Origin of the sequence: Pseudoalteromonas sp. GutCa3 (assembly GCF_002836155.1) — a bacterium.
In the GTDB taxonomy this organism is placed as follows: domain Bacteria; phylum Pseudomonadota; class Gammaproteobacteria; order Enterobacterales; family Alteromonadaceae; genus Pseudoalteromonas; species Pseudoalteromonas arctica.
Genome location: NZ_PJBK01000090.1, coordinates 57,672 through 115,342, shown reverse-complemented (window position 1 = coordinate 115,342; position 57,671 = coordinate 57,672). Strand labels below are relative to the sequence as shown.

Genomic DNA, 57,671 nt, shown 5'->3' with positions numbered 1-57,671 from the left:
AGTTATGAACTTAGTGATAACCGCCAAGCAATCACCGTCACCGATACAGCAAAAAACTCAGGCACTGCATGTTTAATATTTAACGTTGAGTGTAATGATAAACCTTATTCAAGCCCTGACCCACAAGTTATAAATAAAGACAAAAATTAATTATTGATTTTAAATTGCACAAGCATAATTTCCCCAGTGCAATTTATTTATAACCTAACTACCTTTTAGCTAAGCACTGACACACTTCAATAAAAACAAATAAAATCAACAAATTAAAAAAGAAGGTTACCGAAAGGTTTAAAAACCATAAATTAAATAAACTCCTAGACATAAAGTTTCATTAACAATAAAAATGAGCAACACCATGTCTAACAATAATGAAAATAGCAGAGCTAACAACACCGACAACGCTGTATCTGCATTAATGAGCAGCATTTCTAATACCGTTAACAATGAAAAAATAAGCGCAATTATTAATGTCACCAATGTCATGGCCGATGCTATTTTTATTGTTAATGCAGATGGAGTGTTTGAATCAGTAAATCCCGTTGCAGCTCGTTTTTTTAATGTTACATCTGATTCATTAATAGGTAAAAAATGGCAAGATTGTTTACAAGAACAGTATCGCGATGACTATCAATACATGTTTGAAAGTTGGAAAAACAACTATCAAACACCACTCAATCATGGCCCGAAAGAAGTTAAAATAATAAAAAACAATGGTAACTGTTTAGATATAGAGCTCTCAATTTCTTGTATACCCGCATCAACTACAAACAATATCCCTCTATTTATTTGTATTATGCATGATATTTCTAGGCATGTTAAAAAGTATAAAGTACTCGAAAACATAGCCAAAATAGATCACCTTACAGGCGTCGCTAATCGCTGCACTTTAGAGAAGGCGATTATTAAAAATTGGCAAGAATGCATAGTAGACAAACAGCCTTTGAGTTTTATCTTGATCGATATTGATTTTTTTAAACTGTTTAATGATAATTTTGGTCATGTAAAGGGTGATAAATGTTTGCAAAAAGTAGCTCAAACAATTGAAGACTGCCTCCCCTCAAAAGATAGTTTAGTAGCACGCTATGGTGGTGAGGAGTTTGCTGTTGTATTACCCCGCTCACATGTCTCAAATGCAGAAATGATCGCAAAACGTATTCAAGAAAAAATACTCAACATTAATTTTAGAGATATTGGTTTGCCAGCGAATGTAAAGATAAGTGTAAGCCAGGGTTTAGCGTGTGAATACGATAATCAGTACAGAACATCTGAGGCATTAATATGCGCGGCTGATACGGCTTTATATAGAGCGAAGTCGGAAGGTCGTAATAAATTATGTATAAGGTGATGTACTAACTATTTGGTATAGCCTTTATCTACTAAAATAAAAAACCGCAATTGCGGTTTTTTATTACTTGAGAAAAGCTTAAATGTCGATTAGCAGCCCTTCGTCTTTTTTAATCTTTTCGATCACCATATAAGTATGATGAGTGCCCACGCCGGGAATATCGACTAAGTCGCCAAGAACTTGTCTATATTCTTCCATATTAGAAACGCGGATTTTTAATAAATAATCATAACCGCCTGCCACCATGTCGCATTCAACGACTTGTTGTATTCTTAGTATATGCTCTCTAAATACCTTAAATACTGCTGTATTTGAAGCAACAAGCGATACTTGAACATGTGCTACTAAGCTTTGATTAAGCTTTGCTTCGCTAAGCTTAGCGTAGTAGCCTTCGATATAGCCTTCTTGCTCTAATCGTTTTACACGATCTAGGCACGGGCTTGCACTCAAATTAACCTGTTTTGCGAGGTTAACATTTGAAATTCTGCCGTTCTTTTGTAGAACGTCTAGTATGGCTAAATCAATACGATCTAGCATGCGTAATCTATTTGGAATTGTCATAACAGAATTTTATGCGGATAAGTTAAATTTATGCCCTGTAAATTATCGTAAAACGCGAAATTTAACCAGCATATTCTGCTGAAATTTAATTAGAATGCACTCACAATATCACTGGTAATTTATTGGTAATTAATTTTACTTTAATTCTTAACACTCCTGAGGGTTGCTTATGTTATTCAACGGCGATTTAACAACGATTTGTCCTATTAGACAAAGAATCCGTGACTTCTACCGCATAGATGAAAATGCGGTTATTGATCATATTTTACCGCTTGCAGAAGTAGGCGTAAAAGCACGAAGTCGTGCCTGGGAAAGAGCCCGCCAGATTGTTTTAAACATTCGTAAAGAGCAAGATGGGCAAGGCGGTGTTGATGCGCTTTTAAATGAATTTTCACTCTCTAGTGAAGAAGGCGTTGTATTAATGTGTTTGGCCGAAGCGCTGCTTCGCGTACCAGACAAAGCAACTCAAGATGTACTGATTCGTGACAAGTTAGCGAAAGGTGATTGGAGCTCTCATTTAGGCAGCAGCGATTCTTTATTCGTAAACGCGTCTTCTTGGGGATTATTAGTTACCGGTAAAATGGTTAACTACACAGACAAAACGAAAGAACAACAGTTCGGCATGCTTAAAAAGACCATTGGTCGTTTAGGTGAGCCAGTTATTCGTAAGTCTGTAAATTTTGCTATGAAAATTATGGGTAAGCAATTCGTTATGGGTCGTACCATTGACGAAGCAATTGAACGTGCTGCCGATACAGAGCAAAAAGGTTATGTATATTCTTACGATATGCTAGGCGAAGGCGCGCGCACAATGAAAGATGCGAAGCGTTACTTTGACAGCTACATGAATGCTATACACTCGATTGGTAAAGCGGCAAATGGTCGTGGTCCAATTAAGAGCCCTGGTATTTCAGTTAAGCTTTCTGCTATTCATCCACGTTATGAGTTCACTCATAAAGACCGTGTGATGGAAGAAATTGTACCAAAGTTAAAAGAGCTTGCGCTTGCTGCTAAGAAATACGATATCGGCTTTACCGTTGATGCTGAAGAAGCTGACCGTTTAGATATTTCATTAGATGTAATTGAAGCGGTATTTAGTGATGAAGATCTTGGTGATTGGCAAGGATTTGGCTTAGCGGTTCAAGCGTATCAAAAACGCGCTATTTTTGTAATTGAATGGCTAACAGACCTTGCAACCCGTGTTGGTCGTAAAATGATGGTACGTTTAGTTAAGGGCGCGTACTGGGATACTGAAATCAAAACCACACAACAAGATGGTTTAGAGCATTTCCCTGTATTTACTCGTAAAGCAACAACCGATGTTTCTTACAAAGCATGTGCAATTAAAATGCTTGAAGCGCGCGACGTACTTTATCCACAATTTGCAACGCACAACGCTTACACTGCCGCGACTATTTTAGAAGTAGCGAAAGGCGACAACACCGGTTTTGAATTTCAACGTTTGCACGGTATGGGTGAATCATTATTCGACCAAATCGTTAACGAAGAAAAAATTCAATGTCGTGTATATGCACCGGTTGGTCAACACGAAGACCTACTTGCTTACCTTGTTCGTCGTTTGTTAGAGAATGGTGCTAACTCATCATTTGTAAACGCGATTGTAGATACAACAAAACCTGTTGAATCATTACTACCAGACCCTGTAGAAACACTGCAAGGCCTGCGTAACAAGTACAATACGCAAATCAAAATGCCAATTGATTTATACGGTGAAGAACGTGCTAACTCTAAAGGCATGGATTTAACCGATATTAACGTTATTACCCCTTTCAAAGAGAATCTTGAAACATGGTTTAACGAGCACCTAATTGAGCAAAGCCAAGTACCAGAGGGCTCATTGGCTGTTAAAAACCCAGCGAACCACAAAGAAATCATCGGCCACGTTAAGTTACAAACTGGCGAAGAGATGAAAGTATTACTGGCCAACGCTGAAGCCGCACTTGAATCATGGTCACAAACACCAGTAAAAGAGCGCGCTAATTTACTGCGTCGCGTTGCTGACATTTTAGAGCGTCATCATGATGAACTAGTCGCTATCTGTATTAAAGAAGCAGGTAAAGTAGCGCAAGATGGTATTGATGAAGTGCGTGAAGCGGTTGATTTTTGTCGTTACTACGCAGCGCGCGCTGAAGAGTTATCTAAAGATGAGCGTTTTGAAGCCCGTGGCGTTATTTTATGTATTAGCCCGTGGAACTTCCCGCTTGCAATATTTTTAGGTCAAGTTGCTGCTGCGATTGTTACAGGTAACACTGTAATTGCTAAGCCTGCTGAGCAAACAAGTTTAATCGCCCTTCGTGCCATTGAACTAATGCTATCTGTTGGTTTACCTGAGCACGTTGTTCAACCGGTTATCGCTCGCGGCTCTGAAGTAGGTAAAACAATTGTTCCTGATGAGCGCATTCAAGCGGTTATGTTTACAGGTTCTACTGAAACAGGCACATTAATTTCTCAAACACTTGCTGCACGTAACGATATTCAAGTACCGTTAATTGCAGAAACAGGTGGCCAAAACTGTATGATTGTTGACTCAACGGCGCTTCCTGAGCAAGTAGTTGACGATGTGATCAGTTCTGGTTTTCAAAGTGCTGGCCAACGTTGTTCTGCTCTTCGTGTTTTATTCATTCAAGATGACGTAGCTGATGGCATTATCGAAATGCTTAAAGGCGCTCTAGCTGAGTTACACATTGGCGACCCATCGTTACTATCAACTGATGTTGGTCCGGTAATTGATGAAAAAGCACTTAAAAACTTAAACGAGCACGTTGAGTACTTAAAAGGTAATTCTATACTTCATTACGAATGTAAAATTCCTGATAATACACAAAATGGCGCATACTTTTTTGCTCCTCGTTTATACGAAATTAAAGACTTATCAGTACTTAAACGTGAAGTATTTGGCCCATGTGTTCATATTGTTCGCTTTAAATCGAATGAACTTGATGATGTGATGGATCAAATAAATAACACAGGCTATGGTCTGACAATGGGTGTTCATTCACGTATTGAAGAGCGCTGTGAGTACCTTGCTAAAATGTCACGTGCGGGTAATGTTTACATTAACCGAAACATGATTGGTGCCATTGTTGGTGTGCAACCGTTTGGTGGCCGTGGTTTATCAGGTACTGGCCCTAAAGCCGGTGGCCCTAACTACCTACAACGTTTAGTAAAAGAAAAAGCATCACCAGATAACGTACAAATGACTAACCTAACGCCTGACGAACTTGATTTACACCACTACAGCGGTGCGAATGAGCAAGTTAAAAAGCTAATGGCCAACTCAATGCGCGATGAAAAAATCTGGCGTGCAACACCACTAAACGACCGTGTTTCGGCTGTACGTCAGTTGCTTGCTAAAATCGCGACGGTAGAAATTATCGACGACTTAGCAGACGACTTAGCATTAACATTATCAGAAGCACGTGCACAGCTTAACCGCCTTGAAAAGCACATGCGTAAGTTTACTACCTTGCCTGGGCCAACGGGTGAGTCTAATACACTTCATCTAGAAGCACGTGGTTGTGTAGTGTGTTATGCAGATAAGAGCACATCATTTAACTTCTGGGCATTGTCTATCATCACTGCTATTGCCGCAGGTAATACGGTAATTACTGTAGCGTCTGAGCTGTTTTATGATGAAGCCGTTGCCTTTAAAGATAAATTTATCTCTACAGGTGTTGCAGAAGGTGTTTTCCAAGTAGCTAAACCTAACCAGTTACAAGCTATTTTGGCGCACCCTCATTTAGCCGGTGCGGTAGTTGCTGCTCGCTCGTCTCGCTTGGGCTACTTTAGCCAACAGCTTGCACAGCGTAAAGGTGCTATTTTACCGGTAATTAGCTCTGAGTATTACGATACATTAATCAAACGTCTTATTACTGAAAAAACAATCAGTATTGATACAACAGCATCAGGTGGTAACACATCACTAATGACGCTTGTTGAAGATGATGAATAATTAAGCTAATGCTTTTTAACTAAAAAATAAAAAAGGCACTGAAAAGTGCCTTTTTTATTAGGTAGTAACGTATATATTTGTTAGCTTAATGAAAGATTAACAATAGAAGTAATAAATTTGAAAATAATTCCTGTAGGTCAGTTACTGCCTGGTATGTTTGTGCAAAGCGTTACTAGACAAACTGGCAGTATTAAAATTAAAAATCAAGGCTGGGTTAAAACTCAGGCTGGTATTAATAACCTAATAAAAGCAGGTATTTTAGAAGTAGAAATCGACCCTGATAAAACCCTCATTGAATCAGTCCCTGAAAAAGCTCCTATTGCTGTACCTGCAACAAAAATAAAGCGTGACCCTTGGCAAAAAACACACAGTGCCGAACAAGAAATGGGAAAGGCAAAAAAACTGTATGACGAAGCTAAAACACTGCAAATAAAAGCATTTAAAGATATTAAAGCAGGCCGCGATATAGATATTGCACCGTTCAAAGAGCTGGCAAGTGGCTTTATGGACTCTGTTTTTAGAAACCAAGATGCCCTAGCCTGCCTTACCCAAATGCGCCAAAAAGATGCTTACCTACTTGAGCACTCTATTAATGTATCGATATTAATGGGGATTTTCGCTAAGCATTTAGGTATAGAAAAAAATATTATTGTTGAACTGACTACCGGCGCACTTTTACACGACATTGGTAAGATAAAAATCCCTGATGAAATACTCAATAAGCCGGGTCGCTTTACCGATGATGAATTTAAAATAATGAAAATGCACTCGCTTTTCAGTAAAGAAATATTAGAAGAGTCTGGCTTAACGGGTGTTGCGGTTGATATTGCAGGTATGCATCATGAAAGGCTTGATGGTAAAGGCTATCCGTTTGGTAAAAAGGGCGACGAAATAAGTCAGTACGTACGTATGGCATCAATTGTAGATGTGTACGATGCACTTACCGCAGAACGTGTTTACAAAGCAGGCATGGAGCCAATAAAAGCGTTTAAAATACTAAAAGACGGATGCCCAGATAGCTTCGATCCCGTGCTGCTTAATAAGTTTATTCAATGTATTGGTATTCATCCGGTAGGAACGCTCGTTAGATTATCGAGTCAAAAAGTTGGTTTAGTGACCGAGAGTAATCCCAGTACACCACTAAAGCCTATCGTTAAAACATTTTACAGCGCCAAACATAGTCGCTATACAGAGATAAAAGATATCGATTTATCTAATAAAAAAACCTTAGATACCCTTGAATCAGCGGTGAAACCTAAAGAATATAATATTGATTTAGAACGCTTTTATAAAAACTCAATATTACCCTAAGCAATATTGAGAGCTCAACATTCTACCGAGCTCTCAACATAATAGCTAAACGTTTACTGCGGCCAGTCTTGCAAAGCCTTTAAGCTAAACTCATAACCATCAAAATCAAGTACACTTTGCTCAGGTGTAATCTCTCTTACAGTTAAAGCACCTATGCTCTCTCCTTCATGTAACTCTCGGCCATTTAGCTTGATCCAACGTTTGTCAGCACTCGATGAATAAATATGCGCTTGATATTTAATACTAGGCAACATTGATTGCAAACCATCTGGTAGTAATTCTACAGGCTCAACACGTGATGACGTTTTTGATGCATGGGTAACTTCATAATCCTGATTTTTTTCGACGTCTTGTATAGCTTGCGCAAACGCATTTTTAAGTGTTGTAGGCACCTCATCAAGCTCAGGATCGCTCATCTGTTGAGATTGGTTGTTACCATTAATTGGCTTACCTAGTACTTTATATTTACTCATATCTAGTTGAGCTGATGCTGTATTTTGACTTTGCCCAAATACCGAAGCGTTCTGTGTATTATTTGGATTGTAATTATTTTGTGGATTAAATACTGGCTGATTATAATTTTGAACTGGCATTACTTGTTGCACGTTCTGCTGATTATAACCCGTTGCGCTCGTGACCTGACTCGATGGCATAGGAATATATTGCCCATTAGGCGTTAATAACATTTGCTGTACACCATTAGGTGTTTGCACATGTACAAGTTGCCCTTCAATCGTTGCAGTATTATTTGGAGCTATTTTAGCGGGTTCTAACTTAGCTATTTGCTGCTTTTCAACTGCGGCATCTATCTCTTTAACTTGTTCTTTAGGTGACGATTTTTCGCTTTCAACCACCTTAATTACAGCGGGTTCCGATATGTTTAATAAAGTAGTACCTTGAAACCACTTACCCGTAGTAAACCCACCAGCTACAGCAATAAAAGCAGCTAAGCTTGTACCAAATACTAACGCTAATCGTCTATAACGCTTTAGTGCTTGCTGTTGCTTTAACTGCTCTGATTGTAAGTCGTATTGCTCAGCACTCATATCTGATTGCTGCGACTGCTTTAGCGCATCTAATAAATAAGACATAACTTACCTAACTATAAAATAAATGAAAGCCCAATGCCTACGGCAAATAAAGCAGCGAATGCAAGGCTATATGGTACAAATGACGTTGCTTTGTTGGCCTCATTAACTGGCGCTACAAAATCCATGGGTAATGACTCATGTGCTGATTTTTTTATTATATCGCTATCAACTATCAACTGCTGCTTTGCAAAAGTGCCTACCAAAGCTCGCTCACATACCAAGTTCATTAATCGTGGCACACCACCGGTTAATTGATGAACAGCTTGCATGGCATCCATCGAAAAAATTCCTTTATCACATCCTGCAACATGTAACCGATGCTTTATGTAAGCAACTGTTTGGCCTTGTGTAAGTGGTAATAAATGGTAACGAGCTGTTATTCTCTGGGCGAGTTGCCTTAATTCATTGCGCTTTAAAAGCTCTTGTAGCTCAGGTTGACCAACCAATACTATTTGTAATAATTTTTTATGATCGGTTTCTATATTTGTCAGCAAGCGTAATTGTTCAAGCACATTAGGGGCAAGTAACTGCGCTTCATCAATTATAAGTATGGTGTGCCCGCCCGATTTATTATTGGTCTCTAAGTGCTTTTTTATAATATCGGTAAGACTTTTAAGCGTCGCATTATTAGCATCGTAACTAATGTTGAGCTCATCACAAATACTAGCCAATAACTCTAGCTCTGAAAGTGCTGGGTTATGGATCATCGCTACTTGCGTGTTTTCAGGTAACTGCTCTAACATACTGCGGGTAATTGTAGTTTTACCAGTACCCACTTCGCCTGTTAATAATACAAAACCACCGTCTTCACCTAATCCATAGGTAAGGTGTGCTAAGGCTTCTTTATGTCGTTCACTTAAAAATAAGTAATGAGGGTTGGGCGAAATTGAAAAAGGTTTTTCATTCAGGCCAAAATAGCTTAAATACACCGTGATGTTCCTTCGTAATTAAATCACGGCCTATAATGGCAAAAAAACGCACTAAGTGACAACGTTGTAAGCGCTTTATTATTGAAATAACGTAAATTTATGTAAAAAAAAAAATGCAGCGGTTTTAAGGCTGCACTTTCATCTGTCTAATCTTAGTAAGTACTTTATTCTTCGTAGCGAACTAACCGTAAATACACATTACTAGTTTTGGCGTGCAAGCTATTCAGCCCACTATCAAATTGATAAACCCATGCAGAGCTCATCGTGCTCACACCCGATGTATTTGACCAATAGTTTTGAAGCTTAGTACCAAAAAACACCTCTTCATTAATGCTCGGCTCGGTGCAACTGTGCTCTAAAATACTCGCCAACTCTTTAATGTTAGGCATTTGCCAATCATCGTAATCTGCGGTTGTATCATTTTTAGCACCGCGTAGTGCTTCTTGCCAAGTAAGAGAAGGTGTAGAGCCTTCGCAAAGCTGCGTCTCTGTATTATAAATTTGCCCATAACTACAACGTTGCCACATAAGGCCTGTTTCGGTATCAGACACTGTGCCATCTGTATTTATGGTAAATCTATCTGTCGGCGTTGTGGTATCTGCACCGTCGTAGCACGTTTGCGCCGCTGCAATATTAAAGCTCAAGCTTATAGTTGCTAGTGCATAGAGTAATTTTAATCTCATTATTTTCTCCTAACGGCTTCTAACTAAACGAACATACGCAGTATTTTCTTTTGGATAAGCAAGATCGTTACCATCACTCATATCAATAATGTACGCTTGCGATAAACTTGTACCATCGGCTGCAGTTTGTGAAGTCCAATAACGTAAGTGACTTAATGCACTTTCACTTGGCATATTGGGGAAAAACACCTCATCAATTAATATGCTTTGCCCTTGTTTACCATAATCAATTAAACCTAAAAGCTCTGTATAAGTAGGTAACCGCCAATTTGTACCACCACAAAAATCTAAGTTATTCACTTCGTTTATATAACTTTGTACTCCACAACTCGTATCATCCGGGCAAGTTGAATTGGCTGTACTAGTATCGGTAAAAGTAGTATCGCCTAAATCCCAAAAGTAATGATTTTGCCCCTCACGCAAACTTGTATTTGGCAATACTCCAGAGGATTCAGTTTTTACTTCCCATACAAGCCCTGTAACATTATCGCGTATACAGGTAAAGTCACTACTATCATCACCAACTTCATCAGCAAACTGATTAAGTTTAGTGTAATCAAACGCTAAATTACCTTTGCCAACCTTATCTAAACGATTTGCATAGCTATCGCGTCCGAGCTCTGCATCTTGCTCTGGAAAATCATCGCTTTCACAGTTAATGCGTTGTGTATTGTTGTAACACTCACCAACACCACTATCGTTTATAAGCCCAAGCGCTTTTGGTGATACATCAACAAATAAAGAATCTGTATCGGTACGTCCTTTTGAGTCGGTTACCGTTACTTCAAAGCTCAATGTGGTCTCGGTATCTACATCAGAGGCAAAAAATGTCGTTGTACATTGGTTGCTATTACTTAATGTTTCGCTATTACCGGTAAGTTGTTGCCATTTACACTGATAGGTATCGGTAACAGTTTCGCTATTCGTTGCATCAAGTGTTACTTGTTCAAACTCCTCAATATTTTGATCAGCACCTGCATTTGCATCCACCAACTCATTTGTTTTGTTAAGCGTCATCGAATATTGAGTACTCGCCTCACCGCCTTCATCATCAGTGACTGTTAGCTGCCAAGACAAATTTACGTTACTTTCTAGTAAAGGATGAGAAAAGCTAAGAGTTGACTCATTAAAGCTAGCAATATCTAAATCAGGACCTGATAGCAGTTGCCACAAGTAACTATCAATTTGGCCATTATCATCAGGATCGCTCGACTCAAGAGCGCTCAAAGTCACTGTATCTTTGTATACAGAAGGAAGTGTTTCAGGAGATGTTTGGGTAACAACAGCAAGAGGAAGTTGATTATTAGAGCTCACTGAAATAGAAATGTCGTCACTAACAGCGCTACTACCGGTGCTTTGATAGCTTACTCTTAAGATTATTTCACTATCAGTTTTTACGTCAGGGGCTGTCAATGTTTGCTCAGCACCATCAAGCGGAAAACCTTCTAAGCTTGGGCCGCTAACTTGTTGCCATGAAAACGTACCATCAGCGGGGGAACCTTGTGCTGTGATGGTAAATTCAGTTTTTTCGATAATTTGTAAATCGGTTCCAGCATTAACAGATGTTTCTACAACTGTATTATCGCTATCACCGCCACCTCCTCCACACGCACTCAGCAAACCGCAAGAAATGAGGGGGATTAAAGCAAACGCTTTCATACGCAGCACCTTATTATGTCAAATAATTACTATAGTGTAATTACTAGCAATAAAGATGCCATTTAAGTACTACATATATGTATCTTGATGAATGCGTACAAACAACTTCGTACCGATTTTACTGTAATCTACTTTGTATTCACGCCCATCTAAAGCTTGAATAAATAGTAATTGTTTTTCTTCGCCAAATACATCAGGGCTTCCAACATAGACTATTTCTAAATAGCGATCTTTTGCATCACGGCGGTTTTTAGGTAACTCTTCTTTAAATGGCTCTAAGCCATGTTGAGTCACTTTAATTTTAGGATGAATTTCAGAGTTTACAATCACTAAATCATGCTTTTTATCTTTATGTATTATGGTGTTTCGACCACTTTTTAAAAAGGCTCTCTCTTGACTCATTTTTCTTTCCTACAGTCGCAGCTTAATTATTAATTTGCGACGCTATAAACTGACTAGGCTCGCGCTTCCACTTATTTAAGTTAGCACTAAATGCCCAGATATCTCTATCTAACACACTGGCTGGTAATAATAAATCGTAACCGGTTAACAGTTGAAGGTGCTTAGTCCTGTTAGCAAACATAGCTATAAGACCAGTATAGCTTATCCCTTTATGGGATGTGTAATGTGTATCTTCTATTAGCCATTCTGATGGGCAATTGCCATTTTTGCAATGTTTTTGAACAACTTGCATAAACAAATTACGCTGCTCTATTAATAATTTCCCTGCAATTCGAGGCGCTATGCTTGTTAAAAAGTCATCTATGTCGTTTACCTTTATACCAACCGCATTTAATTCTAAGTAATCAAAGCCATCTTCTACTTTGGGTATACCACTGTGATGAAAGTTACTATGAGGCATACACCAAGCTCCGTATTTATGGCAATAAACGAGCTCAGACTCATTTAATATAAGGCTATGATATGGCTCTTGAGTTTTTAAATATCCAATAAAAATAGCGGCAATACACAAGCTCACTAAAAATATTTCAAGTATGCTAATCTCACCCGGCCTCAGTAAATTAAACAACATAATAAAAACTAAACCAATTGCACCTGCAACAAGCACTTCAATTGCGTTTCGCGCACCTTGTGCCCGAAACTTAATGGCATTGTTAGATTTATCCATATTGGTAAAACACCATATAAAAAACAAGCATAATAACAGCCCAAATTATGACCTTTCTTGTTGTTATACATAAGTTACAGGTGGTTTTAAATTTCATACATTACCGCTTTTTCCTCAACAAAATAGGAACAATGAATAAATCTTATTTACTTTTACGCTTAACGCACAAATTTATGAGACACATAACCGTCTTTTCCCGGTCTTATTTCGTACAATACTTACAATTCATTTTCAGGTATGAAATCAATGTACTCAAGACAATCAGGTAAAGCACTTTTTCCATTTATTATTACGTTACTTCTAATATTTAGCGTTTATTTATATCTACCCGCTAGCCACGGCGAACAGGCCGATTTATCACAAATGTCTACTCAAGTAACAGCTCATACTGTTACTTCTCAGGAAAACGCAGTGATGATAGAAGCGATCGGTAGCGCGCGTGCAAACCAAGCAATCTATATAAAAAGTGCGCAAAACGATTATGTCACAGATATATATTTTAAAGACGGCGACTTAGTCAGTAAAGGGCAAAAGTTAGTACAGTTACAGAGCCAACAAGAACAGCTTGCCGTTAAAGAGCTTGGCATTAACTTACGTGAAGAACAACGTCAGTTAGATCGCCTAACCGAACTTTCACGCTCGCAATCAACGGCAAAGTCGTTACTTGAAGAGCAGTTATCTCGTGTTGATGCAACAGAGGCCCAACTAGAAAGCGCTAAAACTAAATTAAACGAAATGACTATTAGTGCGCCCTTTTCAGGCCTGTTAGGTAAGCGTGAAATATCAATAGGTGCTTACGTAAGTAATACAACAATAATCACAACACTTGATGATATTAGTATTATTAAAGTTGACTTTAAAGTACCTGAAAAATATTTAGCACAATTAAATATGGGCATGAAAGTGCTTACGCAAAACGATGCCTACCCAGGACAAACATTTAACGGCAAGGTAACGCATATTAGCTCGCGTATTGATTCGGTTACTCGCAGTGTTGAAGTTACAGCAAGTTTTGCCAATAAATCAGGATTACTTCGCCCTGGTATGTTACTAAATACAGCACTTGAGCTAAGCAGCAACCAAGCTTTAATGGTGCCAGAAAAAGCGGTTATACCTTTGCAAGACAAACACTTTGTTTTTCAAATTCAAGATGGGATAGCTAATAAAATTGAAGTGCATGTTGCTAGCAGAAATAATGGCTGGGTTGCTATCGACGAGGGCCTAACTGATGGCGAGCAAATTGTTACTGAGGGGCTAATAAAAATTCGCTCTGGAAGTAAAGTAAGCGTAAAGGGGTAATACGTGAAAATTACAGATACTAGCGTCAAGCGCCCCGTTTTTGCCATTGTAATTAATTTACTGCTTCTTACTTTTGGACTGGTTGCGTTTACTATGCTGCCACTTCGTGAATACCCGGATATTGAAACGCCGATTGTAAATATCAGCACTGAATACACAGGTGCTTCTGCCGAAATTATAGAAACCAAAATAACGCAAATAATAGAAAATCGAATTTCAGGTATTGAAGGTATTAAAAGTATTAACTCATCGAGTCGTAATGGACGTTCAAACATTACCATTGAGTTTGATATTAACCGCGACATAGATGCAGCATCTAACGATGTACGCGAACGTGTAGCACGTGCACTTGATAGTTTGCCCGATCAGGTACGCCCGCCAGAAGTATCTAAATCAAATAGTGATGAAAGCCCAATCGCCTGGTTTGTATTAAACAGCGAAACAATGGACTCGTTACAGTTATCTGATTACGCGCAGCGTTTTATTGTTGACCGCTTAGCCGTAGTAGATGGTGTATCTAACGTACGTATTGGTGGTGAGCGCCAATACGCCATGAAAATTTGGCTAAACCGCCAAGCAATGGCTGCACGTGGCATTACCTCGAGCGATATTGAAAATACACTGCGTACAGAAAACGTTGAGTTACCGGCTGGCGAAATAGAATCTATAGATCGTGACTTTACCGTGCGTACTGCCCGTAGTTATAAAGATCAGCGCGATTTTAAAAACCTGGTAATTAAACGTGGTGATGAAGGTTACTTAGTACGTTTAGGTGAAGTTGCCGATGTACGTTTAGAAGCTGCCGATGACGAAAGCTTATTTCGTGGTAACGGGCGTAATATGATTGGCTTAGGTATTGTAAAACAAGCTAAAGCAAACACACTAACCGTAGTAGATAACGCACGCAGCGAACTTGAAAAAATCAAACGCAACCTACCTGAAGGCACTACAATTCAAGACAGCTACGATTCGTCTGTATTTATTAAAGAGTCTATCAATGAAGTTTACAGCACACTTGCCATCTCTATGGGTTTAGTCGTACTCGTTATATTTTTGTTTTTAGGCAATATACGAGCAACGCTTATCCCTGCGGTCACCGTACCGGTCGCACTTGTTGGTAGCTTTATGTTTTTGTTGGCAATGGGCTACTCAATTAACTTACTCACTTTACTTGCCTTAGTACTGGCCATTGGTTTAGTAGTAGATGATGCCATTGTAATGCTTGAAAACATTCACCGCCGTATTGAACTGGGTGAGCCGCCGTTACTAGCTGCATTTAGAGGCGCGCGTGAAGTAGGTTTTGCTATAGTAGCAACCACTCTTGTACTAATATCGGTGTTTGTGCCATTAGTATTTATGGATGGCCGTATAGGTGCATTATTTACTGAGTTTGCTATGGCGGTAAGTGCTGCCGTATTTTTCTCAAGTGTTACAGCACTGACTCTCGCACCAGCCTTGTGCTCTAAAGTACTTAAAGTATCAGACAAACCAAATAAATTTAGCCAATGGATGGACCGCCAGTTTACTAAAATTGAAGTAAGTTACCGTAATTCACTCTCCACCAACATAACCCGTAAATGGGGTTTAATGGTGAGCCTATTATTAGCTGGCTTTGTTAGTTACTCGTTGTTTTTACAAGTTCCTTCTGAGCTAACGCCAAAAGAAGATCGTGGCACGTTCTTTATTATGATGAGCGGCCCTGAGGGCGCAAGTTACGAAAATAACGCCGCTAATATGGCTAAAATTGAAGAGCGCTTAATGCCTTACTCGCAAGCCGGTGAGCTAAGTCGCGTACTTGTTCGAGTGCCTGGCTGGGGTGGCAGCGGCGGTGTTGCGATTGTGGGTATGGCCGATTGGGATAAACGCAAACGCTCAACGTGGGAAGTAATGGATGAAATAAGCGGTAAAATGCAAGAAGTTACCGATGTTCGTGCATTTGCCATTATGCGCCGTGGTATTGGTGGTGGTGGCTCATCTCGCCCAATTGAGTTTGTACTGCAAGGTAATGATTATGCACAACTAGCCGATTGGCGTGACCGTATAATAAAGCGTGCTGAACAAAACCCTGGTTTAGTAAGAATCGATCATGATTACAAAGAAACCTTCCCACAGTTTTTAGTCAGCATAGATAAAAACAAAGCTGCCGATTTAGGCGTTTCGGTATCTGATGTAGGCCGTACACTAGAAACAATGCTTGGCCAGCGCCGTGTTACGACCTTTATTGACCGCGGTGAAGAATACGATGTGATTTTAAAAGGAACAAAAGAAGATTTTACCAATCCTACTGATATTTCAAATATATACCTTAAATCACGAAGCGGTGAACTAGTTCCACTTGATAGCCTTATCAGCTTAAAAGAAGAAGCAACAGCATCGCGCTTAAACCGTTACAACCGTATGCGCGCAATTACATTAAGCGCCAACTTAGCTGATGGCTATACACTTGAGCAAGCGCTTAACTTTTTAAACGAAGTAGCCGCTGAGGAAAACGATATAGATGGCGCAGTAGATTACAAAGGTGAGTCGCAGCTTTATTACGAAGGCGCATCAGCGATGACCTACGTATTTATACTTGCACTCACCGTTACCTTTTTAGTGCTTGCTGCGCAGTTTGAAAGCTTTATGCACCCATTTGTAATTATGCTTACCGTACCGCTTGGTTTAATGGGCGCTATGTTTGGGCTTTGGGCTACAGGGCTTACCTTAAATATTTACAGCCAAATAGGTATTGTCATGCTCATAGGCTTAAGTGCTAAAAATGGTATTTTGATTGTGGAATTTACTAACCAATTACGCGATAAAGGCGTTGAGTTTAGTGAAGCAATACTACAAGCGGCTACCCAGCGCCTTCGCCCAATAATAATGACCTCACTAACAACCGTTATGAGCTCTGTTCCTTTGGTTTTTGCTTCAGGCCCCGGCGCCGAAAGCCGTATGGTAATTGGTGTAGTCGTGTTTACAGGGGTTATTGTATCTACCCTGCTGACTCTTTTTGTTGTACCTGCTGCGTATTATGCTCTATCGAAAAATACACAGTCACCTGAGTTTTTACAACAAAAGCTGAATAAACAAGCTGCTGAAAAGCCTTTCGAAGAGATCTAATCTCTTTATTGCGCCGTAACCTTGTTGTTGCGGCGCATACAATTTATGCTCGCCTTTAAACTCCATATACATTTTAGGAATACTTATGAGCTCAACAACGCAAGTAGCAACATTTGGTGGCGGCTGTTTTTGGTGTATAGATGCAGCATTTAGACGTGTAAATGGCGTATTAGATGTGAGTTCTGGCTATACCGGTGGCGAAACCGACACCCCAACCTATAATTCTGTATGCTCTGGCACAACCGGGCACGCTGAGGTTGTTAAAATTGAATTTGATACTACTGTAGTTAGCTTTGAAACACTGCTAGCAATGTTTTTCACTTTGCATGATGCTACACAATTGAATCGCCAAGGTAACGATATAGGCACACAATATAGAAGCGTTGTTTACTATCACGACGAAGCTCAACAAAAGCAAACCAATGAAATGGTAGCTCAACTGCAAAGCCATGTGAGTGAGCCCATTGTGACAGAAGTCAGCCCTGCCACTACGTATTATCCAGCAGAGCATTATCATCAAGATTACTATAACGAAAACCCACAGCAGGGTTACTGTAGTATTTTAATAGCACCTAAATTACATAAGTTTGAAACCGTATTTAAAGAGTTCTTAGCTGACTAGCTAATTTGAGCAGTTAAATTGATTAGTTAAACTTAGCTACACATTAAAAAGCCCGACGTAAGTCGGGCTTTTTAATATTAATAAATACCGTTAAAACTGGTAGCTTGCGCCTGCAAAAAAGCGACGCTCTGGAGTGTTGTAGTAATACACTTGACCCGTTGTAAAATCAGTATTTGAATCAACAGCGTTATACTCTTTATCAAATAAGTTTTCTACACGAAGCGAAACTTCAATATGTTCATTTACTTGATAATTACCTGCTAAGTTCCAAAGTGTATAAGAGCCTAAGCGAGTCACAGCACCTTGTCGGTCGCTACGGTATTGCATGTCTAAGCTTGCATCAAAAGCACCAAACTGTTTTGCAACTTCCCAGTTAAAAGTACGTTTAGCAACATTACGTAACTCTGCGCCCGTTTCTTCGTCTTCTGCACTCAAATAAGCAAAGTTAAGGTTGCTATCAAAACCAAAAAACTGCTGAGATAAGCTAAATTCAACCCCTTCATAACGTGCTTCATCAATATTAGCTAATGCAAAGTTTGCATCGTAATCAATTTTATCTTCTATATCGTTTCTAAAAATTGCAACATCAACTTGCGCAATATCAAAGTCCACACTCAAACCTAACTCACGGTTTACTGATTTTTCAGGCTGTAAATCAGGGTTACCATAAAGTGGGAAATATAAATCGTTAAATGTAGGGGCTTTAAAGCCAGTACTTTGGCTTATACGAAATGTTGCATCTTCAGATAAATGATAACCCGCAGCTGCGGTATACGTTGTTTCGTCGCCAAATTGCTCGTCGTCATCTTGGCGAACAGTTAAATTAGCTAATACTTTATCTGCATCGTAGTAAGCACCTACAAACACAGCAAGTACATCTCGGCTGTCTTCAACAAATAGTTGCGAACTATGAGATACATCATCGTTGTACCAATTGATACCACCACTAATGTTAAGCTCATCAGATAATAGGTATTGGCCGTTATAATCAATTTGTGTGCGTTTAGTTATAAAAGTACTTGTTGTTGGTCCAACTGAAAAATCAACATATGTATTGTCTGAATCATCCGTTGCTAGCGCTAAATCAATACTGTGCGTTTGGTTAGTGTAGTTTTTACTCCAACCTGCAGAAAGCTGATAGTTTTTAAAATCATCTCGTTCAATCGTACTGTCAGCTGGGCTAAAGCGGCTGTCGTAATCTGCGAAACCTTCACTGTATTGACCTAATAACTTAAAGTCGCCGTAGTGTGCATCTGTATAATTTACTTTAAAACCAAGATTTTTATTTTCATAGCCATCTTCATCTGGTGCTACGCCTTGCAGTACATCAAAGTTATCTGTTTTTTCAAAGCCTGCATTAAATGCTGTTGTTATATCACCTGATTTTACAGAGCCTGCCACTTGATAATTTTGGTAAGAATCAGAACCAAACGTAGCACTCACAGATAAGTTATCTGATTCACGCGTTATAATGTTAATCACGCCAGCAAGTGCATCAGAGCCGTAAACAGCTGCGCGAGAACCCTTAATAATTTCAATACGTTCAATACTATTTAAAGGGACATTATTTAATGCTTTTTGACCAAGTGTTGCTGAGCCTGTACGTACACCGTCAATCAAAATTAGCGTATCGCCAGAGCCAGTACCACGAAGTGACACACCTGTATTTTGGCCAAAACCACCGTTTGGATTAACCTGAAAACCAACTCGCGTGCTTAATAAGGTTGGTAAATCGCGTACGTTGCTTGCTTCTATTTCTGCACGCTCAATAACATTTACACTTGCTAAAACGTCATTGATTGATTGCTCAAATTTATTAGCTGTAACGGTTATTTTTTCAATTGATTGCTCTGCGCCAGACACAGAAAATGAAAGCGCAGCAGAAATAGCAACGCCTAAAGTTGTTTTGTTTAACATGATGTCCCCTACCTTTGCCCACCGCAAAGATTTAAGTAAGTAAGATTGCATCAAGGCCGGTCTCCGGACTCAGTAAGCACATCAAAATATGCAATACTTTACCGTTGCGGGGGCAGTGTTGGGCTTGTAGTCATCATGAAAACGCACCAACTTCCCGATTATCCTGCTAAAAAAATCATTACATGAAGTGGCTAGCAAGCACCTTGAAAATATGTCGCTATTGTGAGTATTTTGTTTACAAATGTCAATGGACGTCTATACAGCTAAAAACCTTTAAAATGCAGTTAGGGGCTAGTATAGTTTGAAGAAATTCCATATTTATCAAGTAGCTTCTGAAGTTGTATTTGTGCAGTAGGTAAGCTTAGTATTTCATCCATTTTATTACTAGTGATCTTATTTGATTTAGAGTTAACTAAAAAGTGCGTTTTATAAACGGCATCTGGTACGTTACTTTTATAGAGTAAATCCATATTAAAAGTATTTTGATTTTTAAAATATTGGTAAGCAATATTATTTAAAACGCCTACTTCCGCGCGCTTTAATAGCAGCATTTTAACAACGTTGAATTCATCAATGGTTAAACTTACTTGATGTTCCTCACTTAAAAATTCGGCATCTGTATTAAATCCAGCAAATTGATACGAGTACCCCAGAACCCCAACCTTTGTTAATGACGTAATGTCGTCAAAGTAAGCTTGCTCATTTGTATTTTCTTTAAGCGTATAAAGCTCATTTTTGGTAATGGTATAAAATTCGGTTTTTTCAATGTTTTCTTGCGCTGATAGTGGGATCCATTGCAGTGCCATTAAAAATAAAACATCAAAATTATTTTTTTCAACTGACAAAGCAAGCCTTTTTACAGGTAGAGACTTAAGTACGAAGTTAAACTCCTGCTGTGCTCCGTTTAAAATCTTAATAAACTCAGGAGCAAAACCCTGCTTTTTTTGCGCATTAATAATAATGGGAAAGTAGCCATCTTCAACCAGTACATCAATATCAACTGTTTTTGATAAGCTTGGTTTGGTAAATGTAAGCAAAACAAATAACAAAAATAATTGATGAAGTTTCATTTTAATACCTTCTAGTGTGAAGTACTTAATTGCATGTGATTAAATATAATAGCTTAAATATCAAAAAGGAGATTAATACATACGGGAGTATCTAGGCAGCAAAGAGGGATAATAGTGAGATATTTAAAAAGAGTAAGTAGCTTCAATCTGTCTGTAAGTATAAACAGATTAAAGCATGCTTAATTTAAAACTATTTATTGATTAATCGCGGAAATTTTTAAACTGAAAAGGCTGACCTAGCTCAGCGCTGCGCACTACTTGCATAGCCTCTTGAAGATCGTCACGTTTTTTACCCGTTACACGTACTTCTTCGCCTTGAATAGCTGCTTGAACCTTAACTTTAGAGTCTTTAATGGCTTTAACTACTTTTTTAGCCATGTCCTTTTCGATACCTTGCTTTAAGCCAACGTTACGAAATACATTTTTACCAGCACGGGTAATATCTTGAAGCTCTAAGCTTGATACATCCATACCACGCTTAGATATTTTGTTAGCTAAAATATCAAATAATTGCATAACCTGAGAGTCTGCTTCAGCTTTAAGCTTAATTGTTTTGTCATTTAGCTCAATAGATGCATCAACGCCTCTAAAGTCAAAGCGAGTCTCTAGCTCACGATTTGCATTATCAACTGCGTTTTTAGCTTCGTTCATTTCTACTTCAGATACAATATCAAATGAAGGCATTGGTTTGCTCCTAACTATTTAATCTTAATTTTATGTGGTAATTATAACGCTAAAATTATAAATCTTTACATTTTTCTGCATCTTGTTCAGGTGCGATATTAAATTAGTTTGATATACTTGCGCCTCTTTTTTAAGCGATTTTAGGATTTGTCGTGACAAGGCGTGTTTATCAAGCAATTTTTTTAATCAGCATAGTAGCTTTTACCTTTTTATTTGCCAAAGAAATAAAAGGTGGCGTTGTAAATTTATTTCCTCATGTTGATAAAGTGGCCCATTTTGGGACTTTTTTTATACTAGCCATAATAATGGATAAAGCGTTTAAGCTTCCTTTATATGCGCAAATACTTTTATTGGCAGGTTATGGCGCCTCTATAGAAATAATGCAAGACGCACTTCCATATAGGCAAGCATCACTCGGTGATTTTTTTGCTGATTTTGCAGGTGCCGCAAGCTACTTTTTACTTAGAGTAATTTTTACACCTCGAAAAAAGAACCCATATGGCTAATATTTTAATTGTCGGCGATGGTGCTATTGGCTTGTTACTTAGTCATTTTCTAAGTGCGTCGCATAATGTCAGTGTTTTAACTCGCAAAAGCCCAACAAATACCCGTTTTTATAGTCGAGGTAAGGGTGCATCTAAAAAAATTGACGCACAATTTATTACATTAAATCAGCTAAATAAAGCAGCTGAATTTGATGTTGTTTTATTTACCGTTAAAGCCTTTCAAGTACTTGATGCATTTACGCAAATAAAGCCATTTTTACCAAATCATTGCTCTGTTGTACTTTCGCATAACGGAATGGGTAATGTTGATGAGGTAAATAGCCAACTAAGCACTCACCAAGCACTCTACTTTTTAACGACAAGCATAGCGGGCTTTAAATCAAACCAATACATTGTGCAGCACACTGGTGAGGGACAAAGTGTTATTGGTGCTTGTAATGAATTAGCTTTTCAAAATAGCGCGCCAATAGCTGATATTTTTAAAGTGATACCCAGCCTAAAGTTTACTAATAACATTCAGCAGCTTCGTTTTGAAAAACTACTCGTAAATATTGCCATTAACCCATTAAGCGCTTTAAGTAATGTAAAAAATGGTGAGTTACGCGCACCTAAGTACAATGCTATAATTTTTAATGCACTCACTGAAGCATGCAATATAGCAAAGGTACAAGGGCTTAATATCCCATTGATTAAAGCACTTAATACCGCTTATAAAATAATGGAATTAACGTCTGACAATTACTCTTCAATGCAGCAAGACGTCGCGCATTGCAGAGAAACTGAAATATCAGCTATATGTGGCTATATTAGCCAACAAGGCAAACTTCACGGTATTCCTACACCTTACAACGATGAGTTGTTTGTCAAAATTCAGGCAAAAAAAAGCGTGGTATAAACCACGCTTATATAAATTCTTAACTTTAAGACGACAAACCTTATGGGCGGTAAACTTTTACCGTTTCAAAGCCTTGTTCGTGCAGCATAAGTGCCTGTAGTTGGCTCATTACGCCTCTGTCACAATATAAATAGTAGTCAGTGTCTTTTGGTAAATCACCAAACTTAGTAGCTAAACGGAAGAACGGCAAATGCACCACTTCAACACCATCGATTTCTAGCGGTGCAGCTTCTTCTTCCTCTGGTGAGCGAATATCAACTACCACAGAGCCTACAGGTAAATCAGCAACCGATTCAGCTTCTTTAAGTTCTTGTTTGGCTTCAACGTCAATATCACGCACATCCATTATGCGTGCGTTGTTTACAACGGTATCAAGTACATCAAAGTCGAACTTTTCTTCTTCACCAAGAATAACGTCTATTTTGGCTTTAACCGTTGGCTTTTTAGAAATAACACCACAGTATTCAGGCATTGTTTCTGCCATTTCGGCCGTACCAATTTGACGAGCAATATTAATAATTTCTTGCTTATCGTGTTGAATAAGCGGGCGTAAAATAAGCGTTTCAGTAACACGGTCAATCACGCTTAAATTCGCTAATGTTTGACTAGATACTTGGCCAATACTTTCGCCAGTGACAAGTGCCTGAATGTTTAACTTTTGCGCAACCACACTCCCTGCGCGCATCATCATACGTTTAAGTACAACACCCATTTGGCTGTTTTCAACGTTTTCTAAAATTTCAGCAACAACAGGTTCAAAATCAACCGTTACAAATTTAACTTTATGTGTAGAGCTATATTTTTTCCATAAGTAGTAGCTTGCTTGCTTAACGCCAATTTCGTGCGCTGCGCCACCTAGATTAAAGAATAAAAAGTGCGTGCGTGCGCCTTTTCGAATCATTTGGTAACTTGCTACGCCAGAGTCAAAACCACCAGACATAAGCGAAAGCACATCTTCTTGAGTTGGCAGAGGAAAACCAGCCATACCAAAATGTGTATGAGAAACAATGTAAGCTTTATCGTCTTTTACTTCTAGGCGTATTGTTACTTCTGGGCGGCTAAGCTTTACGCTTGCGCCTTCAATATGCTGATTTAATCCACCACCAACATAACGCTCTAAATCAGTTGAGGTAAAATCGTGTTGCCCTATGCGCTTAGCACGAACACAAAAGGTTTTACCTACAATAGTATGACCAACTAAAGCGATGGTTTTTTGATAAATATCATCAAGAGTTTCGAATTGTGTTTCGGTTACTTCAATAAATTGAACAATGCCAGGGATGCGTTTAAGGCTATCGATAAAATCAAGGCGAACTTGCGCGTCTTCAAGCTTTGTAACAACTGAAATGTTATCCCAGTTATTTCTTACTTGTACTTTTTCGTCAACACGGCGCAATACAATTTTAATGTTATTTTCTAACACTTTAGTAAAGCGTTTACGGACTGAACGGCTTTTAATGGCTATTTCAGGATGTAGTTTGACGATAAATTTAAGCATAGTTCACTCTTAGACTGCGGGAATTCGCGCTCCCAGGCATTTGGCGCGGGATTATAGCAAAAAATTCAGCGCCTAGGAAACAGCCTATTACTATCGATTAAACTACAGCTAGGGCCTGTTTATCTTTCGAGGTTAAATTTACAGCAGTGTGTTTGGTATTTAGGCAAGGCAGAGCCTATGTAGTGTGGTTATTCCCCATAAATAGGCGATAACGTAGCATAAATGCCAAACAAGCGCTGCCCAAAGGGTTCAGCCTAGGGGCGATTAACTCTTTGTTGCTCGGTTTTTACTTAGCCCACTAGGTTACAAACCTCGCGTCGCGATTTAATCGCCCCTAGATTGAACAAATTTTAATCCTGAAAGGTCAACAGGCCCTAAGGCTTGTTGCGCTAATTCAGTATATTTTTCACGTAGCAGGTTCATTTTATCAATGCTTTTATCGGTACTGTACGCTCTAAATAATGTAAGTACTTTTAAAATGCCATGATATATATCTTGCTCAGCAAGCGTACCACTTGGCCTACGGGCTTTAATATAAGGCGTCCAAAAACTAACCGTTAACTTTAATGTATGTGCTAAATCAATGACATCTTGCTCATCAATAGCAATCATTTCACTGTCGCGAAGTCCTAAAATAATTTTACGAACTTGCTCTAACAACTCTAACTGAAAATCAATATAAGCTTGTTTTAAATCAGCATCTCTAGAGAGAATATCCCCAAGATTATCGTAAAAAAAATGATAGCGCCACATCAGCTCAAATAACGAATCTAGGTAAGCCGTTAAATGATTAAATGCATCATCATCTTTATTAATAGGTTTAAAGTGAGTATTTAAATGATCGCGATACAGCGCAAAAATATGACGGATAATGTCTTCTTTATTTTTAAAATGATAATAAAGATTACCCGGGCTCATCCCTAAGTTTGATGCAATATGATTTGTCGTTATTGCACGCTCACCATTTTCGTTAAACAACAAAATACTGGTGTGTATTATTTTATCCTTGGTATTCATATGCTAATACTCAAATTATCTATAGGCTACATTACACTCAAAAGAGGTAAACAGTATAAACAAATATGAATCATTAAAACACTCCCACCATGGACTGACCTGTTTAAAGAAAGTAAGTGTTTATATGCTTTTTTAGCTAGGCTGCTTTGTGGCATAAACACTGTTAAACTAGCGCTAAAATAATAAATAGTGAACATTATGAAAGTTATTGCAATTTACCCTGGCACCTTTGATCCACTAACTAATGGGCACACAGACCTTATTCAACGTGCAGCTAAAATGTTTGATACTGTATTAGTTGCGGTTGCTAATAACCCAAGTAAAAAACCCTGCTTTAACCTTGAAGAACGTGTTGAGCTTGCAAACTCTATTTTAAGCTACATAGATAATGTTAAGGTGATTGGTTTTTCTGGTTTATTGGCTGATCTTGCACGCGAGCACAATGCTAATGTGCTTATTCGCGGTATTAGAGCTGTATCTGATTTTGACTATGAATTTCAATTAGCTAACATGAACCGCCGCCTGAACCCCGACTTAGAAAGTGTATTTTTAACACCCGCAGAGCGAAATTCATTTATTTCATCAACACTCGTTAAAGAAGTAGCTCGCCACAATGGTGATGTAAGCGAGTTTGTAGACCCTGTAATTGTTAAAGCGCTAAAAACTAAATTGGGCTGTGGTGCCCAATAACACTTCCCGAATTAGCGCATAACTTGTATGCGCTAATTCGGCTTTTGTATAGATGATGATTTTAATTTTTTAATTAACCAAACAAGTTTTAGCAAATCTTTATTGATAATTAGTATTAGCGCCATAGTGATATCAATAACAGGCATAAGAAAACCATACAGCATCCACAACCACCAAAAATCCCAATTGCCATAAAGAGTATTATCAATATACATCCCCATAAACAGTGAGGCATTGATAGCAAGCCCTACAATAAGATAATAAAATCCGTACGGTATTTTACGTCCTAAAAAAATACGCCACATAAAAATAACGGCAATTGTTAGTACATCAAATATAAACAACTTTAAATGCGGAGCCGCAGTAGTTATGTCCATAAACAAACTAAATGTATACGAAACCATCATAATAAAGCAAAGGTGAACTCGGCTTTTATCTTGCTTATTAATAGCCGCTGATAGAGTGAACAAAAAAGAAAAAACAAAAAGCCATGTAATAAATATTCCAAAATATTCGTTAACTGAATTTAATTGCCAAAATAGCTCCTCCATTTTATTCAACCTTTTGATGAGTGTTTTTTCTACGATTAAGTAAATACCGTTTTAAAGCAACCAAACCTAAAAAGTCTTTATTAATTAGGAGAACTAAAAGCATCGTTAAATCAGAAATTATTTGCCCTATTACATATAAGGCCCAAAACCACCAGTAATCCAAATTTCCTAAGACAATACTGTCGTAGTGCATTCCAAAAAAAACAAATGCGTTAAAGCTAAGTCCAACTAAAAGATAATAAAAGGCTACGGGGAGGTTTTTACTAAAGTATATCCGCCATATAATCAGAAAAAACATAGTTACGATATCAAATATAAAAAGGGTCAAATGGGGTGTGTTGCTCAAGGGATCCATAAAAATACTTGAGGTGTAAGATACCATCATAATGAATGCAAGCTGTGTGCAGCTTTTGTCAGACTTGTTAATGCTTGCAGACAAATTATATAAAAAAGCGAGTACATAAGACCATGTAATAAAAATAGTTATATAGTCGTATAAACTAGCCAGCTGCCATAAAAAATCATGCATTGCGTGACCTTTTAAATTTTTCAGTTAAAAATTTAGTAAGCTTAACTAGACCTAAAAAATCTTTGTTAAAGATAAGCGCTAATGGCATTATCAAATCTGTAAAGTACATACCAAATACATAAACGTTCCAAAACCACCAATAATATAGAGTACCTAAAATCTCTATATCGTAATGCATAGCTAAAAATAAAGATGCATTAATACTCAGACCAAACACAAGATAATAAAATGCGGTAGGAATTGGGCTTTGGCTGTAGTACCTAAACGTAAAAATAATAATTAGAGTTACAATATCGAAGTAAAAATAGTTTAAGTGAGACACTATAACCATATCGAACAGTGTACTTAAGGTGTACGAAATCATCATAATACCAGAAAGGTACATTGTATTTTTATAGGGACTGTTTATGCTTGCTGACAAATTATAAAGAAATGCAATTACAAAGAACCATGTAATAAAAATACCTACATAATCTCTAATCGCTACCAGATCCCACAATATGTCAGCCATCATGCCCTCTTCAAACTCGTAATCAAACCATTTCTAAATTTCATCAAGCATAAAAAATCTTTGTTTATAAAAAATATAGCTACCATTATGAAATCAGCAGCGTTGACCCCTATCGCGTAAGCATTCCAAAGCCACCAGTAGCTTGTATTATTTGATATATAGATGTCGTAATGCATGAGAAAGTGTAGAGCTGAGTTTATAGCTAAACCAGTAATAATATATAGATAGGTAATACCATCATGCCAGAGCCGCCTAAGGGAAATGATAACTAGGAGAGTTAAAATATCGGAAAACAAAAAATCTAGATAAGTTACCGTATCCATACTTGTAAATATACTAAACGAATATGAAACACTCATAACCAAAGACAAATACACTCTTTCTTTATTAGGCTTATTAATCGAATGAGCAAGGGAGTACAAAAAAGCCATAAGAAATCCCCATTGTACAAATGCACCTATGTACAGAGAAACTGTTGGGCTAATTAAAAGCTCATTCAATATTTTTCAACTTTTTAAAGTTCAATGTAACCCCTCTTTTAAAAATGGTATTTTTATTGAATACTAGTGAAAGAAACATTAAAACATCGAACATATTAACGCCAATAGAATAAACACTCCAATACCACCAAGGCTCATAGTTATATAAAACGTATAGATCGTAATGCAATATTAAGGTGAGCACAGCATTTATTATTAACGCAAAGATGATGAAGTGAAAAGCTATAGAGCGGTGAAGTACTTTAAAGTACTCTAAAATTAACAAAGCTAAAATTGTAATAAAATCGTAGAGCGCCCAATTTAAATATAAACTTTCTAATAAGTTTATGTAACCACTGGAAATATATGAGCAGAGCATAAGCGCAGATAAATAAACCGAGGATTTATTTTCTTTATTTATACTGGAAGCTAAACAGTATAAGAAGGCCATTAAAAACCCCCATTGAGAGAAAGCTTCTACATAATCCATCAGGGCTTCAGTAACGTACATTTAAACTAGGTCGTTATTTTTATTTTTCTCGATTTAAACAATCGAATTAATTTTCTTTTTATCCTGTGTAGCCCTAAAAAGTCTCTATCTACAATTAATGCTACAACCATTGCTAAGTCATTAAAAGCAACGAAACCTACATATATTTCCCAGAAAAACCATGGTTCATTATTTTTATACACATATACATCTAAATACATTAACAGTACTAATAGCATATTTATTGATAAACCAACGATCAAATATAAGAAGGATGCAGTTGTTTTTTTCAATAATTTAAAGCTAAAGATGAGTACAATAATAGTAATTAAATCATGAATAGCCCAGTCCAAATATGTGGTGTTATAGTATGAAAGCCACGTATAGAAGTAATCTGTGGCTGTATAAGATATCATCATGATTAATGAACTGAGTAATAAGGTAGTCTTTCTTTTAACGTCTAAGCTATATACAAAAACATTGAAAAAGAAGGCCATTAAAAAAGCCCACATAACAAAAGCTGATAATGAGAAAAGACCAAAAAACTCAGTTAAAAACATTCAATACCTTATTACTACTTAGGACGAGTGCCTGTACCACCAGAAAGAATAGCAAGGCCACGTTCAACAGAGTTAACACTCGCAGCAGCCATACCTTCTTGAGAGATGCTTACTGTATCAGATTGCAGGGTTTTAGGGCTAGCAGTTTGTTCCATTGCAGGCTTTAATTGTTGTGTTTTGTTGTATGCTTGCATTTGTACTTGGCTATTAGCTGAAACTTGCATGTGATTGATCCTTGTAAAAGTTTTAATTATATTTGGTGCAACTTTTAACCACATTATTATGTAGATAAATGCATCACCTGTTTAAAGTAGTGATAGCTATTTTGCTATCTACCTTATACAAAGCAACCAATGTGCCAACTTTTTTTGACACCTTAAAACTCACTCAAAACATACTTATATAATCAAACCAAACAGCTCCGACCAGTTTACTGCAAACATAAAAAAACGCACAGGGATAACCGTACGTTTTTTGTATCCAGGGAGTTTAAGCTACGTATTTACACGGGATCTCCGCACGTGTACTTAGCTTCAAAATATATTCCATTGCTACTTCGTCACAATTTTCTTTACGAAGGCAAAGTTCACAATCTTTCATTACTTTTTCAGGCAAAGAGTCTTTGCTACAAAAAGTAAAACGTTGTTGTTCAAAAAAATCTGGTACGCGTGTTAATACAATAACTCGGTTAAGTGCCAATTTTTTGGCTTTAGTAAGTAGATGATCTACAAGCTGTCTACCCTGCCCCGACACTTTACTTTTTGGGTCTATACCCAATGAGCGTATTTCAGCAAGGCCGGTATCGTAAATGTATAACGACGCACAGCCCGACACTTTTCCATTTATTTCTGTTACTGCAAACTCGTTAATAGAGTGCACCATATCGCTTTTTGCACGAGGCAGGTTTTCACCTACCGTTGCCCAATGCTGTATAAGTGTGGCAATTGCTTCTACATCATCTAAATTTGCATCACGTACCGTTATTTGCTGTTTTTTTTTGGCTTCTTTAACAGCATTCGTTACTTGTTCAATAGACGTCCCACCAAGGGCTTTACGTGCTTTTATACACGCATCAATTTCAAGTACTGGGTAAACATCGTCTTCAAATACAGTGTTTACTGATTTGTACTGCTCAAGCGATAGCTCTTCAAGCGTTTTACCTTCGCTAATCGCAAGCTGTACAAGTACACCTACAATGTGATGCCCTTCTCTAAATGGCACACCTTTAGCAACTAAGTAATCAGCAAGTTCGGTGGCATTTGCATGCCCTCCTTTTGCTGCAGCAAGTGTCTTATCGCCATTTACTTTAACGCCTTTAATACATGCTTGCGCCATATGAATACATGCAAGCCATGTTGGCATAGCGTCGAATAGCCCTTCTTTATCCTCTTGCATATCTTTATTGTATGCAAGTGGCAGCGCTTTTAACGTCATCATCATAGCGCTAAATGCACCAAACACACGTCCGGTTTTACCGCGAATAAGCTCGAGTGCATCAGGATTTTTTTTCTGAGGCATGAGCGATGAGCCTGATGTTACGTTATCAGCAAGCTCTATAAATCCGGCTTCACCCGAATTATAAAAAATCAAATCCTCTGACATACGAGATAAGTGAATCATCGAAATAGACGCACAACTTAAAAGATCTAAAACAAAATCACGATCAGATACACCATCAAGGCTGTTTTTTGTAGCCGCTGTAAAACCTAGCCCATGCGCTAATGCTTGGCGATCAATCGGATAAGCTGTACCTGCTAATGCACCACTGCCTAATGGGCAAAAATTCATGCGCGCTTTAGCATCTTGCAGGCGACTTTCATCACGCTCTAGCATCTCTACATACGCCATACACCAGTGGCTAAACAATACTGGCTGTGCGCGCTGTAAGTGCGTGTAACCTGGTAATATTGTGCCAAGCTCTCGCTCTGCAAGCGCTACAAACTCGCCTTTAAGCTGTGCAATAGCATCTAGTAAATGGTCAGCCGTATCACGGCACCATAATCTAAAGTCGGTGGCAACTTGGTCATTACGGCTTCGGCCTGTATGTAATTTTTTAGCTAAATCACCTACTTTTTCAATTAGAGCTGCTTCAACATGTGAATGAATATCCTCTGCACCTGAAGTAGCTACCGCTTGTGGATCTGCTTTAACTTCTTCAAGCAGCTCATTTAATGCAGCCACTAATCTTGTGTGCTCGTCACTTGAAAGTACACTTACCTGTTCAAGTGCACCAGCCCATGCCACAGAGCCAATAATATCTTGCTCTGCTAACTGGTAGTCAAAGGGAAGAGAGTCGTTAAATTGCTTAAACGCCTCATCTGGACCCGTAGAAAAACGTCCGCCCCATAATGCCATGAAATCTCTCCAAACCCTGTAGTGCCCCTTTTATAAGGGGCGTAATAAATTACTTTTTAGCGAGTGCTGAAATTCTGCTTGAAAGCGAGAATAAACGAATAAAGCCTTCAGCGTGTGATTGGTCGTACACATCATCTTCGCCAAATGTAGCAAATGCTTCGCTGTATAAGCTATTTGGTGACTGCTTTTGAACTGCAGTTACTTGGCCTTTGTATAGCTTAAGTACCACTTCACCTGTTGCCACTTTAGAAAGTGCTTCTGCGCCGGCTAAAATAGAATCTTTAAGAGGCGTAAACCAACGGCCGTCGTATACTAAATGCGAGAACTCGCCACCGAGTACTTCTTTCCACTTACGGCTTGCTTTATCAAGCACTAGCTCGTCAATGGCTTGAAGCGCTGCCATAATGACTGTGCCGCCTGGCGTTTCATAACAACCGCGTGACTTCATGCCAACTAAACGGTTTTCTACAATATCAACACGTCCAACACCATGAGGCGATGCAATATCGTTTAATTTAACTAAACAATCGTAAGGTTTAAGTTCTACGCCATTTACAGCAACCACTTCGCCTTCAACAACTTTTAATGTTACTAGTTCTGATTTATCTGGAGCTTGCTCTGGAGAATTAGTCCAAGTCCATACTTGTTCAGTTGGTTGACACCATGGGTCTTCAAGCTCACCACCTTCGTGCGAAATATGCCAAGCGTTAGCATCACGGCTATAAATTTTTGTAGCAGATGCTGAACACGGAATGTCACGCTCTGCTAAGTAATCAAGTAATGATTCACGGCTCGATAAGTCCCACTCACGCCATGGCGCAATTACTTTTAAATCAGGGGCTAGTGCCGCAAAACATGATTCAAAACGAACTTGGTCATTACCTTTACCAGTACAACCATGAGAAAGTGCATCAGCACCTACTTTACGTGCAATTTCAACTTGTGCTTTAGCAATAATTGGGCGCGCCATAGAAGTACCTAATAAATAAGTACCTTCGTAAATTGAGCCCGTTTTAAGCGTTGGGTAAATGTAATCACTTACCATTTCATCTTTTAAGTCAACTACGTAACATTCAGATGCACCAGAGGCAATTGCTTTAGCTTCTACGCCTTCAAGTTCTTCAGCGCCTTGACCTACATCGGCAACAAACGCGATTACTTCACAGCCGTAGTTTTCTTTTAACCATGGCACGATAGCCGACGTATCAAGACCACCAGAATAGGCTAAAACGACTTTTTTAATTGAACTCATAGGTGTTCCTTAACAAAATTTGGATTTAGTAATGTAACTAGCAGAGCATTTTGCGCATGCATGCGATTCTCTGCTTGTTGAATGATTTTTGATGCTGGACCATCCATTACCTCAGAGGTAATTTCAAATTCACGGTGTGCCGGTTGGCAATGTAATACCGTAGTCGCACCTGTTTGATCTAGCAATGCCTGGTTTAATTGATAAGGCATGTATTTTTCTTTTACTTGCTCAAGCGGCGTTGTATCACCCATTGATACCCATGTATCTGCGTATACAACGTTTGCACCAACCGCAGCTTCAACTCTATCGCTCACCATGACTGATGCGCCATTCATTGCTGCAATTTGCTCTGCTTTTTTAAGTATTTGTGAATCTGGCGAACACCCTTTTGGTGTTACAGCAACAAAGTCAGTACCTAGCGTTGCGGCAAGTAACATCAATGAATGAGTCACGTTATTGCCCTCACCTAAGTAAGCTACTTTAAGCTGACTCACATCGCCATGTACTTCTTGAAGTGTTAAAAAATCAGCAAGTGCTTGGCAAGGGTGGTACAAGTCACACAAGCTATTTACCACTGGTACCGATGAATATTCACCTAACGTGGTTAATGTGCTGTGCTGATTTACACGCGCCACAATACCGTCGGCCCAAGTAGAAATATTAAGTGCAAAATCTTTAATTGATTCACGTGCACCCATAGCGCCATTTTGCTGATCTAAATAAACAGCATGACCACCAAGGCGATTAATACCTATATCAAACGATAAACGTGTACGTAAACTTTGCTTTTCAAACAATGTTACGATTGATTTACCCGATAATACTTGGCTGTATTTTTCTGGCTTTGCTTTTATATCTTGCGCTAACTTTAATAAATTAAGTGCGCCTTCTTGGTCTAATTCTAAACCCGTTAAAAAATTCTCAAACATAATAAACCTATGGTGTAATCTTTGTTCCGACATGCTCGCCTTGCAGCAGAGCAGTTAAATTTTCTGGCTTTTGCCAGCTGGAAATATACACACCGCGTCGTAAATGTTGGGCAGCGTGAAGGCTGGTCTTAACTTTGACCTCCATCCCGCCCACAATTACTCCATCTGTAATTAAAGTATCAATGTGTTTTGTGTCAAGTTGATGTAACGGTTGTTTATTTGCGTCAAGTACCGCTTCTACATCCGTCATAAAAATTAGTTCTGCATTTAAATTACTGGCAATAGCCGCTGCAGCTTCATCTGCATTTACGTTGTACCACAAGCCTTGTTCATCAAAGCCGATAGAGCTAACAATAGGTAAACGAGAAATTCTAAGTAAATCATTGATGATAGAATCGTCGTTACTTGTGCATTTACCCACTAAGCAAAGCGCTTTTAATTTTTGGGTTGCAGTCACACCCGCCTCAAAAAGACTTAAGCCGACAGGCTTATGCCCTGCGCTTATAGCTTGAGTCATTAATTGTTTATTAGCGCAACCTGCAAGCGCACCCACTATATAAGGCATTTGCTCTGCTGGACTAATACGTAAACCTTGGTGTTTAGCACTAGCAAAACCCGCTTGCTTTAGCCATGTATCTACTAAAGAACCACCGCCATGAACAATGACAAACTCATCATTTTTTTGCTCGCTTAGCAGGTCAAATAACGCTTTTGCTGCATTTTCTGTATTAAGTACTGCACCACCGAGTTTAATAACCCACGTTTTTTTACTCATTTAAAACGCTCCTTTTAAGCCCGTAGTGTGATCTAAATTCATAGAAATATTAATACACTGCAAAGCTTGTCCAGCAGCGCCTTTTAATAAGTTGTCAATGGCAGACATTACAATTAACTGCGTGCCTTGTTGCTGCCAACCAATATCAACAAATGGTTGCTTAGCAACACCTTTAATTGACGGTATTTTATCGCCTAACAAACGAATTAATGGTTCGTTAGCAAGCACTTGATAAGCAGATGCAACGCTTTCCTTGGTAACGCCTGGCTTAAGTTGTACATAAATAGTTTCTAAAATACCGCGCGGAAAGCTACCTAGATGCGGTGTAAATAATACTTTGTGGCCAAGGTGTTGTTCAATTTCAGGACCGTGGCGATGGTTAAACAAACCATAAGGTGCAAGCGATACCTCACAAAAATGTGTTCCTACACTCGCTTTACGCCCGGCACCCGTAACACCCGAAACGGCATTAATAATAATACTTTGATCGCTCAATAAGCCTGCTTGTTTAAGCGGTTTAAGTGCATTGAGCGCCGCTGTTGGGTAACAGCCTGCAACAGCAATTAGCTTTGCGTTAGCGATAGCATCACTGTTCCACTCAGCTAAACCGTAAGCCGCTTCATTTAAAAGCTCTGGGTGTTGATGCTCAAAACCATAATAAGTAACGTAATCATCATTACTTGCTAGACGATAGCCACCAGATAAATCAAATACTTTTTTACCCATAGCTAAAAATTGAGGCGCTAAATCAACACTTACTTTGTGATCGGTACATAAACACACATAGTCAGCATCACTTTGAATGCCATCAAAAGCTGATGCACTAAGAGGAAGTAAAGGACAATCTAGTAAGCCAAGGTGCTCTGGGTATAAATCACTTAGTAATTTATTTTTATCTAAGCTACCCTCAGATACATAACAGCCTGTTAAGGTAAGGTTTGGATGATTAGCAACTAAGCTTGCTAACTCTGCGCCGCTATAACCGCTTGCGCCAATAATAACTACATTCATTGATTACTCGTTATTTTAAAATTTACTGCTAAATATATATGTTGTTCGCTTAAACTAGCTAAGACGCTAAATTAAGACTTAATTTAATGAATTTGTAGATTATCGTCGCATTATTTTCATAGCTTTACTTTAATATATTTATGCTTAAAAAGTGAATTGATATTCATCATAAATACTTTTATATTGTTATGCAATTAAATTGAATAATAATTTTGGATTTTTTTATGCCTTTGCCTTCGTTTATTTCTATGTATCAACAATTGATTGCAGCCCCTTCTATTAGTGCAATTGAAGACAGCTTGTGTATGAGCAATAAAAACGTAATTGAACTCCTTGCGAGGTGGTGCGAAACACTCGGTTTTACGTGTGAAATTATTGAATTAGAAGGAGGTAAGGGCCGCTTTAATTTATTAGCAAAGCGTGGAAAAGGCGATGGCGGGTTAATGCTTGCGGGCCACACTGATACAGTGCCTTTTGATGACAGCCGCTGGAACAACAATCCGTTTAAACTTACCGAACTCGACAATAAATTGTACGGGCTAGGAAGCATTGATATGAAAGGCTTTTTTGCTTTTGTATTACAAGCAATTAGTGAACTTGATGAAAAGCAGCAAACTCAACCTATTTTAATACTCGCCACTGCCGATGAAGAAACAACTATGGCAGGTGCACAGCAAATATGTAAGCACCCTAATTTAAAACCTGCACGCTGTATAATTGGCGAACCTACTGATATGACGCCAGTATTTATGCACAAGGGCCATATGAGTACAGCAATAAGAGTGGTTGGTCGCTCTGGGCATAGCTCAGATCCCGAACGTGGCCTTAACGCCATTGAAGTAATGCATAAAGTGATTACAAAATTGATGATCTTAAAAGAGCAATTAAAGCATAAGTATTCAATAAGTCACTTTGAAATTCCTTATCCAACATTAAACTTAGGTAATATTCATGGTGGCGATAATGCGAATAGAATTTGTGGTTGCTGTGAAATGCATATAGATATGCGCCCATTACCAGGTTTAAGTGTACAAGAACTACAAGCATTAGTGCTTGATGCAACAAAAGAGATAAATCAGCAATACCCAAATGCGGTGAGCGTTATTGATTTACATGAACCAATCCCGGCATTTAGTGGTAGCACCGACAGTGCTTTAGTTAAAATGGCTGAAAAAATAGCGGGGCAAAAAGCGGTCGCGGTAAATTATTGCACTGAAGCGCCGTTTATCCAGCAACTCGGTTGTGAAACAATCGTAATGGGCCCAGGCTCAATTAACCAAGCGCATCAGCCTGATGAGTTTTTAGCGATGGAAAAAATAAAACCATCACAACAAATAATCACCAATATCATAAAAGCAAACTGCTTTAGCAATCAGAGCCACTAACTGCTAACAACACAAAATAATAAAGGCGCCAATTGGCGCCTCTATTAATACAAAACTAAGGCCTAATCACCTTTAACTTCTAAGTTAATAAACTTAACTAGCTCTTCAGGTTGCCCTACTAGCATCATAACTTGTTGGTTAATTTCCATCATAGTTTTGCCTTCAGGTAGCTTTGCAGACACACTGAATGAATTTAAACCTTTAGCAAAGCTAGTTAAAGCCTCTGCAATATCTTCAGTTACAGGAGCTTGTTGTAACTGCTGCTCTAACATCATTTCCATTTGCTCTAGCGTCATGCCTTGCTTTTCAAGCTCGCTTGATAGTAAGTCTTTTAACTTACCTTGGTTATTTAAGGCAAAGCTAACATTGCGCGGCTCTAACTTACTCATTGCTTGCATAACAAGTGTTTGCTGCTGTAACTCTTGCTCATAAGTAAGTGGCTGGTTACCCGCTTCTTGCTGCGCTTTACTAATCGCCAATGAAGCATCCATTAATGCTTTTGAATTAGCCAAGCCCATATCCATATTAAAACTAACAATGTCTTTTGCATCAAGCTTAACTACTACATCACTATTGCCAGACTCTTCATCGTAATCAAGTGATGAATGTAAGTCGTAACTTGCCGACGCGAGCATTTCGTTTGTATCAGCAGGTAATTTTGAAACAAAATCTTTATCAAACTGAAAGCTTTTTACATCAAATGATGTATGCGGTGATATTTTATCTGGCTCGTAACCAGTTATTTCAATGCTTTGAATATTAGCAACATTGTCGCCCTCTGGGCTTATTACTTCCATGTTTGTTATTTCTACGCTTTTTGAAATAACACTTGCCGATAAACCAGCGTATTTAAATGTAGCGCCAGTTTGCTCGCTTACTAAAGCAAGTTGCTTATCTACTTCTGCACGCACTTCTTGTGTAGCTACATAATTTGCATAGCTCACGCCACCAACGCCCGCAGCTACAATCGCTGCAACTATTACTAACTTTTTCATGTTATTTCCTTATTCTATTCTTTGTGTAAACCGAGTTTTATTAAGAGTAACATTACACATTAACACCCGTAAGTATTAATTAATTAAACTAAGCAACTCATGTACTGTTTTAACTGGGGTAATTTTAGCGCCCAGCCCTTCCATCGACTTATGGTAATTACGAAATGGAATATATATTTCTGTAAAACCATGTTGTGCCGCTTCTTTAACACGTGGTACTCCACTGTCAATTGGGCGTACATCGCCATTTAAGCTAAGCTCACCCATAATACACGTGGTACGAGGCACAACAAATTCGTTTAAGCTGCTAAGTAACGCGGTTACTAATGCTAAATCAATACAAGTTTCTGTTTCATCTATTCTTAGGCCACCCACAATATTAAAAAACGTATCGTGGAATATTTTGGTTTTAGTGTGTTTGCGTAATATGCCAGTCAGCATTTTTATGCGGTTCATGTTTAAACCAACGCAAACACGCTGCGGAAATTCCGCCTCGGTTTCGGTCGTTAAACACTGAATTTCAAGTAGTAAATTTCGATTACCTTTACGGATACAGGTAATTGTAGAGCCTGGCGAGTCAGTTGTAGACCCCGATAAAAATATTTCGCTCGGGTTATCAACGCTTAACATTCCACGTTCGCACATTTTAAAAATGCCAACGGTATCTATATCACCAAAGCGGTTTTTATTTGCCCTAAGGGTTCGAATTTGCCCATCGTTGGTGTCTATGTGTAAAAGCGCATCGACAATATGTACAAGTGTTTGAGGACCTGCTATTTCGTTATTTTTATTTACATGAGCAATAATGAACATGGTTACATCATTTTGCTTACAGTATTGAGTCAATGCTTGGGCGGCGCTTTTTACTTGCGAAGGGGAACCTGGGCTACCATTTGCAGTTTCGGTTACAACCGCTTGAATAGAGTCAATAACAGCAAACTTAATTTTATTTTTCTCGAGCTCTTCAATGATGGTTTCAACACTGGTTTCTGAAAGTAAATAAAGCTCATCAGGGTTATAGTTTAACTTTAAACGATTTACCCTGTTTTTAAACTGCGATAATGACTCCTCGGCCGTACAGTAAAGTGACGGCATACGTTGTGACATTCTCGCTACTAGGTCAGATAGCAATGTTGTTTTACCAGCACCTGGATCACCCGAAATTATATTAACAGAGCCGGTAGTTACACCACCGCTTAGCACACGATCGAGCTCGCCAATTTCTGTCAGCTGTTTTTCTGCCTCTGACGTAGCAATATCATTAATTTTTTTAGAGCCGCCACCAGCACCGCCAGCATAACCACCTACATTTGCTCGAACTGACGCTTTTTTACTCTGCCCTGCTGAAGGTTTAAATTCTGCTAATGTGTTCCACGCACCGCAGCGGCATTGACCCTGCCAACGTGGGTAGTTCATGCCACATTCTGTACACACAAACTCTATTTTTGCCGCTTTAGTCATTTATAACCTTATCTACGATTCTCTAATTTTAAAAACATTTACTGTTAACAACTTATTTTGCCACTTCAAGCATTTACTTAGCAACAAACTCTTGCCTGCGTAAAAATCTAGCGTCACAATCATTAAATACACATGGTGTTTCTTTTTAGCTATAATTTAGGGCATACTTTTTGCTTTGAAATAGTTTAAAGTAACTTGCCAACAAAATGGCATATAACACATAATAACAAGAGCTAAACAGTAGTAACTAAAATAATTGTACCTATATTAATAACATAGTGCGATTTAACGTTTATTGAACTTCTAATAAATGGACTTAACAGTATACCTACTTTTTCAATTAGACGGTGATGGTTTTATAAATGGCTGATGACATAATGCTCAAACACGAAGACCTCGTGAATGAGTTAAAAACATATTTAGGCAATGCTAAATTTGACCTAATTTTCAAATCAAAAACCGCTGGGTTAACCAAACCTGAGCAATTTTTGATGAAAATGGAAATGTCACGCTTATCTCAGCCAGTGGCACGCTTTGTTGATCTTCGTGGATTAGTGACGGGCCAAGTAAAACCGTATGAGCATAACGGTAAACAGCACTTTATGGACGACACAGCCATTGAAGTGTTTGAAAAAGCACTTAAACAGCATGGTGAATATACCCTAGCCGTTTACGAAGCCGTAATGAATACAGAAAATAACCACCGCGTATTACAAAAACAAGCCGCCGAAAAATCAGAACTACAAGAATCAGAAAGTAACTTAAGCACTGAAGTAATTAAGTTTGCCTCTTACGAGAGCCGCCGTGAAGAACGGATGAATTACTCAATAAAAGTAACTATTGATTACAAAGATAAAAAGAACATTGCTGCTAGCACCTCAGATATATCTTTAAGCGGTTGTAAAGTTAAGCTTGCAACGCGCTACTCTATAAAAAAAGGTGAGCTAATAGCAATGCGCTTGGTAGGCCTTGAACAAGACTTTGAACTTGGCCTAAAAAACGGTATTCAATACGAAGTTGTTGCCGTTGAAAATATCTCTCGTGAATACAACCACATTCGCTTAAAACGCACTTATATCGAAAATAACGATGCCTTTAATGACTTTTTAGAAAGCTTTATTCACGGTAATAAACGTCGTTATAAAGTAAATTTAGATAACACGCTCGATGCTGTAGTATCAAAGGGGTATGAGCAATACTACATCCCTCGTGTAACGTCTTTATATGTATTTTTAAGCAAAAAAGATGAACAGTATTACCCAAGCCTTAGCCTTACTACTGAAAATAATATTTTTATCCAGCGCTATTTTACCGATGAAAGAAAAACACCGTGTTTGTACAATATACTCAATCATCAGCGCATTACACAATTACTAACCCAAATTACCGCGGTCAAAGAAGATTACCTCTATACATTTACACATATATCATCGGGTAAAATTTACTATTACTCTGCGACACGAACTGAGCTAAATAATAACCCTAAATTACGTGATCTATTTTTAGGTTTTGGTAGCCAAAAAGAAAGTTGGCAGTGCTTTAAAATACAAATAATGCCAAGTCATCCAGATGATTCTTTTATACCGCTTTCATTACCTAATAGTGCTGGCGCTAATATTGAAAAACTCAACAAGCCGCCTTCCCCTCGAGTTAAAGGCCTTATAAAAGACGTTAAATATATTGTTGTACTTACAAGTATTGGCAATAAAACAGAGCAAGCAGATTATAAACAACTTACTTTTGATAAAGCGTTAGTAAATCAGCTTAAACATTTTGGCCACGCAAAACATAAAATGCCACCTTATTTAGATATTGTGCCACTTGAATACGTAAATTTACGCTCGCATAAGCGCTACCTTTATAAAACACCGGTTAGCGTCACTATTAATGATGAAGCATTTAACGGTTATACACGTGACTTTTCTGTAATGGGTTTGCAATTAGAGTGCGAGCAACCAGTCACATTTAAAAAAGGTGATATAGTACTTTTAACATTTCCTGAGCTTCAAAAAATAACTAAAAAGCATAAACTTAGCGAACTAAAGTACGAAATAATGGCCATTAGTAAGTCATTCACTACTATTAACCTAAAAGCGAATCGTGTTGCTGATTTACCCCATGCTGGCGTGACTTTTTTCACTCAGCTAATAGAAGGTAATAAAGACAAACTTAAAGTATCTGAAGAAGCGCCAAAAGTAGAAGGCTTATCTACCGCGCTTAGAAATATGATCACAAAAAGTGTATGCCAATTTCCGCTGTATTTACACAAAGAAGCTGCACACTTTAAAACAGGTGCAATTGGTTATGGCTTATACGCCAGTCCTATGCATGTTATTTTGCAAAACTTTGGCTTATTAGGTAACAAAACTGACTTTTCGAGTATTCTTACCGAAGAGCAAATTATTAATGTAATAACGCCTAATATTAAAGATCGCAGTCGCCAAGACGCACCGCTTGCTTTTACACTCGCTATTAATTTCGACCCTCGTAAGGGCAAAATTGAAGAGGCTATTGTTAGCCAATGCGCTTTAGGTGAAGACTACTCAAGCTTTTATAAACAAATTAGTAAAAACATTACATCGCAACTTATATTTGTAATGCGTTTGTATATTTCGCGCACAGGTCGCCCCGATACTGACTACCTATCTAATGAGCTTAAATACGTAAGCCAATATGCAATGCATAAAGCAAAAGATTTAGAAGAAGCATTATGGGCTGTTGCAGGCGTGGGGGACGTAGTTGATATAACTGAAGAAGCTCTAAGCCATTTAGAGCTTAAAAAAGAGCAAGTTGAACAAATGGGCCGCCGTAAACTAATCTGGTTAAACCGCTTACGCTAAGCGGTTTAACTTAAACAACTTTAAAGAGCGGGCTCATTTTCTAACGGAATAGCCAACATATACAGCAATTGCAATAATGACCCTTCGCAAATAGCGGCCTGTGCTTGCTCAACCACTTTAGGCTTACCATGCACTGCTACACCTAGGCCAGCTTTTGCCATCATGACTAAATCGTTTGCGCCATCGCCAATAGCAACTGTTTGCGACTTCTCAAGCCCTAGTTTATGTTGTAACGACTCTAGAATAATTGCTTTTTGTTGTGCATCTACAATTGTACCCAGTACTTTACCTGTTAGTTTATCGCCTTTAAACTCGAGTACATTAGCGTGCACTTCATCTAAATTAATAAGCTCTTGAACGCGCTCTGCAAACGGTACAAAACCACCTGATGCAATTGCTAAATACCAGTCATGCTGTTTTAGAATTTGACACAGCACTTTAATACCCGGCATGAGTGGCAATGCACTTTTTAGCTCTTCAATTAAGCTTTTTTCAACACCAGCCAGTTTAGCTACGCGCTGATTTAAACTCTCGCTAAAATCAAGCTTACCCGCCATTGCAAGTGCGGTTACAGAGGCAACTTCGTCGTAAACATCCGCAAGGCGTGCTATTTCGTCTATGCACTCAATAGTTATTGCAGTTGAATCCATATCCATAACCAATAAACCAGGCTCATATAAATTAGGCGCAGTAGCAACTTGCACTAATTGACAATCTAGAGTGCTTGAAAACTCTTGTAGTACTAACGGGTTTATAGCTTGATCGGAGTTTTGCGCGTAAAAACACAGTGCTGGAGCTAACCCTAAATCTGGTTGATATTGACATATAGCACTGACTGTTTGGTTATGCATAGCTAAAAAATCAATAATGCTAACAATGTGTTTTTCTTCAAAATCACCCGCAAATGCGATGCTAAATAACCCTAATGCTTTGTTTGGTATATAATCAAGAGGTGTAAATACACCACCACTATAGCTAAACCATTTATTTAGAGTTAAGTGTTGTAATGGTTGCTCAGCAGCTTGCTGTGCCATGTTGATTTGCGACATGGGATCTCCGTGTTTATTTTTATTTTCCTGATAATTGGCATATCATAACTGGTATTCTCAACACTAAATTCGCCATCAGGTGGGGTTTAAGGTTATAGTTAGTGTAGTTGTAACATCAAATCAAAATGCTGTCAGTAGCATAAACGGTGACTATGAAAAATAACCATATTAAAAACCCTATTACTGCTTCTCAAAGAAAACGACTTGTTCGCTTAATACTAGCGGCTGGTTGTTTTGTATTACTAAGCTGGGTAGGTGTTAATAGTAGTTTTCAGAGTCATCAGTTACTTTATGATAGTGCCGATAGCACGGCAAAAAGCCTCACTCAGTTTATGGCTTTAAATGTTAAAACACCGCTTATTGAAAAAAACAAACCACAGCTCAACGCCATTTGTAACGATATAAGTAAAGATGAATTTGTACTTTCTGCGACTATTTATGATCAACAAGGCATTTTAATTGCTAGCAGTGACAATTGGCAGTCACATCATATTTATGGACAACTCCCTGACTCTACACCGGGTATTAGTAAACTAAAAACACCTTTTATGGAACCCGTGATAAGCGACGATGACCGTCCTATAGGCTTTGTGTCTGTTACTTATTTAACTCGCGCCGCAATATCCGACAGCCATAATCATTTTCATGACTTAGGTCGACAGGTACTATTAATGCTAGTGATTGCATGTATTTTTACGTGGCAGTTAGGGCGTGGATTAAAACGTTGGCAGGTAAATCGCTATATGCAAAAAACATCTGAACAAGAATCGTAAAGCTGCTTTGCAAGCGTCCCTCTTTCACTATGTGGCTTTAAATCACATAACGCGTTAAATACATCAGGTATATGTAATGGCGTGTTAACTTCACCTTGATGACCGCTTAACGGCATTGAAGGTGAGTCGGTTTCAAGCACTAAGTGCTCTGGCTCAATAGCAGCAATAACAGCGCGTGTTTTAACTGCGCGATCATAGGTAATAACACCGCCTATGCCAAGCTTAAAACCCTGCTTAATATAGTACTGCGCTTGTTGAAGTGAGCCCGAAAAGGCATGAATCACTCCCCCGTTTTTTGGCTTACACCGCTTAAACGATTGCGCAATTAAATCATGGCTTTGCCTATGATGCACAATGAGCGGTAAGTTAAGCTCATTAGAAAGCCCTATTTGCTGCTCAAATAAATAAGTTTGTTTAGGAAGGTTTTCAATACTTCGATCAAGCCCGCACTCCCCAATAGCTACCAACTGATGCTTATTTGCAGTCGCGAATTCAAATAACGCTTCTATGTGCGATTCGTTATGTTGCTCTAAAAAGTAAGGATGTAGCCCTGCGGCTATTTTTATACTTGGGTAAGTTGCTTTGAGTTTTATGAGAGTATGTGATTGAGCAAGCGTAATACCCGGCACAACAAACTGATTAACTCCCTTTGCTACACACTCGTTTATGAGCGATTCACGATTCGAATCAAACTCGCTAAAGTCGAGGTGGCAATGAGAGTCAATAAATTGCACGGTTACTTACTCATCTATTTATTAAGGGTTTAAGCGTGTAATTTGCCAGCTGTTATCTGCTTGGCGCTGATACATAAAACGGTCATGCAAACGATGCGCCCCACCTTGCCAAAACTCAATTTTAGTGGGCACTACACAATATCCGCCCCAAAAATCAGGAAGTGGTATTTCACCTTTAGCAAACTTATTTTTCATGTTGGCGAAGGTTTCCATGAGTACTTTACGTGATAACACCGGACGACTTTGCGCTGACGCCCACGCCGCTAATTGGCTTTCTTTAGGACGAGATAAAAAGTACTTTGCCACAGCAGAGGTAGGCAATGGTTTAGCCTCGCCATATACAATAACTTGGCGTTCCATGTGGTGCCACGGAAAGTGCAGCGATATTTTGTTATTACCTTTAAGCTCTTGCGCTTTACGCGAACCTGTATTGGTAAAAAATACAAAACCGTTATCATCCAAATGCTTTAAAAGCACAATACGCTGTGAAGGCTGACCGGTTTCATCAACAGTTGCTACAACCATCGCAGTTGGATCGGGTAACTGGCTTGCCACTGCATGCTCAAGCCATGTTTCAAACTGCTTGAATGGATCATTTTGCAAGTTATCTTCGCTTAACGCGTCTTGCAGGTATTCACGGCGGATATCTTCGAGTTTCATAACAAGTCCTTTAAATAAAGCCTTAGAAAAGAGCTTAGAGTAGCGAGCTTAAAACAATGGATGTTGAGTAGTAACAAATATTAAGATTCAGGTGTATGCGATAGCAATAAACACAGAGCCTCAGGTGCATTCGATAGCAGTAAACATAGAGTCTCAGGTGTATCATTGGGTTTCGTTTCACTCAACCCAACCTACAACGTAAACTACACAACTCAGATATCTGCAAGTGTAGAAGTGCTGACAAGACGGAGTGCTTTTTTATGCCAAGGAGCATACATTTAGTATGTGACTTAGGCTAAAAAAGCACGACAACACAGTCAAAGCGAACTACACGCAGCAGACGGTTCACCTAAGTAGTTTAGCCTAAGACAAGGCGTCCAACCCGACTTATCCCTATGAGTATACGGTTTGTATGTGATTAGGGTAAGTCGGATTGGATAACGCAGTATTAGGTTAAAATACGACGGTGATTACATTTGCTCCATGACTTCAATACCTAGCAAATCCAATCCCGTTTCAAGAGTTTTAGAAACCAAATTACACAACACTAAACGGCTATCGCGCACGCTTGGCTCTACGCCCTCTTTAAGTACTGGGCAGGCTTCGTAAAATGTCATGTATAAGCTTGCTAGCTCATATAAGTAACCACATAGTACGTGCGGTGTTGCTTCGCTGATCATTAAATCAAGTACTTCTTCAAGCTGTAGTAGCTTAAGTGCTAGTGCTTTTTCTTGAGGCTCAATAATTGCAACATCTGAATTTAATGTAGCTGCATCAACGCCTGACTTACGGAAAATACTGCGTATACGTGTATAAGCATATTGTAAATAAGGAGCGGTTGCGCCTTCAAAGCTTAGCATGCTGTCCCAGTTAAAAATGTAATCGCTGGTACGGTGCTTAGAAAGGTCGGCGTATTTAACTGCGCCAATACCTACTTTACGTGCAATCTCGCTGCGATCGCTATCACTTAAATCCGATTCACGTTCAGCTAGTTTTGCAGCTGCACGGTTAATTGATTCTTCTAATAAGTCAGCAAGTTTTACTGTGCCGCCAGTACGTGTTTTAAATGGTTTGTTATCGGCGCCCATCATGGTGCCAAACGGGCAAAACTCGTAACTTGTTTCGTCTCGTAATAAACCCGCTTTACGCGCTGTTAGCTCTACTTGATTAAAGTGTAGGTTTTGACGTGCATCTACAAAAATTAAGATACGATCAGCACCTAATTTATTTGAACGATAATCACATGCCGCTAAATCTGTTGTTGCATATAAAAAACCACCGCCAGATTTTTGTACGATAAACGCAGATGGTTCACCATCTTTGTTGGCAAGTTCATCTAAAAACACAACTTGCGCGCCTTGCGACTCTACTGCAATATTTTTATCTTTAAGTAGGCTAATAATATCGTTAAGTTCTGCGTTGTATGCGCTTTCAGCCATAATATCAGCTTGAGTAAGTGTTACATTTAAACGCTTGTATACTTCTTCAGAATGCTTAACTGAGGTAGCTATAAACAGTTTCCAAAGTTTTTCACAGTGCGCATCGCCGCCTTGTAATTTAACAACGTAATTACGTGCTTTATCAGCAAAGCCTTCTTCGTCGTCAAAGCGCTTTTTAGCATCGCGGTAAAAGGTTTCTAAATCAGCAAGCGCTACAGAATCTAAATCAACGCCTTGGCTAATTTGATCTTCTAAATGCGCGATTAGCATACCAAATTGCGTGCCCCAATCACCCATGTGATTTTGACGTACAACCGTATCACCTCTAAATTCAAGCGCACGTACAATTGAGTCACCAATAATGGTTGAACGTAAATGGCCTACGTGCATTTCTTTGGCAAGGTTTGGTGATGAATAGTCAACAACCACTTTTTGCGGGTTAGCATGCTCATTTACAGCAAGCTTTGCATCACTGTTAGCGGCTTGTACGCTTTGCGCTAAAAACTCAGGCTTTAAATGAATATTAATAAAACCTGGGCCAGCAATTTCAGTCTTTTGAGCAATATCGCTTACATCAAGGTTATCTATAATTTTTTGCGCAAGCTCACGTGGGTTGCTTTTCATTTTTTTAGCCGCGCCCATTGCTGCATTAATTTGGTAATCACCAAATTGTGGACGTGTGCTTTGTGTTACTGCTGGGTTTGTATCTTCAGGTAAGCCTGCGCCCGCCATAGCGGCAATGGCTTTTTCGATTAAAATAGTACGAATATTCATATTTTTTACCTTTGTAAGCCCGCCAAAGCAGGTTTTCTTTTAATTCTTGTAAATGAGCTCTAGTTTTCGCGAGTGTGGTTAAATGTCACTTCTGGGTAACGCTCTACGGATAAATTAAGATTTACACGGCTCGGCGCAATGTAAGTTAAGTTATCACCACCATCGAGTGCTAAATTACTTTCGCACTTGCGCTTAAAGTCTTCAAACTTTTTCACATCGTCACTGCTTACCCAACGCGCTGTATTTACGTTTACACCTTCGTAAATAGCATCTACGTTATATTCGGCTTTTAAGCGCGCTACAACTACATCAAACTGAAGTACACCTACCGCGCCCACAATTAAATCGTTGTTTATAAGCGGTCTAAATACTTGCACAGCACCTTCTTCAGAAAGCTGTACTAAGCCTTTTAATAATTGCTTTTGCTTAAGTGGATCGCGAAGACGAATACGGCGGAATAATTCAGGCGCAAAGTTAGGGATACCGCTAAATTTAAGTTTTTCGCCTTGTGTGAACGTATCACCAATTTGAATGGTACCGTGGTTATGCAAACCAATAATATCGCCCGCGTAAGCGTCAGCTGCGCGCTCACGATCGCCCGCCATAAAGGTTACCGCATCAGAAATGCTCACTTGCTTGCCAATTCGCACGTGATTCATTTTCATGCCTTGGCTGTACTTACCCGATACAATACGCATAAATGCAATACGGTCACGGTGCTTAGGGTCCATGTTGGCCTGAATTTTAAATACAAAACCAGTAAAGTTTTCTTCAGTTGCGACAATAAGTCTGTCTTCGGTTTCACGAGGCAGTGGCGTTGGTGCCCATTTAGTTAAACCATCTAAAACGTGGTCAACACCAAAGTTACCAAGTGCGGTACCGTAATAAACTGGCGAAAGCTCACCTGCTAAAAACAGATCTAAATCAAATTCGTTTGATGCGCCAATAACAAGCTCAAGCTCATCGCGTAATTGCGCAGCTAAATCTTCACCAATGGCAATATCAAGTTCTGGGTTATCAAGACCTTTAATGGTACGAACTTCTTGAATTTTATGACCCTGACCTGTTTTGTATAAAACAGCTTCGTCATTATGAATGTGATAAACACCTTTGAACTCTTTACCACAGCCAATTGGCCAAGTAATGGGTGCACAGGCAATATTTAGCTCTGTTTCAACTTCGTCAAGCACTTCCATTGGGTCGCGAATTTCACGGTCACATTTATTCATAAACGTAACAATTGGCGTTGTACGCAGGCGTGTAACTTCCATTAGCTTACGGGTACGATCTTCTACACCCTTTGCCGCATCAATAACCATTAAACACGAATCTACCGCAGTTAATGTGCGGTAAGTATCTTCCGAGAAGTCTTCGTGTCCTGGCGTATCAAGTAAATTAACAAGTGCGTTGTTATATGGAAACTGCATTACAGAGGTAGTAACAGATATACCACGCTCTTTTTCCATTTCCATCCAGTCAGACTTTGCATGTTGGTTAGAACCACGGCCTTTTACGGTACCGGCTCGTTGAATCGCTTGTCCGAATAACAATACTTTTTCGGTAATGGTTGTTTTACCAGCATCTGGGTGAGAGATGATAGCAAAGGTTCGTCGTTTATTAATTTCGCTAAGGAGATTTTGATCTGCCATTAAAAAAGTTCTTTTAGTTTGTATACGGATATTATCCACTTTAAGTATGCTGAGCTTTCAAGGCTTAAATAATACCAATTGCATTAAATTAGCGTTCTATTATAGCGATAATAAAATAGCGCAATAACAAGGCGAAATTATCACATAGAGTTATTCTCTATGAATAATTTTTAACGTAGTTAGTGAGTTATTTAATACGCTAGAACGATCTTGTTTTAATAAAATTGGTATAGAGCAACCTCGAAAGCTCAACACACCATCAGAAAAGCCCTAAATTGGCCCTTCACATGCGATCCGTTATGTTAATCGTAATTAAAGACTATTTTCGCTGATCTTGGCCTTATAAACAATCAATGGTTGGTTATTAGCTGATCTTTTTTATTAATATGGATTTTGGGAAGCCTAACTGCAAATGAGGTACAAAAAATCAGTAATAAGCCAAATAAATAGGATCAGCACACAATACACCAAGCCTCTGCACACCATTAGAATTTTTAAGCCTTGCTTGAGAAGATAACCTAGTGGCCCGGCTAACAGCCCTGCGTTAACCCACTGGTATTTATAACTGAGAGTAAATTAGAATATTCAATTTTAAGTGATAGCATTTATCTTTAAAAAAATGACTTTAAAAGATGTAAATTTATGTAAACTTTTTTGAACAATAAAATAACGGTTATAAGCATGTAACTTATTAAATTAAAATAACTTAATAAAATAAAAAAACACCAATACAGAGCTAAATACCATGCAACTACTGATTGTAATTTAGCCACCAAGACCGCCACAAGCTTGTGTAATAAAGTCGTAACGCATATTATTGATAGATTGCATGGAGGATAAGTCGTTTGGTCATGAAAACCAGTAAGTTAAGTATTAGATTATTATGGTATATAACACCCCTTGTTATTCTACCGCTGCTATTTTTAGGTGGCTTTACGCTCACCAATGTAACTAATTCAACACAAAAACAAGCTGATTTAATAATGAGCCGTTTTGTTGAGCAACAACAGCAAAAAATATTTAATTATATCGACTCTTTTCACTCTACTGCAAAACTACTTTCAACCTCGCCAGTACTTAGTGATTTTTTAGCAAACGACATTCGTGCCAACGGTAATTACACCCGAAAACTTGGCGCGCTTATGGATGTATTTGCCAGTTACAGTGAGGCTTATCCCGATATAATTAGCATTAATTTAGTTTCAGCCAGTGGGAAAAGCGATGCCTACTACTCTAACAACCTAACAACAGCGCCTAAAAGCTACCCGTTTTTTAATCAAGTATTGCAAAGTAATTTAAGTAAACAGCAATTTATGATTCAAAAGGATGATGGCACCACTAGTTTGTATTTTATTCAACGAATTTATAGTGTTGATTACTATTTAAAACGACCACAGCAGCTTGGTTTCATTGTAATACATATAGAACCTTCAATACTAAACTCTAGTATTTTAGAAGCGCCATATAACAACACGCTTAATTTAATGTTGACTAAAGACGGGAAAATTTTATTTAGCTCCGATTACAATATGCGTGGCCAATACATAAGCGAGTACGAACTTAATCAAGTGCACGACCTCGCTGATATCGGCATGCTTTCAACTATTGAACTCTCAAGCATAGACAAAATAGAGCGAATGATTTTTGCAGTGCAAATGCCCGGCGGATATTATTACGTATCGACCATTCCCAAAGGGGTGCTTTATCAATCAGGTAAAGCCATAAGTTTAATAACAGGCTTAATTGTTATTATTTCGGTGATCACCCTGCCAATATTAATTTTTATAGTGGTACGTAATTTATTACTTAACCCAATTGAATTACTAGGTGCTGCAAGCCACCGTGTTGGTGATGGCGATTTGTCGGTGCACTTACCTGCTCATACAAATGATGAAGTAGGTGTTTTATTTAACGACTTTAACCACATGGTTAATCAAATAAGGCACTACCAACAACAGCTTGAAGAATACAAACACCACCTTGAAGATAAAGTGGAAAGTCGTACCCAAGCACTTGAAGCTATGAACAGCCAACTTGAGTTAGCTATTGGCCAAGCTGAGCAAGCTAATCAACTTAAGAGTCGTTTTTTAGCTAACATGAGTCACGAAATACGCACGCCGCTCACGGCCATTATGGGTTTTACAGAGCAGTTACTACACAACGATAAAGTAGCGAATGACAAACAACACCTAAGCACTATTTTACGTAATTCAAAACACTTACTAGAGTTAATAAATAACATACTCGATTTATCTAAAATTGAAGCTGAAAAGCTGGCTGTTGATTTGTCAGCGTTAAACGTAGTGCAGCTTGTGCACGACATTGAATCAATTATTCAACCACTGGCACAAGAAAAACAATTAACCCTTAATATCGACTATCAACTGCCGCTACCCCGCACCATTTATAGTGATGTGACCCGCTTAAAACAAATACTTATAAACATTGCTAATAACGCCGTTAAATTTACCGAAAATGGTAGCGTGTCTATTTGTGTGCATTATTTACAAGCAAGTCAAAAGCTAGAGTTTGTAATTAAAGATACTGGTATTGGTATGTCTGAGCATCAAATAGAACGTGTATTTAAGCCGTTTGAACAAGCCGATGCCACAACTACACGCCGTTTTGGTGGTACAGGTCTTGGGTTGTGTATTTCTAAAAACTTAGCACTGTTACTTGGTGGCGATGTAAACCTTGAAAGTGAAGTGGGTGTAGGTAGCCGCGTTACAATTAGGGTGGCATGTCAGCTATCTGATGATCAACCCATGCTTGAATTCTTAACGCAAGACAGCCAGTTAATACCAGAGAAAGACCCTCTCTTATCGTTTGCGACTAATAGCTTCGACGCCAATATATTAGTGGCTGAGGATAACCCAGATAACCAACTATTAATTAAATTATTACTGCAAACCTGGGGTCTTGAACCCGATATTGCCAGTAATGGCGCACAAGCTGTAGAAATGGCGCTCGTAAACGACTACCAACTTATTATTATGGATATGCAAATGCCTGTAATGGGTGGATTAGAAGCGACTAAAATGCTTCGTCACGCAGCATATGATGGCCCTATCATTGCCCTTACTGCCAATGTAATGAACCATGATATAGGCACTTATCTAGAAGCTGGTTGCGACAAAGCACTGGCTAAACCCATCGATAAAGATGCTCTGGAAAACGTACTCGTAAGCTACCTGCATCTTGAAAAAGATAATCAAAATAAATGGGATAGCCTATTAAAGAGCGAAAAGTTTCAGCAAATTGCCGATAATTATTTAGCTAACTTACCTACATATTTAGAAGAAGTTAAAGCTTTGCAGCATTGTGATGATTGGGAAGCATTAAGAGGTATAGCGCACAGTGTTAAAGGTAGTTCTGGATGCTTTAACTTTGATGAAATTTACCATAGCGCTGCGGCACTTGAAGAGAACTTAAAAAGTAACAATAAAGTACCAAGAGACGAGTTGGTAAATGATTTAATAGCAGCCATTGAGCAAGCAATTAGCGACAAAGTAACCTAAAAAGTAAACTTACAAAACTGTACAAATGCAGTACTTTAGCGGCTCTATATTTTAAATGCTAATTACCGTCTTTAATTATGAAAAGTTTAAACCTAGCGCCATACCCATTAAAATAGCGTCTTCAAAGCCATTTTTAGCAGGGTTATCACTTGGGTAGTAGTTTTTACGCACTGACATCTCAGCAAAGCCTGCGCGCTCGTACAGCGCAATAGCACGCGTATTTGATTCGCGTACTTCTAAAAAGAGGTTTTCAGCATTTTGCTGCTCACCATATTCAATAAACTGCGCTAACAACTGCCTTGCAATACCCTTACCCTGGTGACTTGGTGTTACACAAATATCCATAAGTGTAAAATCAGGCCCTGCTTTTTCACCAATATAAAAACCAATCATGCTCGCCTCATCAAATGCGGCAACATTAAAATAGCGCCCGCCTATACATGAACCCATTGTATTTAAAGTCCACGGATGGCTATGACACGCTGTTTCGATGGCCATTAATTGAGGTATTGCAGTTTCATCTACTGATTTAAAGTTTATCAAGGTATTCACTCATTAAAGCCCATAAAGCACGCTTCTCAGAGGCGTTGAGCTGTGGGGTTGGCAATGTAAGCTTATTGTCGTTTAATTGCATCTCACTGCCCTGTACAACGCTATTTATAATAATAGGCTCTGCACTGAGTTTAATGTCTGCAAGTAGTTGCTCATTTAGCGTTAAAGAACTAGCTATCGTGCTTTGCGATAAAGTATTAGCTTGATCATTTGCTTGAGGACAATAATGTTGATTGAGTTCAAGATTTTCTATATCAAAAATAGCTGCGTAACGTGGATGCATAACAACTCAGTAGATTAGACATTTGAACAATATAAGAAGTAATAAAAACGATGTAAAGAAGAAATGGCAGGGGCGGAGAGATTCGAACTCCCAACCATCGGTTTTGGAGACCGCTGTTCTACCAATTGGAACTACGCCCCTGCAATGACGACGAATTATAGAGAAGTTTCGCCAAAGGTAAAGAGAAAAATCACTCTTTTAGTTTAACTGCTTTTTAAATAAACAAAACGGCGAATTAGCATGCTAATTCGCCATTTTTTAATCACTTAAAATTAGTTAATTAAAACTAAAATTAATTATTCCCATTCGATAGTTGCAGGTGGTTTACCTGAAATATCGTAAACAACACGAGAAATACCATCTATTTCATTAATGATACGGTTTGATACCACACCTAAAAACTCATAAGGTAAATGTGACCAGCGCGCTGTCATAAAGTCGATTGTTTCCACACAACGAAGTGATACAACCCAATCGTACTTACGTGCATCGCCCATAACCCCTACCGATTTAACAGGTAAGAATACAGTAAACGCTTGGCTTACTTTATGGTAAAGCTCAGCTTTGTGAAGCTCTTCGATGAAAATCGCATCAGCGCGGCGTAATAAATCACAGTATTCTTTTTTGATTTCGCCAAGTACACGCACACCTAAACCTGGTCCAGGGAAAGGATGACGGTAAAGCATGTCGTACGGTAAACCTAGTTCTAGGCCAATTTTACGTACTTCATCTTTGAATAATTCACGTAATGGCTCAACAAGGCCCATTTTCATGTCATCTGGTAATCCACCCACATTGTGGTGAGATTTAATAACATGCGCTTTACCAGTTGCAGATGCCGCTGATTCAATTACATCAGGATAAATTGTACCTTGCGCTAACCATTTTGCATTTTTAAGCTTTTTGGCTTGCTCATCAAATACATTAATAAACGTATGACCAATGGCTTTACGTTTATCTTCTGGGTCTGACTTACCCGCTAGATCATTTAAAAACTGCTCTTCAGCTTCAACTTTAACAATATTTAAGCCAAATTTATTACCAAACATGTCCATTACTTGTTGGCCTTCGTTTAAACGAAGTAAACCATTATCAACAAATACACATGTTAGTCTTTCGCCAATTGCACGGTGAATAAGCATAGCCACAACCGATGAATCAACACCACCAGAGAGGCCTAAAATAACTTCGTCATCGCCAACTGTTTCTTTAATACGCTCGATAGCATCATCGATAATTTTTGCAGCAGTCCACAATTTTTCACAGCCACAAATATCAATAGCAAAACGCTCTAATAAGCGCTGACCTTGATGCGTGTGTGTTACTTCTGGGTGAAACTGAACACCGTAAAAACGTTTTTCTTCGTTAGACATTGCAGCATGTGGACAAGTAGATGTTTTAGCTGTTGTTGCAAAACCAGCTGGAATATCCATTACTTTGTCGCCATGACTCATCCATACGTCGAGTACGCCGTTGCCGCCATCGGTAATGCTGTCTTCAATTGCATCAAATAATGCACAGTTGCCTACTTTTTCTACTTGTGCGTAACCAAACTCTTTTTTATCAGAGCTGTGTACACTTCCGCCAAGTTGAGCTGCCATTGTTTGCATACCGTAGCAAATACCTAGCACAGGCACGCCTGCATTAAATACATACTCAGGAGCGCGCGGGCTGTTTTCAAGTGTTGTTGATTCTGGACCACCAGAAAGAATAATACCTTGTGGGTTGAACTCGCGGATTTGCTCTTCAGTCACATCCCATGCCCAAAGTTCACAGTAAACACCAATTTCACGCACACGACGGGCGATTAATTGAGTGTATTGTGAACCAAAGTCTAAAATGAGAATTCGTGAATCGTGAATATCTTTGCTCATGGAGTATCTCGTAAAGTCTGATGCTAAATGCCGCTTTGAATACCAATTTTATTAAACATTACTAATTTTTGCAGGCTAAATAACTCTCTAACCACGTTAAAAACTTCTTATTTAGAAGAAACTAAAAGTCGAAATTTTTGCCTCGTTATTGAGCCATTTATCTGTCGCAATAATTGACCACTTTATTAATGCAATTGGTATTTATATAAACGACTAAAAAGAGGGCTTGCAAAGCAAGCCCAGTATATTAAATTAATTACGCTGCTTAACCTAAGCGGTAATTTGGTGCTTCTTTAGTGATTTGCACATCATGAACGTGCGACTCACCCATACCAGCTGAAGTAACACGTACAAATTGCGGTTTTGTATTTAGCTCTTCAATTGTTGCACAACCCGTTAAGCCCATAGCGCTTCGTAGGCCGCCCACTTGCTGATGAATAATCGTTGCAATAGGACCTTTGTAAGCTACGCGACCTTCAATACCTTCAGGTACTAACTTGTCTGCTTCGTTTGATTTTTGGAAGTAACGATCTGATGAACCTTCTTTTTGATCCATCGCGCCCAATGAGCCCATACCACGGTAAGATTTGTAATAACGGCCTTGGTATAATTCAACTTCACCTGGTGCTTCTTCAGTACCAGCAAGAAGTGAACCCACCATTACACACGATGCACCAGCAACAAGTGCTTTAACAATATCACCAGAAAAACGAATACCACCATCAGCAATAACAGGAATGTCGCGACCTTTTAAGCCTTCAACAGCATCTGAAATAGCGGTAATTTGTGGAACGCCACAACCGGTAACAATACGTGTAGTACAAATAGAACCTGGGCCGATACCTACTTTAACTGCATCCGCTCCCGCATCAGCAAGTGCAATCGCACCTTCAGCTGTTGCTATGTTGCCTGCAATAATTTGTAAGTCTGGGTACTCTTTACGCGTTTTAGTAACACGGTCAATAACACCTTGAGAGTGACCATGCGATGTATCGATAAGTAAAACATCAATACCCGCTTCTACTAATGCAGCAATACGCTCATCAGTACCTGCACCAACACTTACAGCAGCACCTACACGTAAACGACCTTGGTCGTCTTTACATGCGTCAGGTTTGTCTTGGGCTTTTTGGTAATCTTTTACTGTGATCATGCCTTTAAGTTTAAATTCATCATCAACAACAAGGATTTTTTCAATGCGGTGTTCGTGCATTAAGCCTAAAATTTCTTCGCGTGCTGCGCCTTCTTTAACGGTAACAAGCTTTTCTTTTTTAGTCATAACGGTAGAAACAGGCTGTTCAAGCTTAGTTTCAAAACGCATATCACGACTAGTAACAATGCCTACAAGCACATTATTGCTATCGGTAACCGGAAAGCCTGAAAAACCTTTTTCGTGCGAAAGCTCAATTGCATCTGCAATTGTTAAATCGGCAGTAACCGTTACAGGGTATGAAACAATACCTGCTTCGTAGGTTTTAACTTTACGTACGTTTTTCGCTTGTTCTTCAATAGTCATGTTTTTATGAATAAAACCAAGACCACCTTCTTGCGCAAGGGCAATAGCTAAACGAGCTTCTGTAACAGTATCCATAGATGCTGAAATAAGCGGCAAGTTAAGTTTGATACCACGCGTTAAGCGAGTTGAAATATTTGCCGTGTGTGGCAAAACAGTAGAATGACCAGGTACTAAAAGTACGTCATCAAAGGTAAGAGCTTCTTTAGCGATTCTAAGCATTTTGGCAACTTCTCACATGTGGTTCTAAGATAAGGAATTGCGGCCAAATTTTAACAGCGTTGTTGGCATGAGTAAATAATATTTCGCAAATATTTATGATAATATAGGGTCTATTGGCCTTTTAAGGTTAAATTTGCAGCAGTTTGTTAGGTATTTAGGCAAGGCAGAGCCTATGTAGTGTGGTTATTCCCCATAAATAGGCGATAACGTAGCATCAATGCCAAACAAGCGCTGCCCAAAGGGTTCAGCCTAGGGGCGATTAACTCTTTGTTACTCGGTTTTTACTTAGCCCACTAGGTTACAAACCTCGCGCCGCGATTAAATCGCCCTTAGTTTGAACAAATTTTAACCTGCAAAGATCAATAGACCCTTGCTTTATAAATAGTTTTAGGTTGTTTTTTATGTTTTCGAAGCCTTCGCAGGCGGTTTACACCGTTTCACGCCTTAATAGAGAAATTCGCACAATCCTTGAGCAAGGTTTTGCATCTTTAGTGCTCACGGGCGAAATTTCTAACTTTATTACCCCT

At 38.7% G+C, this 57,671-nt stretch carries 48 protein-coding genes, 1 tRNA gene and 1 riboswitch (2 of these 50 cut by a window edge); of the genes, 15 read left to right on the top strand and 34 right to left on the bottom strand.

Annotated elements, in window-relative coordinates:
- A protein-coding gene (locus CXF64_RS16695) for a DP-EP family protein (protein WP_024590008.1) crosses the window boundary here: on the top strand, nt 1–150 show its 3' portion. The gene continues 228 nt to the left of window position 1, outside the view; only the last 150 of its 378 coding nucleotides appear in the window; its start codon lies beyond the left edge, outside the window; the stop codon is at nt 148–150.
- Nucleotides 151–355: 205 nt separating this feature from the next.
- Entirely contained in the window at nt 356–1,345 is a 990-nt protein-coding gene (locus CXF64_RS16690) for a sensor domain-containing diguanylate cyclase (protein WP_007581681.1), read from the top strand.
- A gap of 78 nt (nt 1,346–1,423) precedes the next feature.
- On the opposite strand, the gene CXF64_RS16685 is transcribed toward CXF64_RS16690, so the two are convergent.
- The gene (locus CXF64_RS16685) at nt 1,424–1,906 is read right to left on the bottom strand and encodes a winged helix-turn-helix transcriptional regulator (protein ID WP_024590009.1); all 483 of its coding nucleotides are present in this window, start codon (nt 1,904–1,906) and stop codon (nt 1,424–1,426) included.
- Nucleotides 1,907–2,075: 169 nt separating this feature from the next.
- Here CXF64_RS16685 and putA point away from each other — a divergent pair, with 169 nt between their 5' ends.
- Both putA and CXF64_RS16675 read left to right on the top strand, forming a co-directional pair.
- A complete protein-coding gene (gene putA / locus CXF64_RS16680) occupies nt 2,076–5,879 on the top strand; it encodes a bifunctional proline dehydrogenase/L-glutamate gamma-semialdehyde dehydrogenase PutA (RefSeq protein ID WP_010553201.1) in 3,804 nt (1,267 codons plus the stop codon).
- 117 nt (nt 5,880–5,996) lie between these two features.
- Nucleotides 5,997–7,190 (top strand): HD-GYP domain-containing protein, encoded by a 1,194-nt coding sequence (locus CXF64_RS16675; protein WP_101217566.1) that lies wholly within the window; start codon nt 5,997–5,999, stop codon nt 7,188–7,190.
- A gap of 53 nt (nt 7,191–7,243) precedes the next feature.
- On the opposite strand, the gene CXF64_RS16670 is transcribed toward CXF64_RS16675, so the two are convergent.
- From CXF64_RS16670 to CXF64_RS16645, 6 genes are all read right to left on the bottom strand, one after another.
- Nucleotides 7,244–8,281: a general secretion pathway protein GspB gene (locus tag CXF64_RS16670; protein WP_101217565.1), complete on the bottom strand. Its 1,038-nt coding sequence runs from the start codon at nt 8,279–8,281 to the stop codon at nt 7,244–7,246.
- 11 nt (nt 8,282–8,292) lie between these two features.
- On the bottom strand, nt 8,293–9,210 hold the full coding sequence (locus CXF64_RS16665) for an ExeA family protein (RefSeq protein WP_024590013.1): 918 nt from the start codon (nt 9,208–9,210) through the stop codon (nt 8,293–8,295).
- A gap of 164 nt (nt 9,211–9,374) precedes the next feature.
- Nucleotides 9,375–9,893 (bottom strand): Lcl C-terminal domain-containing protein, encoded by a 519-nt coding sequence (locus CXF64_RS16660; RefSeq protein ID WP_024590014.1) that lies wholly within the window; start codon nt 9,891–9,893, stop codon nt 9,375–9,377.
- A gap of 9 nt (nt 9,894–9,902) precedes the next feature.
- The gene (locus CXF64_RS16655) at nt 9,903–11,552 is read right to left on the bottom strand and encodes an Lcl C-terminal domain-containing protein (protein ID WP_101217564.1); all 1,650 of its coding nucleotides are present in this window, start codon (nt 11,550–11,552) and stop codon (nt 9,903–9,905) included.
- A gap of 69 nt (nt 11,553–11,621) precedes the next feature.
- Nucleotides 11,622–11,954, bottom strand: coding sequence for a hypothetical protein (locus CXF64_RS16650; RefSeq protein WP_007581673.1), 333 nt, complete (start codon nt 11,952–11,954; stop codon nt 11,622–11,624).
- A 22-nt stretch (nt 11,955–11,976) separates the two neighbouring features.
- The gene (locus CXF64_RS16645; protein WP_101217563.1) at nt 11,977–12,681 is read right to left on the bottom strand and encodes a DUF2982 domain-containing protein; all 705 of its coding nucleotides are present in this window, start codon (nt 12,679–12,681) and stop codon (nt 11,977–11,979) included.
- 246 nt (nt 12,682–12,927) lie between these two features.
- Between CXF64_RS16645 and CXF64_RS16640 the strand changes: the two genes are divergently transcribed.
- From CXF64_RS16640 to msrA, 3 genes are all read left to right on the top strand, one after another.
- Entirely contained in the window at nt 12,928–13,980 is a 1,053-nt protein-coding gene (locus CXF64_RS16640) for an efflux RND transporter periplasmic adaptor subunit (protein WP_024590017.1), read from the top strand.
- A gap of 3 nt (nt 13,981–13,983) precedes the next feature.
- Complete coding sequence (locus CXF64_RS16635; RefSeq protein WP_101217562.1) at nt 13,984–17,082, top strand: efflux RND transporter permease subunit; 3,099 nt, start codon at nt 13,984–13,986, stop codon at nt 17,080–17,082.
- Between the two features lie 85 nt (nt 17,083–17,167).
- Nucleotides 17,168–17,704 (top strand): peptide-methionine (S)-S-oxide reductase MsrA, encoded by a 537-nt coding sequence (gene msrA / locus CXF64_RS16630; RefSeq protein WP_101217561.1) that lies wholly within the window; start codon nt 17,168–17,170, stop codon nt 17,702–17,704.
- 90 nt (nt 17,705–17,794) lie between these two features.
- On the opposite strand, the gene CXF64_RS16625 is transcribed toward msrA, so the two are convergent.
- The 3 genes from CXF64_RS16625 to CXF64_RS16615 form a co-directional block, all read right to left on the bottom strand.
- A complete protein-coding gene (locus CXF64_RS16625; RefSeq protein ID WP_101217560.1) occupies nt 17,795–19,621 on the bottom strand; it encodes a TonB-dependent receptor domain-containing protein in 1,827 nt (608 codons plus the stop codon).
- A gap of 37 nt (nt 19,622–19,658) precedes the next feature.
- Nucleotides 19,659–19,842, bottom strand: a riboswitch (cobalamin riboswitch).
- 63 nt (nt 19,843–19,905) lie between these two features.
- Complete coding sequence (locus CXF64_RS16620; RefSeq protein ID WP_101217559.1) at nt 19,906–20,691, bottom strand: ABC transporter substrate-binding protein; 786 nt, start codon at nt 20,689–20,691, stop codon at nt 19,906–19,908.
- 201 nt (nt 20,692–20,892) lie between these two features.
- Nucleotides 20,893–21,375 (bottom strand): YajQ family cyclic di-GMP-binding protein, encoded by a 483-nt coding sequence (locus CXF64_RS16615; RefSeq protein WP_007377833.1) that lies wholly within the window; start codon nt 21,373–21,375, stop codon nt 20,893–20,895.
- A 152-nt stretch (nt 21,376–21,527) separates the two neighbouring features.
- On the opposite strand from CXF64_RS16615, the gene CXF64_RS16610 reads away from it, so the two are divergent.
- A complete protein-coding gene (locus CXF64_RS16610; protein WP_101217558.1) occupies nt 21,528–21,881 on the top strand; it encodes a VanZ family protein in 354 nt (117 codons plus the stop codon).
- Nucleotides 21,874–22,776 (top strand): ketopantoate reductase family protein, encoded by a 903-nt coding sequence (locus CXF64_RS16605; RefSeq protein WP_101217557.1) that lies wholly within the window; start codon nt 21,874–21,876, stop codon nt 22,774–22,776. The genes CXF64_RS16610 and CXF64_RS16605 overlap by 8 nt, the downstream gene beginning before the upstream one ends.
- A gap of 40 nt (nt 22,777–22,816) precedes the next feature.
- Here CXF64_RS16605 and thiI read toward each other — a convergent pair whose 3' ends face one another.
- The gene (thiI, locus tag CXF64_RS16600; protein WP_024590024.1) at nt 22,817–24,274 is read right to left on the bottom strand and encodes a tRNA uracil 4-sulfurtransferase ThiI; all 1,458 of its coding nucleotides are present in this window, start codon (nt 24,272–24,274) and stop codon (nt 22,817–22,819) included.
- Between the two features lie 324 nt (nt 24,275–24,598).
- Complete coding sequence (locus CXF64_RS16595) at nt 24,599–25,291, bottom strand: TetR/AcrR family transcriptional regulator (protein ID WP_024592300.1); 693 nt, start codon at nt 25,289–25,291, stop codon at nt 24,599–24,601.
- 198 nt (nt 25,292–25,489) lie between these two features.
- On the opposite strand from CXF64_RS16595, the gene coaD reads away from it, so the two are divergent.
- Entirely contained in the window at nt 25,490–25,981 is a 492-nt protein-coding gene (gene coaD / locus CXF64_RS16590) for a pantetheine-phosphate adenylyltransferase (protein ID WP_101217556.1), read from the top strand.
- A gap of 32 nt (nt 25,982–26,013) precedes the next feature.
- On the opposite strand, the gene CXF64_RS16585 is transcribed toward coaD, so the two are convergent.
- The 10 genes from CXF64_RS16585 to argC form a co-directional block, all read right to left on the bottom strand.
- Complete coding sequence (locus CXF64_RS16585) at nt 26,014–26,532, bottom strand: hypothetical protein (RefSeq protein ID WP_101217555.1); 519 nt, start codon at nt 26,530–26,532, stop codon at nt 26,014–26,016.
- 1 nt (nt 26,533) lies between these two features.
- The gene (locus tag CXF64_RS16580) at nt 26,534–27,061 is read right to left on the bottom strand and encodes a hypothetical protein (RefSeq protein WP_101217554.1); all 528 of its coding nucleotides are present in this window, start codon (nt 27,059–27,061) and stop codon (nt 26,534–26,536) included.
- On the bottom strand, nt 27,054–27,572 hold the full coding sequence (locus CXF64_RS16575) for a hypothetical protein (RefSeq protein ID WP_101217553.1): 519 nt from the start codon (nt 27,570–27,572) through the stop codon (nt 27,054–27,056). The genes CXF64_RS16580 and CXF64_RS16575 overlap by 8 nt, the downstream gene beginning before the upstream one ends.
- 995 nt (nt 27,573–28,567) lie before the next feature.
- Entirely contained in the window at nt 28,568–29,101 is a 534-nt protein-coding gene (locus CXF64_RS16560; RefSeq protein WP_101217550.1) for a hypothetical protein, read from the bottom strand.
- 14 nt (nt 29,102–29,115) lie between these two features.
- Entirely contained in the window at nt 29,116–29,325 is a 210-nt protein-coding gene (locus CXF64_RS16555) for a hypothetical protein (RefSeq protein WP_024590033.1), read from the bottom strand.
- A 265-nt stretch (nt 29,326–29,590) separates the two neighbouring features.
- Nucleotides 29,591–31,456 carry an argininosuccinate lyase gene (argH, locus tag CXF64_RS16550; protein WP_007581654.1) on the bottom strand — a complete coding sequence of 622 codons (1,866 nt, stop codon included), beginning with the start codon at nt 31,454–31,456 and terminating at the stop codon, nt 29,591–29,593.
- A 49-nt stretch (nt 31,457–31,505) separates the two neighbouring features.
- On the bottom strand, nt 31,506–32,708 hold the full coding sequence (locus tag CXF64_RS16545) for an argininosuccinate synthase (RefSeq protein ID WP_007581653.1): 1,203 nt from the start codon (nt 32,706–32,708) through the stop codon (nt 31,506–31,508).
- Nucleotides 32,705–33,637: an ornithine carbamoyltransferase gene (locus CXF64_RS16540; RefSeq protein WP_024592295.1), complete on the bottom strand. Its 933-nt coding sequence runs from the start codon at nt 33,635–33,637 to the stop codon at nt 32,705–32,707. Before CXF64_RS16540 ends, CXF64_RS16545 begins: the two co-directional genes overlap by 4 nt.
- Nucleotides 33,638–33,644: 7 nt before the next feature.
- On the bottom strand, nt 33,645–34,412 hold the full coding sequence (argB, locus tag CXF64_RS16535) for an acetylglutamate kinase (RefSeq protein ID WP_101217549.1): 768 nt from the start codon (nt 34,410–34,412) through the stop codon (nt 33,645–33,647).
- The gene (gene argC / locus CXF64_RS16530; RefSeq protein WP_101217548.1) at nt 34,413–35,423 is read right to left on the bottom strand and encodes an N-acetyl-gamma-glutamyl-phosphate reductase; all 1,011 of its coding nucleotides are present in this window, start codon (nt 35,421–35,423) and stop codon (nt 34,413–34,415) included.
- A 224-nt stretch (nt 35,424–35,647) separates the two neighbouring features.
- Here argC and argE point away from each other — a divergent pair, with 224 nt between their 5' ends.
- Nucleotides 35,648–36,808 (top strand): acetylornithine deacetylase, encoded by a 1,161-nt coding sequence (gene argE, locus CXF64_RS16525; RefSeq protein WP_101217547.1) that lies wholly within the window; start codon nt 35,648–35,650, stop codon nt 36,806–36,808.
- Between the two features lie 62 nt (nt 36,809–36,870).
- Here argE and CXF64_RS16520 read toward each other — a convergent pair whose 3' ends face one another.
- Complete coding sequence (locus CXF64_RS16520; protein ID WP_007581645.1) at nt 36,871–37,803, bottom strand: hypothetical protein; 933 nt, start codon at nt 37,801–37,803, stop codon at nt 36,871–36,873.
- 75 nt (nt 37,804–37,878) lie between these two features.
- Nucleotides 37,879–39,264: a DNA repair protein RadA gene (radA, locus tag CXF64_RS16515; protein ID WP_024590039.1), complete on the bottom strand. Its 1,386-nt coding sequence runs from the start codon at nt 39,262–39,264 to the stop codon at nt 37,879–37,881.
- A gap of 362 nt (nt 39,265–39,626) precedes the next feature.
- Between radA and CXF64_RS16510 the strand changes: the two genes are divergently transcribed.
- Entirely contained in the window at nt 39,627–42,104 is a 2,478-nt protein-coding gene (locus tag CXF64_RS16510) for a PilZ domain-containing protein (RefSeq protein ID WP_101217546.1), read from the top strand.
- 20 nt (nt 42,105–42,124) lie between these two features.
- Here CXF64_RS16510 and serB read toward each other — a convergent pair whose 3' ends face one another.
- On the bottom strand, nt 42,125–43,153 hold the full coding sequence (serB, locus tag CXF64_RS16505) for a phosphoserine phosphatase SerB (RefSeq protein ID WP_101217545.1): 1,029 nt from the start codon (nt 43,151–43,153) through the stop codon (nt 42,125–42,127).
- A 152-nt stretch (nt 43,154–43,305) separates the two neighbouring features.
- Here serB and CXF64_RS16500 point away from each other — a divergent pair, with 152 nt between their 5' ends.
- On the top strand, nt 43,306–43,926 hold the full coding sequence (locus CXF64_RS16500; RefSeq protein WP_007581635.1) for an AhpA/YtjB family protein: 621 nt from the start codon (nt 43,306–43,308) through the stop codon (nt 43,924–43,926).
- Here the strand turns inward: CXF64_RS16500 and CXF64_RS16495 are convergent.
- From CXF64_RS16495 to prfC, 4 genes are all read right to left on the bottom strand, one after another.
- Nucleotides 43,893–44,660, bottom strand: coding sequence for a TatD family hydrolase (locus CXF64_RS16495; RefSeq protein ID WP_024608993.1), 768 nt, complete (start codon nt 44,658–44,660; stop codon nt 43,893–43,895). The two genes, CXF64_RS16500 and CXF64_RS16495, sit on opposite strands and share 34 nt — an antisense overlap.
- Nucleotides 44,661–44,681: 21 nt before the next feature.
- Nucleotides 44,682–45,320 (bottom strand): pyridoxamine 5'-phosphate oxidase, encoded by a 639-nt coding sequence (gene pdxH, locus CXF64_RS16490; protein WP_101217544.1) that lies wholly within the window; start codon nt 45,318–45,320, stop codon nt 44,682–44,684.
- Between the two features lie 470 nt (nt 45,321–45,790).
- Entirely contained in the window at nt 45,791–47,533 is a 1,743-nt protein-coding gene (gene argS / locus CXF64_RS16485; protein WP_007581630.1) for an arginine--tRNA ligase, read from the bottom strand.
- A gap of 59 nt (nt 47,534–47,592) precedes the next feature.
- Nucleotides 47,593–49,182 carry a peptide chain release factor 3 gene (gene prfC / locus CXF64_RS16480; protein WP_007581628.1) on the bottom strand — a complete coding sequence of 530 codons (1,590 nt, stop codon included), beginning with the start codon at nt 49,180–49,182 and terminating at the stop codon, nt 47,593–47,595.
- Between the two features lie 851 nt (nt 49,183–50,033).
- Here prfC and CXF64_RS16475 point away from each other — a divergent pair.
- Nucleotides 50,034–52,700 (top strand): ATP-binding protein, encoded by a 2,667-nt coding sequence (locus tag CXF64_RS16475; protein ID WP_024608991.1) that lies wholly within the window; start codon nt 50,034–50,036, stop codon nt 52,698–52,700.
- 75 nt (nt 52,701–52,775) lie between these two features.
- Here the strand turns inward: CXF64_RS16475 and rimI are convergent, their stop codons facing one another.
- The 5 genes from rimI to guaB form a co-directional block, all read right to left on the bottom strand.
- Nucleotides 52,776–53,243 carry a ribosomal protein S18-alanine N-acetyltransferase gene (rimI, locus tag CXF64_RS16470; protein ID WP_007581622.1) on the bottom strand — a complete coding sequence of 156 codons (468 nt, stop codon included), beginning with the start codon at nt 53,241–53,243 and terminating at the stop codon, nt 52,776–52,778.
- Nucleotides 53,230–53,535, bottom strand: a complete 306-nt coding sequence (locus CXF64_RS16465) for a hypothetical protein (protein WP_024608990.1) — start codon at nt 53,533–53,535, stop codon at nt 53,230–53,232. Before CXF64_RS16465 ends, rimI begins: the two co-directional genes overlap by 14 nt.
- Nucleotides 53,536–53,599: 64 nt before the next feature.
- Nucleotides 53,600–53,676, bottom strand: a tRNA-Trp gene (locus tag CXF64_RS16460).
- Nucleotides 53,677–53,831: 155 nt separating this feature from the next.
- Entirely contained in the window at nt 53,832–55,409 is a 1,578-nt protein-coding gene (gene guaA, locus CXF64_RS16455) for a glutamine-hydrolyzing GMP synthase (RefSeq protein WP_024608989.1), read from the bottom strand.
- Nucleotides 55,410–55,674: 265 nt separating this feature from the next.
- Complete coding sequence (guaB, locus tag CXF64_RS16450) at nt 55,675–57,144, bottom strand: IMP dehydrogenase (RefSeq protein WP_002958783.1); 1,470 nt, start codon at nt 57,142–57,144, stop codon at nt 55,675–55,677.
- 401 nt (nt 57,145–57,545) lie between these two features.
- On the opposite strand from guaB, the gene xseA reads away from it, so the two are divergent.
- Nucleotides 57,546–57,671 carry the 5' portion of an exodeoxyribonuclease VII large subunit gene (gene xseA, locus CXF64_RS16445; RefSeq protein ID WP_101217543.1) on the top strand. It continues 1,215 nt past the right edge of the window, so 126 of the gene's 1,341 nt are visible here — the first part of the coding sequence; its start codon is at nt 57,546–57,548; its stop codon lies off the right edge, out of view.

Coding starts and splice junctions, on each gene's coding strand:
- CXF64_RS16690 (WP_007581681.1), top strand. CDS start 356: ATGTCTAACAATAATGAAAATAGCAGAGCTAACAACACCGACAACGCT.
- CXF64_RS16685 (WP_024590009.1), bottom strand. CDS start 1,906: ATGACAATTCCAAATAGATTACGCATGCTAGATCGTATTGATTTAGCC.
- putA (WP_010553201.1), top strand. CDS start 2,076: ATGTTATTCAACGGCGATTTAACAACGATTTGTCCTATTAGACAAAGA.
- CXF64_RS16670 (WP_101217565.1), bottom strand. CDS start 8,281: ATGTCTTATTTATTAGATGCGCTAAAGCAGTCGCAGCAATCAGATATG.
- CXF64_RS16660 (WP_024590014.1), bottom strand. CDS start 9,893: ATGAGATTAAAATTACTCTATGCACTAGCAACTATAAGCTTGAGCTTT.
- CXF64_RS16655 (WP_101217564.1), bottom strand. CDS start 11,552: ATGAAAGCGTTTGCTTTAATCCCCCTCATTTCTTGCGGTTTGCTGAGT.
- CXF64_RS16650 (WP_007581673.1), bottom strand. CDS start 11,954: ATGAGTCAAGAGAGAGCCTTTTTAAAAAGTGGTCGAAACACCATAATA.
- CXF64_RS16645 (WP_101217563.1), bottom strand. CDS start 12,681: ATGGATAAATCTAACAATGCCATTAAGTTTCGGGCACAAGGTGCGCGA.
- CXF64_RS16640 (WP_024590017.1), top strand. CDS start 12,928: ATGTACTCAAGACAATCAGGTAAAGCACTTTTTCCATTTATTATTACG.
- msrA (WP_101217561.1), top strand. CDS start 17,168: ATGAGCTCAACAACGCAAGTAGCAACATTTGGTGGCGGCTGTTTTTGG.
- CXF64_RS16625 (WP_101217560.1), bottom strand. CDS start 19,621: ATGTTAAACAAAACAACTTTAGGCGTTGCTATTTCTGCTGCGCTTTCA.
- CXF64_RS16620 (WP_101217559.1), bottom strand. CDS start 20,691: ATGAAACTTCATCAATTATTTTTGTTATTTGTTTTGCTTACATTTACC.
- CXF64_RS16615 (WP_007377833.1), bottom strand. CDS start 21,375: ATGCCTTCATTTGATATTGTATCTGAAGTAGAAATGAACGAAGCTAAA.
- CXF64_RS16605 (WP_101217557.1), top strand. CDS start 21,874: ATGGCTAATATTTTAATTGTCGGCGATGGTGCTATTGGCTTGTTACTT.
- thiI (WP_024590024.1), bottom strand. CDS start 24,274: ATGCTTAAATTTATCGTCAAACTACATCCTGAAATAGCCATTAAAAGC.
- CXF64_RS16595 (WP_024592300.1), bottom strand. CDS start 25,291: ATGAATACCAAGGATAAAATAATACACACCAGTATTTTGTTGTTTAAC.
- coaD (WP_101217556.1), top strand. CDS start 25,490: ATGAAAGTTATTGCAATTTACCCTGGCACCTTTGATCCACTAACTAAT.
- CXF64_RS16585 (WP_101217555.1), bottom strand. CDS start 26,532: ATGGAGGAGCTATTTTGGCAATTAAATTCAGTTAACGAATATTTTGGA.
- CXF64_RS16580 (WP_101217554.1), bottom strand. CDS start 27,061: ATGCATGATTTTTTATGGCAGCTGGCTAGTTTATACGACTATATAACT.
- CXF64_RS16575 (WP_101217553.1), bottom strand. CDS start 27,572: ATGGCTGACATATTGTGGGATCTGGTAGCGATTAGAGATTATGTAGGT.
- CXF64_RS16560 (WP_101217550.1), bottom strand. CDS start 29,101: ATGTTTTTAACTGAGTTTTTTGGTCTTTTCTCATTATCAGCTTTTGTT.
- CXF64_RS16555 (WP_024590033.1), bottom strand. CDS start 29,325: ATGCAAGTTTCAGCTAATAGCCAAGTACAAATGCAAGCATACAACAAA.
- argH (WP_007581654.1), bottom strand. CDS start 31,456: ATGGCATTATGGGGCGGACGTTTTTCTACGGGTCCAGATGAGGCGTTT.
- CXF64_RS16545 (WP_007581653.1), bottom strand. CDS start 32,708: ATGAGTTCAATTAAAAAAGTCGTTTTAGCCTATTCTGGTGGTCTTGAT.
- CXF64_RS16540 (WP_024592295.1), bottom strand. CDS start 33,637: ATGTTTGAGAATTTTTTAACGGGTTTAGAATTAGACCAAGAAGGCGCA.
- argB (WP_101217549.1), bottom strand. CDS start 34,412: ATGAGTAAAAAAACGTGGGTTATTAAACTCGGTGGTGCAGTACTTAAT.
- argC (WP_101217548.1), bottom strand. CDS start 35,423: ATGAATGTAGTTATTATTGGCGCAAGCGGTTATAGCGGCGCAGAGTTA.
- argE (WP_101217547.1), top strand. CDS start 35,648: ATGCCTTTGCCTTCGTTTATTTCTATGTATCAACAATTGATTGCAGCC.
- CXF64_RS16520 (WP_007581645.1), bottom strand. CDS start 37,803: ATGAAAAAGTTAGTAATAGTTGCAGCGATTGTAGCTGCGGGCGTTGGT.
- radA (WP_024590039.1), bottom strand. CDS start 39,264: ATGACTAAAGCGGCAAAAATAGAGTTTGTGTGTACAGAATGTGGCATG.
- CXF64_RS16510 (WP_101217546.1), top strand. CDS start 39,627: ATGGCTGATGACATAATGCTCAAACACGAAGACCTCGTGAATGAGTTA.
- serB (WP_101217545.1), bottom strand. CDS start 43,153: ATGTCGCAAATCAACATGGCACAGCAAGCTGCTGAGCAACCATTACAA.
- CXF64_RS16500 (WP_007581635.1), top strand. CDS start 43,306: ATGAAAAATAACCATATTAAAAACCCTATTACTGCTTCTCAAAGAAAA.
- pdxH (WP_101217544.1), bottom strand. CDS start 45,320: ATGAAACTCGAAGATATCCGCCGTGAATACCTGCAAGACGCGTTAAGC.
- argS (WP_007581630.1), bottom strand. CDS start 47,533: ATGAATATTCGTACTATTTTAATCGAAAAAGCCATTGCCGCTATGGCG.
- prfC (WP_007581628.1), bottom strand. CDS start 49,182: ATGGCAGATCAAAATCTCCTTAGCGAAATTAATAAACGACGAACCTTT.
- CXF64_RS16475 (WP_024608991.1), top strand. CDS start 50,034: ATGAAAACCAGTAAGTTAAGTATTAGATTATTATGGTATATAACACCC.
- CXF64_RS16465 (WP_024608990.1), bottom strand. CDS start 53,535: ATGCATCCACGTTACGCAGCTATTTTTGATATAGAAAATCTTGAACTC.
- guaA (WP_024608989.1), bottom strand. CDS start 55,409: ATGAGCAAAGATATTCACGATTCACGAATTCTCATTTTAGACTTTGGT.
- guaB (WP_002958783.1), bottom strand. CDS start 57,144: ATGCTTAGAATCGCTAAAGAAGCTCTTACCTTTGATGACGTACTTTTA.